A 55,658-nucleotide genomic window follows, 5' to 3' on the forward strand; every position below is an offset into this window, starting at 1 on the left:
GTCCGGCTGGGCGGACTGGACGAGGAGGCGGCGCGGGCCGTGCACCGGATCGCGGGCGCCGTGGAGGAGACGCTGTACGCGCCCCGTCCGGCGGCCCGCCCGGGTCTCGCGGAGGAGGCCGTCCGGGTCAGGGCGGGCTTCCGCGCCTCGGCGGACCGCCGTACGCGGCTCCGCGTGCTGCTCGCGCCCCGTTCGGCGGCCCGGCTGCGCTGGTCGGCGGGGGCCCGGTGGGTGTCCGTGACGGACGCCTGGTCCCTGCGGTGGCACACCGCCGCCGGGCGGGTGACCTCGTCCTTCCGCCGCCCGCCCCGCGAGACGGGCTGATCCGGGCCGTCCCGGAAGGGCCGTGCGAAGTGAGAAGTGGGCGGGGGCGCGGTACGGGCCCCCGCCCACCGGCGTCGGAAGGCCGTCGGCCCGCCCGGGGCTCCCGAGAGAGGGCCGGTGGTGCCCCTTCGGGCCCGGGCCCGAAGGGGCTGGGGGCCTCGGGGCTAGGGCTTTGAGGACCGAGGCTTCGGGGCTCCAGCGCCTCCGGGTCCTAAGCCTCCGCGTCCGGGGTCTCGGGGCTCCGGGGCTTCCTGGTTCCCGGTCTACCGGGAGCGGGGCCGCCGGGGCCTTCAGGTCCGGGGCCTCGGTCCAGGGACTCCAGGTCCCGGCGCTTCCGGTCCCGGGGCCGAGGGCAGCACCCCATTCCCTTTCGGTGGGGCTCGCGGGGCGCGGCTGAGCCCCGTGGGCGCGCGGTCGGCGCGGTGTCCACGGGGCTCAGCCGTAAGAAATCGTTCGGAGGGATGCGGGGCCACCGCTCAGGGGGCCGTCAGTGGCCGCCGCCCTGCTGTTCGTCGCGGCGGCGCTGCCACCGCTCCTCGATGCGGTTCATCATGGAGCGTCGCTGCCGGGTCCGGCGGCCACCGGCCGCCGATCCTCCACCATGGGGCTGCTGCTGCTCACCCGGCTTGGGCGCCTTGCGCCATCCGGTGACCGCCAGGACCGCGCAGCCCAGCATGACGAGGAATCCCACCACGCTGATCCAGATCTGCTGTGCGACCATTCCGGCCATGAGGAGCGCGATACCCACCAGGAAGCCGGCGACTGCCTGGTAGACCCGTCGCCGGGTGTACGTACGCAGTCCGCTTCCCTCGAGCGCTGTCGCGAACTTGGGATCTTCGGCGTACAGCGCTCGCTCCATCTGCTCGAGCATTCGCTGCTCGTGCTCCGAGAGCGGCACGGAGTCCTCCTAGTCGTCGGTCGCGGGGGCGACCGGTTTGCGGCCCTTTCAGGATAGGCAGGGAATCGCCCCCGTGAAACCCGCCCTCAATGCCGAATAGCCAATCCGGGCCGCCATGCGGATCGGTTGCTGAGGCGTTGATTCCCCAGCCCCTTCCCCGTCATGCCGGATGCTGTCCCCCGATCATACGGGGCGGAGCCCCTGACCGGGCGTGCTGTGGCGTACTGCATCGGCGGCGCGGCCCGCACCGCCGAACGGGTGAGGTCCCGCTCAGGCCCGCTTCTCGCCCAGCAGGTGCAGCTGGGTGGCGATGGCGTGGAAGGACGGCAGCTCGGCAGCGGCGGCCTCCAGCTTGAGCAGGGCCTCCGCCGCACCGGACTCGGTGTCGACGAGGGCGCCGGGGACGAGGTCGGCGAAGACCCGGACCCCGTGCACCGCGCCGACCGCGAGTCCGGCCCGGTCGGCCAGCTCGGTGAGCTGCTCGGCGGTGAAGCGGCGGGGCACCGGGTCACCGGGGCCCCAGCGGCCCGCCGGGTCGCCCAGGGCGTGGCGGGCCTCGGTGAAGTGCCCGGCGAGGGCGCGGGCGAGGACCGCGCCGCCGAGTCCGGCCGCGAGCAGGCTGAGGCTGCCGCCGGGGCGGAGCGCGGCGGTCGCGTTGCGCACGCCTTCGGCGGGGTCGTCGACGTACTCCAGGACGCCGTGGCAGAGCACGGTGTCGTAGCCCTCGCGTCCGACCACGTCGAACAGGCCGCTGATGTCCCCCTGGACACCGGTGACGAGGTCGGCGACCCCGGCCTCGGCGGCCCGGCGCTCCAGCGCGAACAGCGCGTTGGGGCTGGGGTCGACGACGGTGACCCGGTGGCCGAGGCGGGCGACCGGCACCGCGAAGTTGCCGGAGCCGCCGCCCGTGTCGAGGACGTCGAGACCGGCTTTCCCGGTGGCCTCGACCCGGCGGTCGAGGGCGTCCTTGAGGACGTCCCAGACGACGGCGGTACGCAGGGAGGCGCGCGTCGGGCGCGAGGCCGCCTCTCGACCGAAGACAGGGGAAGGGTCCGGCACGGCTGTTGACTCCTCGGTGACGGGTACGGACGCTCCCCCACCCTATGGCCTGGGCCCCGCCTTTCGGATCATCCTCCGGCCCGCCCGGTCCCCCGTGGGCCGGGCGGGCCGGGGTGGAGGGCGAGCAGCCGCTCGACGAGACGGAGGAAGAAGGCGGCGTCCCTGAGCAGGTCGTCGGCCTCGCGCCGGGTCGCCGCGCTCGGGATGCCCGCCTCGGCGCGGGCCCTGCGGTCGGCTCCGGAGGCGAAGAGGTCGCCCCACTCGGCCAGCTCGGGCGCCAGCTCGGCGAGGAGCTCCCAGGCGCTCCGTATCCGCTGCCGACGGCGGCCGGTCTCGGGCCTGGCGCGGGCGGCGAGGACGGCGGCGGCGGCCCGGAGGGCGGCGAGGTGCGCGACGGCGTACCTCTCGTGGGGGCGGTCGAGGGCGGCGGCCTCGGCGAGTCCGGCCCTGGCCTTGACGAGGAGGTCGAGGGCGGCGGGCGGGGCGGTGGCGCGGCGCGTGACGGGGTGGATGTCGGACGCGGGTCCTGGCTGTGCGGGGACGGATCGGCGGCGGGGCGCGGCTGCTGCGGAAGGGCTTGCCATGACGAGTCCTCCTGTCGTCGCGTGACGGTCCTGTGGCCGTGTGTGTTCATCGTGCATCGCCCCACTGACAATCCGCGCTGACCTGGGTTTTTGCCTGAACTCCCCGGCCCGGGGTAGCTTTTGAACTGACCAGTCAGTTCAAAAGGGGAAACGGGGGGTGGGATCCGTGGAATCCGTGGAGTCCGTGCGGGCGGAGGCCGGGGAGCGGTCGCACGGCGCCGCCGTCGTCGCGGACGGCTTCGGGCTGAAGGGCCCGCGCGGCTGGGCGTTCCGGAAGGTTTCCTTCCGGGCCGAGCCGGGCGCGCTCGTGGCGATCGAGGGCCCCTCGGGCTCGGGCCGCACCTGTCTGCTGCTCGCGCTCACCGGCCGGATGAAGGCCACGGAGGGCGCCGCCGAGGTCGGCGGTCTGCCGCTGCCCCGGAAGATGGCCGCCGTGCGCCGGATCAGCGCCCTCGGCCAGGTCCCCGGCGTCAGCGAGCTCGACCCGGCCTTCACCGTCGCCGAGCACCTGCGCGAGCGGGCCCTGCTCCAGCGCCGGTTCGACGGCTCCGTCCGGACCCTGCTGCGCCGCCCCGCCGAGCGGGCCGCCGCCTCCCGGGCCCTGATCGACGAGGCCGTGACCGCTGCCGGACTGGACCTGACCGCCCTGCCGAAGGGCGAGCGGACCTCCGTACGGGATCTGGAGCGGCTGGAGGCGCTGCGGCTGTCCCTCGCGCTGGCCCTGATCGGGCGGCCCCGGCTGCTCGCCGTCGACGACACCGACCTGAAGCTCTCGGACGCGGACCGGGTGCGGGTCTGGGAGCTGCTGCGTTCCGTGGCCGCGTCCGGCACCACCGTCCTCGCCGTCTGCAGCGAGTCCCCCGAGGGCGTCCTGCGGATCACGACGCTCGACGGGGAGGCGGAGGAGCCCGGGCCGGAGCCGGAGAAGCCCGCCGGGGCGACGGAGACGGCCGTGAAGGCCCGCGCGGAAGCCGGGGAGGCCCGCCCGGAGACCCGGGAGGCCCGCGCGGAAGCCGGGGAGGCCCACGCGGAGACCGAAGGCCCCCGGAACGACACCGAAGACACGACCGAGGAGGGGGCGGCCGATGCGCTCGCCGAAACTGGCCGCGCTTGAGCTGAAGCGCTTCGGCAGGGGAAAGCTGCCGCGCGCCGCGCTCGTCGCGATCCTGCTGCTGCCGCTGCTGTACGGCGCCCTGTACCTGTACTCGTTCTGGGACCCGTACAGCAGGCTCGACAAGCTCCCCGTCGCCCTCGTCAACGAGGACCGGGGCGCCACCACCGACGGCAAGCGCGTCAACGCCGGTGCCGACATCACCGAGGGGCTCCTGGAGAGCAACACCTTCGAGTGGCACCGGGTGAGCGACGCCGAGGCCCGCGCGGGCGTCGAGAACGGCACGTACTACCTGTCCCTGACCATGCCCGGCGACTTCAGCTCCCGCATCGCCTCCAGCTCCGGCGACGCGCCCGAGACCGGCGCCCTGCGGGTGCGGACCAACGACGCCAACAACTACATCGTCGGCCAGATCTCCCGGACGGTCTTCTCCGAGGTGCGCACCGCCGCCTCGACGAAGTCCTCCCGCACCTTCCTCGACAAGATCTTCATCTCCTTCTCCGACATCCACGACGCCACCGCGAAGGCGGCCAAGGGCGCCGACGACCTCAAGCAGGGCGTGGACAAGGCGAAGAAGGGCTCCAAGGACCTCGCGGACGGCCTCAAGGACGCCAAGACCGGCAGCGGTGACCTGGCCGCGGGCCTGACCAGGCTCGACAAGGGCGCGAAGGACCTCCAGAGCGGCTCCCGCAAGGTCGCGGACGGCACCCAGGCCCTCGCCGACAAGGTGAACGGCACCGCCGACAAGGTCCGCCCCTACCTCGCGGACAACGGCCGGTCGATCCGGGACACCGCCCGGCTCGTCTCCGACTCCGCGACCGCCGTCCGGCACGACCTGGACGACCTGGTGAAGCGCGCCCCCGCGGTCCGCGGCGCCGCCCACAAGGCCGACGACGGTCTGACCGCGCTCCACCGCGAGCTGTGCGTGGACGCCCCCGAGCCCGACGCCAAGGTCTGCGGCCCCCTGAAGGAGGCCACGGTCACCGCGAACGACGTCGCGACCCTCGCCGACGACGTCCACGCGCTGACCAAGGGCGGCGGGGACGACCTGAAGACCCTGGACGCCCGGCTCGTCACGCTCAAGAAGCAGGCCGACGAGCTGGCCGCCCGCGCCCCGCACCTCGACGAGGACGTGGCGGGCGCCATCCGGAAGATCAACGAGCTGAACACGGGCGCGAAGAAGGTCGCGGCGGGCGCGGCGAAGCTGCACACCGGCGTCAGCGACGCCCACACGGGCTCGGTGAACCTCGACAGCGGCGTCGGCAAGCTGAAGAAGGGCGCGGGCGACCTCGACGGCGGTCTGTTCCAGCTCGCCGACGGCTCGGGCGAACTGGCGGGCGGGCTGCGCGACGGCGTCGACCGGATCCCGGACTACGACCAGCAGGACCGCGAGCGGCGCACCGAGGTCATGGCCGACCCGGTGAAGCTGGCCGCCCAGTCGCTGCACAAGGCGCCGAACTACGGCACCGGCTTCGCCCCGTACTTCATCCCGCTCTCCCTCTGGGTCGGCGCGATGGTCGCGTACATGATCATCCAGCCGTTGAACCGGCGCGCGCTCGCCGCGGGCGGCTCCGCCTGGCGGATCGCCCTCGCGGGCTGGCTCCCGGTGGCGGCGATCGGCGTCCTCCAGGTCGCCGCGCTCATGTCGGTGCTGCACTGGGGCCTCGGCCTCCAGATGACGCGGGCCGCCGGGACCGTCGGCTTCCTCGCCCTGGTCACCTGCTGCTTCTCCGCGATCATCCAGTGGCTCAACGCCCGCTTCGGCGCGGCGGGCCGCATCCTGGTCCTCGCCGTCCTGATGCTCCAGCTGACCTCGGCGGGCGGCACCTACCCGGTGCAGACCAGCCCGGCGTTCTTCAACGCCATCCACCCCTTCCTGCCGATGAGCTACGTGGTCGAGGCACTGCGCAGGCTGATCACGGGCGGCGACATCGGGCCCGTCTGGCAGGCCTGCGCGGTCCTGACCGCGTTCACCGTCGGCGCGCTGGCGCTGACCGCCCTCTCGGCCCGCAAGCGGCAGGTGTGGACGCTCGACCGGCTCCACCCGGAGCTGACCCTGTGAGACCCGGCCGGCGCCACCCGCCGCACCTGTGAGAATCGAGCCCATGGACAGCAGCAGCACCCGACGCCAGGCCACGCGCGCCAAACTCTACGAAGCGGCGGTCACCCTCATCGCGGAGCAGGGCTTCTCCGCGACGACCGTCGACGAGATCGCCGAACGGGCGGGCGTGGCCAAGGGCACGGTCTACTACAACTTCAAGAGCAAGACCGAGCTCTTCGAGGAGCTGCTGCGCCACGGGGTGTCGCTGCTCACCGTCTCCTTGCGGACGGCCGCCGAGGAGACGGCCGCGCGCGGCGGCAGCCGGGTGGACGCCCTGGACGCCATGATCCGGGCGGGGCTCGTCTTCATCGACCGCTACCCGGCCTTCACCCAGCTGTACGTGGCCGAGCTGTGGCGCACCAACCGCGCCTGGAACTCCACGCTCCTGGTGGTCCGCCAGGAGGCGGTCGCGGTGGTCGAGGGGGTGCTGCGGGAGGGCGTGGCGGCCGGGGAGCTGAGCGACGGGATCGACGTCCCGCTGACGGCGGCGGCCCTGGTCGGCATGGTGCTGGTGGCGGCCCTGGACTGGCAGGCCTTCCAGAGCGAACGCTCCCTGGACGATGTGCACGCGGCCCTCTCCCGGCTGCTGCACGGCCGGGTGAGCGGCGGCCACTGATCCCCCACGGGCCGGGGTACATCCACGGGCGGGGGACTTCCCACGGGCCGGGTGACCTCCGCGGGTCCCGGGAGTGGCCCTCCACGGGCCGGTGGATCCCGTACCGGCCGGTGCGGCGAGGCCCGACGGCCCCTCCGGCGGCCGGTGCGGCGCGGCTCGATCCCCCCGAGCCCCGCCGCACCTCCCCCGTGACGGCAGACGCACGACCCCGTTCCGCAGCCCCGTGCCGGCGGTGCCGGAGCCGCGCCCCTTCCGTGGGCTCCACTCTCTCCCCCGCACCCGCCCGGCCCCATCCGCGCGCCTACTCATCTCGCCCTCTAGGTACGGATACTCAGGGCTGGTTACGATCGCCCGCATGTCGGTACTCCCCCTGGTCTTCACCAGTGGCTGGGCGAGCGGGATCAACGCGTACGCGGTGGTCCTGCTGTTCGGCGTGTTCGGCGCGACCGGGCTCACCGACGAGGTGCCCGAGGCCCTGCAGCGCACCGATGTCCTCGTCGTCGCCGGGGTGCTGTTCCTGTGCGAGGCGGTGGCGGACAAGATCCCGTACGTCGACTCGGTGTGGGACGCCGTCCACACGGTGGTCCGGCCGGTCTCGGGAGCCGTCGTCGGAGCGCTGCTCGCCGGGCAGAGCGGGTCGCTGCCGGAGCTGGCGGCGGGCGCGGTCGGCGGCTCGACGGCCCTGCTCAGCCATGCCGTCAAGGCGGGGACGCGGATGGCGGTCAACAGCTCGCCCGAGCCGTTCTCCAATGTGGCGCTGAGCCTGGCGGAGGACCTGGGGGTGGCGGGGATCGTCACCTTCGCGCTCTTCCATCCGGTGGCGGCGGCGGTCGTCGCGGGGACGCTGCTCGTCCTGGGCCTGGTGATACTGGTCTTCCTCGCCCGGCGCATCCGGCGTTTCCTGCGCCGCCGGGCGCAGCGGCGGGAGGAGCGCAGGCTCGTCGGCGCGGCGGCCCGTGCCCGGGACCGGCCGCCCTCCGGGGACGGCTCCGAGCACTTCTGACCGGCCCGGGGGTCCGTGGCGCGGGCCGGATAGGCTCGCCGTCATGGCACGGATTGTGGTGATCGGCGCGGGACTCGGCGCCATGGCGACGGCGGCCCGGCTGGCCGTGGCGGGCCACCGGGTGACGGTGTACGAGCGGACCGGGACGTACGGCGGGGCGGTCGGCCGCTACGAGCGGGACGGGTTCGCCTTCGACACGGGGCCGGGGCTGCTGCATCTGCCCGCCGTCTACCGGGACCTGTTCGTGAAGACGGGCAAGGAGTCCCTGGAGGAGTGCGTCACCCTGACGCAGGTCGATCCGGCGAGCCGTCACCTCTTCGCCGACGGCACCCGGGTGGACCTGCCGAACGTCTCCCGCGCCGGTACGGTCGCCGCCCTGGACGCGGCGCTCGGCGCGGGCGCGGGCGAGCGCTGGGGCGATTTCCTGGTGCGGGCCCGGGAGGCCTGGGACGCCACCCGCCGCCCCCTCCTGGAGGAGCCGAGGCCGAAGGACCCGGGGCCGCCGCCGCCCGACCCGTACCCGGCCCTGAAGGCGGGTCTGCTGCGCCGTCCGACGACGACGCTCGCCCGGATCGGGGAGCGGGAGCTGCGCGATCCGCGGCTCGCAGCCCTCCTCGACGGCTACGCGTGGAGCTACGGCTTCGATCCGGCCACCGCCCCGGCGTCCGCCGCCGTCCTGCCGTACCTGGAGCAGACCTTCGGCAGCTGGTACGTGGCCGGGGGGCTGCGGGCCCTCGCGGACGCGGTGTACGAGCGGTGCCGGAAGCGGCGGGTGGAGTTCGTCTTCGACGCGCCCGTGACGGACGTCCTGGCGGAGGACGGCCGGGCGGTCGGCGTCCGGCTGGCCGACGGCACGACGGCGGAGGCCGACCACGTCGTCTCGGGGGCGCCGGTGCCGTCCCTCTACCGCGACCACGTCGTCGGCCGGGGCGACGGCGACGGGATCCCGCACCACCAGGCCAACGGCACGAGCCGGGTGACGGTCTGTCTGGCGCTGCGCGGGCCCCGGGAGGCGGGGGCGGCGCACCGCACGGTCGTGCACGCGGCGGACGGGCGGCCGACGGTGACGGTGCTGCGGCCGGACGACCCGGCGCTGCGCCCGGACGCGGAGCACGAGTCGGTGACGGTCACGGCGACCGTCCGGCCGCTTCCCGGGCGGGACGGGGAGGCGTTCGCCGACGAGCTGACCGGGGCGGCCGGGCGGGCGGTCCCGGGGCTCGCCGAGCGGCTGCTGTGGCGGCACGTGCGCACCCCGGAGGACGTGCGGCGGGACACCGGTGCGGCGGAGGTGCCGGGGCCCGCGCTCGCGGGGGCCCGGGGGCTGCTGATGCCCGCGGACAACCGTTCCCCGCTGCCGGGCCTCTGGTTCGCGGGCGGCTGGTCGCACCCGGGCGGCGGGCTGGCCCACGCGGGCATGTCCGGGGCTCTGGTGGCCGGGCTGATCGTGGAGGGCGCGGACTTCCGCGGCTCGCGGTGAGACGGCCGGGGACCCTCGGGTCCCCGGCCCGCGCTCAGTACCGGTACCGCTGGTCGTCCGGGTGCGGCTCGTGGCCGTACCCCTGCGGGGTCTGCGGCTGGGGCGGCTGGTCGGTGTCGCGCTGCTGCGGGACCCAGACGCCGCCGGGCGGGGTGTCGTAGGTGTACGAGGGGGCGTACGGGTCGCCGTAGTAGCCGCCGTACTGCTGGGTGTCCGCGCCCTGGCCGATGTACGGGTCGGAGTAGGCGGCGTACTGCTGCTGTCCGGTGGTGTCGTAGCCGTAGGCGGGCTGCCGCTGGTCGTGGCCGGGCTGCTGCTCGTAGCCCGGCGGGTAGGGGTCGTGGCCCGGGGTCCCGTACCCGTGTCCGGTGTCCTGGGCGGACGCGTCGGGGGCGGGGGTCCGGTCGTGGCCGTAGACCCCGTACTGGCCGGTCTCGTCGGGCAGCGGCAGGGGCTCGTAGACGGCGGTCGTCTCGGCGGCGGCCGGTTGTTCGGGGGCGCCGTCGGGGCCGTCGTACGGGGTCGCCCCGGTGTCGTAGGCGACCTCGGTGACCTCCAGGGTCGGGCCGCCGCGCGAGGCGCCGCCCGACCTGCGGCGGCGGCTCGCGCCGGGGCTGCCGCCGATGGCCCAGCCGGTGGAGAAGCCCCGGCGGAAGGAGAGCGTCACATACGTCTGGCCGACCGCGAAGGCGACGGCTCCGGCGACGATGACCGGCACCGAGGGCAGCAGCACCCCGAGGACCACGCCGAGGAAGCCGCAGAAGGCGAGCACGCGCCAGCGGAGCCGCGCCTTGTACTGGAGGAGCACCTCCCCCAGCAGCCACAGCGCGACCACTCCGAACGCGATGTAGAGGACCGTCCACCCCATGCCCCGCCGCCCCTCTCCACGGTCACCGCCGCGGTTCGGGGCGGGTACGACCGGTCACGACTGCTGGTGCAGTCCGAGATTCTCGTAGATCTCGAGCGTCGCGGTGGAGCTGTTCAGCGTGATGAAGTGCAGTCCGGGGACGCCCTCGGAGAGCAGCCGCGCGCAGAACTCCGTCGCGAACTCGATACCGATGGAGCGTACAGCGGCGGGATCGTCCTTGACGGCGAGGATGCGCTCTTTCACGTCCGGGGGGAAGAGCGCGTTGCTCAGCTGGGGCAGCCGGTCGAGGGTCCGCACGTTCACCACGGGCATGACCTCGGGGATGACCGGGGTCTCGCAGCCCGCCTTGGCGACGCGGTCGCGCAGCCGCAGGTAGTTCTCCGGGTCGAAGAACATCTGGGTGATCGCGTAGTCCGCGCCCGCGCGGCACTTGGCCACGAAGTGCCGGACGTCGGTGTCCCAGTCGGTGGACCTGGGGTGCATCTCGGGGAAGGCGGCGACGCCGACGCAGAAGTCTCCCGACTCCTTGATCAGCCGTACGAGGTCGGCCGCGTAGCGGACGCCCTCGGGGTGCTCGACCCACTCGCCCAGCGGGTCGCCGGGCGGGTCGCCGCGGACGGCGAGCATGTTCCGGATGCCCGCGTCGGCGTACTGGCCGAGGATGTTGCGCAGTTCGGCGACCGAGTGGTCGACGGCGGTGAGGTGCGCGACCGGGGTCAGCGTGGTGTCGGAGGCGATCTTCTGGGTGGCCTTCACGGTGCCGCCGCGGGTGGAGCCACCGGCGCCGTAGGTCACGGAGACGAAGCTGGGTCCGACCGCCTCGACGCGCCGCATCGCGTTCCAGAGCACCTGCTCGCCCTTCTCGGTCCGGGGGGCGTAGAACTCGAAGGAGTACGACGTGCCGCCGGAGGCGAGGATGTCCCGGACCGTGCGGGCACGGTCCGAGCGGACGGAAGCGGTACCAAGGGCCATAACGGCAGGTTAGACGGGGCACGGCGGGCCGCGTACCGGACGTCCGATGGATGGACATGTTTTCGGACAGACGGACGGATCGGGGCGTGTCCGGACTCGGGCCGGATGTCGCCCGGGGCCGGGGCGGGGAAGGGGTCCGGGGGGGGTGGAGACAGGCCCTAGACCTGCGGGGCGCGCTCCCGGACCCGCTCGGCGAGGGCGGCGGCGGCTGCCCCGGGGTCGTCCGCCTCGGTGATCGCGCGGACGACGACGATCCGGCGGGCGCCCGCGTCCAGGACCTCGTCGAGGTTGGTCGCGTCGATGCCGCCGATGGCGAACCAGGGCCGGTCCTGGGCCAGCTCCGCCGCGTACCGCACGAGGCCGAGGCCCGGCGCGTACCGCCCCGGCTTGGTGGGGGTGGGCCAGCAGGGGCCGGTGCAGAAGTAGTCGACGCCCGGTTCGGCGACGGCGGCGGCGACCTCGTCCTCGGCGTGGCAGGAGCGGCCGATCAGGACCCGGTCGCCGAGGATCGCGCGGGCGGCGGGCACGGGCAGGTCGCCCTGGCCCAGGTGGAGCACGTCGGAGCCGACGGCGTGGGCGACGTCGGCCCGGTCGTTCACCGCGAGGAGCTTGCCGTGGCGGCGGACCGCGTCGGCGAGGACGGCGAGGTGCTCCAGCTCCTCGGCCGCCTCCATGCCCTTGTCGCGGAGCTGGACGATGTCGACGCCGGAGGAGAGCACCGCGTCCAGGAAGGCGGGCAGGTCGCCCTGGCGCTTCCGTGCGTCGGTGCACAGGTAGAGCCGGGCGTCGGCGAGCTGCTCACGAGGCGTGGGCACGGTTGGGTTCCCCCCGTCGGTGGCGCGGGGCGCGGCGGTCGGTCCCGGGCGGGGCCGGACGCCGCGACGCGCGCGGATGGTGTCTTCGGTGCCGGGTCAGAGGGCGAGCGCCTGGGCGCGGCGCTTCACCTCCGTGCCGCGATTCTCGCCGAGCGCCTGGGCGGGCGTGCCCGGCAGGCTCTCGTCCGGGGTGAAGAGCCACTCCAGCATCTCCTCGTCGGTGAAGCCGTCGTCGCGCAGCAGCGTGAGGGTGCCGACGAGGCCCTTGACGATCTGGTCCTCCTGGAGGAAGGCGGCGGGGATCTGCAGGGAGTTGTTCGGTCCCCGGCGGACGGCGATGAGCTGGCCTTCCTTGATCAGCTGTCGCACGCGGGTCACGTCGATGTCGAGCATCTCCGCGATGTCGGGCACATAGAGCCAGGCGGGGACGAGCGCATCGATCTTTACGTCAATCTGGGTCACGGGGACAAGCCTGCCATCCCGGACCGCCGGCCGGTAGCCGGGCCCTACCGGACGGCCGCCTTCAGGGGCACGGAGGGGTCCGCCGCGCGGACGGGGTCGACCGGGGTGCCGGTCTCGATGAGCCTGCGGCCCTGGGCCAGGTCGCGGGGGCGGCCGACGGCCAGCAGGGCGACGGGGACCCCGGCGCGCAGCCAGAGCACGGACCAGGCGTCGTCGGCGGGGTCGCCGCGCCGGACGAGCGCGTCCGCGTGGGCGTGGTGGCCCGCGTACTGGACGAAGCGGCCGAACTGCTCGGACCAGAAGTACGGGACGGGGTCGTACGGCCCCGTGTCCGTCCCGGTGATCGCCGAGGCGACGGTGCGCGGGCCCTGGAGGGCGTTGTCCCAGTGGTGGACGAGGAGCCGTTCGCCGTAGCGGGCGGAGGGGAAGGAGGCGCAGTCGCCGACGGCGTACACATCGGGCAGGGAGGTGCGCAGCCGGTCGTCGGCGGTGACGGCGCCGCTCGGGTCGAGGGCGATGCCGGAGCCGGTGAGCCAGTCGGTGGCGGGGCGTGCCCCGATGCCGACGACGACGGCTTCGGCGGGGAGTTCGCGGCCGTCGGCGAGGACGACCCGGCCGGGTGCGACGGTGGCCACGCGCGCGCGGGTGAGGAGTTCGGCGCCGCTCGCCCCGTACCACTCGGCCATGGGGGCGGCGATCTCGGCGGGCAGGACCCCGGCGAGGGGGAGGTCCGCCGCCTCGACGACGGTGACGGGACATCCGGCCGCGCGGGCGGCGGTGGCGAACTCGGCGCCGATCCAGCCCGCGCCGACGACCACGACGGCGCTGCGGCGGGCCAGGACGGGGCCGAGGCGGACGGCGTCGTCGAGGGTGCGGAGCAGATGGACCCCGGGGACGCCCTCGGTGCCGGGCAGGGTGAGGGGGCGGGCGCCGGTGGCGAGGACGAGGACGTCGTAGCCGAGGGGTCCCTCCCCGGTGTCGATCTCGTGGGCGTCGGCGCGCAGTCCAGTGACGTCCAGGCCGAGGCGGAGGGTGACGTCGAGGTCGTCGAAGGAGATGTCGAAGGCGGAGTCCTCGGCCTCGCCGAGGAGGACCGCCTTGGAGAGCGGGGGCCGGTCGTAGGGCCGGTGGGGTTCGTCGCCGATGAGGGTGACGGGGCCGGTGAAGCCCTGTTCGCGCAGGGCGACGGCGGTCTGGACGCCCGCCATCCCGGCGCCGACGATCACGACGTGCTGCTGGTCCCGCTTCTGCTCGCTCACCCGGCCACCCTACGCACCTGACGAACCGTCAGGAAGTCGGGGTGGGGCGGGGGCCTGTGGCCACCCGGCCGGCGGGCTAGTCTGGCGGTCGTAAAGCACTCGCGGGAGCCCGGACGCACCGGGCTGAGAGGGAGGCTGGGACGGCCTCCGACCGTACGAACCTGATCCGGGTCATGCCGGCGAAGGGAGGGGCTGGACGCCCATGCGTTCTTCCGATGTCCTCGTGGTCGGGGGCGGCATCATCGGCCTGGTCACGGCCTGGCGGGCCGCGCGGCGCGGACTGAGCACCGCCGTCGTCGACCCCGACCCCGGCGGCGGAGCGGCCCGGGTCGCCGCCGGGATGCTCGCCGCCGTCACCGAACTCCACTACGGCGAGGAGACCCTCCTGGGGCTCAACCTCGCCTCCGCCGCGCGCTACCCCGCCTTCGTCGCCGAACTGGAGGAGGCCACCGGCCACGACGTCGGCCACCGCGCCTGCGGCACCCTCGCCGTCGCCCTCGACGCCGACGACCGGGCCCATCTGCGCGAGCTGCACGCCCTCCAGACCCGCTGCGGACTCGCCTCCGAATGGCTCAGCGGACGCGAGTGCCGCCGTCTCGAACCGATGCTCGCGCCCGGGGTGCGCGGCGGACTGCGGGTGGACGGCGACCACCAGGTCGACCCGCGCAGGCTCGCCGCCGCCCTCCTCCTCGCCTGCGAACGCGCCGGAGTGGTCTTCCACCGCACCCTGGCCCACGGCCTGACGGCCACCGCCGACCGGGCGCGCGGCGCCGTGCTCGCCGACGGCGGGCACCTCGCCGCCGACCAGGTGGTGCTCGCGGCGGGCAGTCTGAGCGGACGCCTCGCGGGCGTGCCCGAGGAGGTCCTCCCGCCGGTGCGCCCGGTCAAGGGCCAGGTCCTGCGGCTGCGGATACCGGCCGCGTACGCCCCCTTCCTGTCCCGGACGGTCCGTGCCGTCGTCCGGGGCAGCCACGTCTACCTGGTGCCCCGCGCCAACGGCGAGCTGGTCGTCGGCGCCACCAGCGAGGAACTCGGCTGGGACACCACGGTGACCGCGGGCGGGGTGTACGAGCTGCTGCGCGACGCCCACGAACTGGTCCCCGGCATCACCGAGCTGCCGCTCACCGAGACCCTGGCGGGGCTCCGCCCCGGCTCCCCCGACAACGCGCCCCTGCTCGGCCCCACCGCCCTGCCCGGCCTGCACCTGGCCACCGGCCACCACCGCAACGGGGTGCTGCTGACCCCCGTCACCGGCGACGTGATGGCCGAGGTCCTCACCACCGGCGTCCTCCCCGAGGAGGCGCGCCCCTTCTCCCCCCGCCGCTTCTCCCCCGCCCCTCCCGTACGCCAGGAGCAGCCCGCATGATCGTGTCCGTGAACGGGGAGGCGCGCGAGCTGCCCGGCCCGCTCTCCCTCGACGCCCTCGTCGCCACCCTGACCACGGCCCGCACCGGGGTCGCCGCCGCCCTCAACGAGACGGTCGTGCCGCGCGGCCAGTGGGCCACGACCCCGCTCGGCGAGGGCGACCGGGTGGAGGTCCTCACCGCGGTCCAGGGGGGCTGAGCGCGATGTCCGACGACGTGTTCGTCCTCGGCGGCGCGGAGTTCTCCTCTCGGCTGGTCATGGGTACCGGCGGGGCCCCCAGCCTCGACGTCCTGGAGCGCTCGCTGGCCGCCTCGGGCACCGAGCTGACCACCGTCGCCATGCGGCGGCTCGACCCGACCGTGCGGGGCTCGGTCCTCTCCGTCCTGGAGCGGCTCGGCATCCGGGTGCTGCCCAACACGGCGGGCTGTTTCACCGCGGGCGAGGCGGTCCTGACCGCCCGGCTCGCCCGGGAGGCGCTGGGCACCGACTGGGTCAAGCTGGAGGTCGTCGCCGACGAGCGGACCCTGCTGCCGGACGGCGAGGAACTCCTCGACGCGGCCGAGACCCTCGTCGACGACGGGTTCACCGTGCTCCCGTACACCAACGACGACCCGGTCCTCGCCCGGAAGCTGGAGGACGTGGGCTGCGCGGCGATCATGCCGCTGGGCTCCCCCATCGGCTCCGGGCTCGGCATCCGCAACCCGCACAACTTCGAGCTGATCGTGGAACGGGCCGGGGTGCCGGTGATCCTCGACGCGGGCGCGGGCACCGCGTCGGACGCGACGCTCGCGATGGAGCTGGGGTGCGCGGCGGTGATGCTGGCCTCGGCGGTGACCCGGGCGCAGGAGCCGGTCCTGATGGCGTCGGCGATGCGGCACGCGGTCGAGGCGGGACGGCTGGCCCGCCGGGCGGGCCGCATCCCGCGCCGCCACTTCGCGGAGGCGTCCTCCCCGGTGACGGGCCGGGCCGACCTGGACCCGGAGCGCCCGGCCTTCTGAGCGCCCCGGCGGGACGCTCGTCACAGCTGTGCCCCGGTACCCGGCGGCAGGGCGGGTGCCGGGCCCGCGGCTCGTAGACTCGACGCCGTGGACACGACCCTTCAGGACCCCCTCGTCGGGCGGCTGCTCGACGGCCGCTACCGCGTCGACGCGCGCATCGCCGTCGGCGGGATGGCCACGGTCTACCGGGCCGTCGACACCCGTCTCGACCGCGTCCTCGCGCTCAAGGTGATGCACCCGGCCCTCGCGGTCGACGCCGAGTTCGTCGGGCGGTTCATCCGGGAGGCGAAGTCCGTCGCCCGGCTCTCCCACCCGAACGTGGTCGGCGTCTTCGACCAGGGCGCCGAGGGCGCGTACGTCTATCTGGCGATGGAGTACGTCGAGGGCTGCACCCTGCGGGACGTGCTGCGCGAGCGCGGGGCCCTGGCGCCCCGGGCCGCCCTGGACATCCTGGAGCCGGTCCTCGCCGCGCTCGGCGCCGCCCACCGGGCCGGGTTCGTGCACCGGGACATGAAGCCGGAGAACGTCCTGATAGGGGACGACGGCCGGGTCAAGGTCGCCGACTTCGGCCTGGTCAGGGCGGTGGGCTCGGCGACCGCCACCACCGGCTCGGTCCTCGGCACGGTCTCCTACCTGGCGCCGGAGCAGATCGAGCACGGCACCGCCGACACCCGCGCCGACGTGTACGCCTGCGGTGTCGTCCTGTACGAGATGCTGACCGGCGGCAAACCGCACGCGGGCGACACCCCCGCCCAGGTGCTCTACCAGCACCTGCACACCGACGTGCCCGCGCCCTCCCGGACCGTCCCCGGGCTGGCCCCCGCACTGGACGGGCTGACCGCCGCCGCGACCGCCCGTGACCCCGGGGCCCGCCCGTACGACGCCGTCGCCCTGCTCGCCCTGGCGCGGGAGGCCCGCGCCCGGCTGACCGACGAGGAGCTGGACGCGGAGCCGCCGCGCTCCCGGTCCGGGGAACGCGGCGGCTCCGAGGACCGGACCAGTGTGATCGCGCGCGCCGTGGAGGACCCGGCCGACGAGCGGCCGGTGGCGCGCACCGGCCGGATGCCGGTCCCGGAGCCGCCGCCCGCGACCGCCCGCCGCCGTCCCCCGAACGGCCCCCTGCTGCTGGTCGTCGGCGTGCTGCTCGCCCTCGGTCTGGGCGTGGGCGTCTGGTACATCAACTCCGGCCAGTTCACCCGCGTCCCCGCCGTCCTCGGCCAGACCGAGACGGCCGCGACCGCGCGGATCACGGAGGCGGGCCTGGAGGTCGGCTCGACCGGGCGCGCCTTCAGCGACGTGTACGAGCGCGGCACCGTCATGGCCGTCGACCCCGCCCCCGGCGAACGCCTGCGGAACAACGGCCGGGTCACCCTCACCCTGTCCAGGGGCCCGCAGGTCGTGAAGGTGCCCCGCCTGAAGGACCAGCCGCTCGCCGAGGCCAGGCGCGCCCTGGAGCGGGAGGGCCTGGCGGTCGGGGTGGTCACCCGGTCCTTCAGCGAGACCGTCGCCCAGGGCGCCGTGATCGGCTCCGACCCCGAGCCCGGCACCGAGCGGGCGCCCGACTCGGCCGTCGCCCTGGTGGTCAGCAAGGGCGCGCCGATCGACGTGCCCGACGTCACGGGCGAGACCGCCGACGACGCCACGGCCGGACTCCGGGAGGCCGGGCTCACCGTCCGGGTCGCCCCGGAGCGGATCCACTCCCCCGAGGACCCGGGCACGGTCGCCGCCCAGTCCCTCGCCGAGGGCAGCAGGGCCGCCGGGGGCGACACGATCGTCCTGACCCTCTCCAAGGGCCCCCGGTCCGTGGAGGTCCCGGACGTGACCGGCGAGACCGCCGACGACGCGCGGACCGCCCTGGAGGACGCGGGCTTCGAGGTCGAGGTGAAGAAGACCTTCCCCTATCTCGGCGACACCGTCTCGGGACAGTCCGTCGAGGGCGGCTCGACCGCGCCCGAGGGCTCCACCGTCATCCTCACGATCAAGGGACTGTAGAAGTGCTGCGCAACCCCGTCGGCGGTCATGTCCCGGTGGCCGGTGGTCTCGCCACCGTCGGTCTCGGCTACGCCCGTGAGCTGGGCGCCGAGGCCGTGCAGGTCTTCGTCGCCAATCCGCGCGGCTGGGCCACCCCGCCCGGCAACCCGGCGCAGGACGAACGGTTCAGGGCCGGGTGCGAGGAGGAGTCGCTCTCGGCCTGGGTGCACGCCCCCTATCTGATCAACTTCGGCTCCCACACCGAGGCGACCGCCGAGAAGTCGGTGGAGTCGATGCGGCACTCGCTGCGCCGCGGCCGGGAGATCGGCGCGCGGGGCGTGGTGGTGCACACCGGTTCGGCGACCGGGGGCCGCCCGCGCGCGGTGGCGCTCGCGCAGGTGCGGGAGCTGCTGCTGCCGCTGCTCGACGAGCTGACGCACGAGGACGACCCGTATCTGCTGCTGGAGTCGACGGCGGGCCAGGGCTCCTCGCTCTGCTCGCGCGCGGAGGACTTCGGGCCGTACTTCGACGCGCTCGACCACCATCCGAAGCTCGGGATCTGTCTGGACACCTGCCACGTCTTCGCCGCCGGACACGACCTGACCGGCCCGCACGGGGCCGCGCGGACGCTGGACCAGCTGGTGGCGACCGTGGGCGAGGGGCGGCTGCGGCTGATCCACGCCAACGACTCGCAGGACGTGGTGGGCGCCCGGAAGGACCGGCACGCCAACATCGGCGCGGGTCACATCGGGCAGGACGGCTTCCACAACCTCCTGCGGCACCCGGCGACCGACGGTGTGCCGCTGATCATCGAGACGCCCGGCGGGAAGGCGGGGCACCTGGCGGACGTGGAGCTCCTCAAGAAGCTCAGGGACTGACGCCCCGCCCCGTCGAGGGGCACCCCGGGGGGCATACGGTTCCGGCCCCGTCGCGCGGCGGCCGGGAGCGCTACAGCTCCGGGCCGTCGCCCGCTTCCTCCTGGTACGAGTAGCGCTGCTCGGTCCACGGGTCGCCGAGGTTGTGGTAGCCGCGCTCCTCCCAGAAGCCCCGGCGGTCGGCGGCCATGTACTCCACGCCCCGGACCCATTTCGGGCCCTTCCAGGCGTACAGGTGCGGCACTATCAGGCGCAGCGGGAAGCCGTGCTCGGCGGTGAGCAGCTCGCCGTCCTTGTGGGTGGCGAAGATCGTGCGGTCGGAGGCGAAGTCGGAGAGCCGCATGTTGGCGCTGTAGCCGTACTCGGCCCAGACCATCACATGGGTGACCTGCGGCGCGGGCGGGGCGAGCGCCAGCAGCGTACGGGCCGGGACTCCGCCCCATTCGGCGCCGATCATGCTGAACTTCGTGACGCAGTGGAGGTCGGCCACGACCGAGGAGAACGGCAGCGCCGAGAACTCCTCGTGGTTCCAGCAGTGCTTGTCGCCGTCGGCGGTCGCGCCGAAGACGCGGAACTCCCAGCGGTCCGGCTTGAACTTCGGCACGGGCCCGTAGTGGGTGACCGGCCAGCCGCGCTGGATGCGCTGGCCGGGCGGAAGGTCCGGTGAACGATCCGGCTGCCCCGCTTCCCGGTGTACTCCGCTCTCCGGCTGACCCATGTCTTCCATGGTGACAGACGGCGAGGGGTGGTCATGACCAGGCTAAGGCCCGACGGGCAGGATTCGGGGCAAGCCCCACTAAGCGTGCACTTACTGGACGCCCCCCATCCGGGGTGCGAGGATGCGGCCGTTCCGAACGGTGACGACACAGCCACACAGCGTGGAAGGAGCCTCTGCGATGCAGGGCGACCCCGAGGTCCTCGAATTCCTCAACGAGCAGCTGACCGGCGAGCTCACGGCCATCAACCAGTACTGGCTGCACTACCGCATCCAGGACAACAAGGGGTGGACGAAGCTCGCCAAGTACACCCGTGAAGAGTCCATCGACGAGATGAAGCACGCGGACAAGCTGACCGAGCGCATCCTGATGCTCGACGGTCTGCCCAACTACCAGCGGCTCTTCCACGTACGGGTCGGCCAGACGATCACCGAGATGTTCCAGGCGGACCGCCAGGTCGAGGTGGAGGCGATCGACCGGCTGCGGCGCGGGATCGAGGTCATGCGGGCCAAGGGGGACGTGACGTCGGCCAACCTCTTCGAGGAGATCCTGGCCGACGAGGAGCACCACATCGACTACCTGGACACCCAGCTGGAGCTGATCGAGTCCCTGGGCGAGGCGCTCTACCTCTCGACGCTCATCGAGCAGCCGAGCTAGACGACCGCCTCAGGCGGCCCGTCCCAGATCGACGACGGGCTCCGCCGCGAGGGCGGGCGCACCCTGGTCCACCAGCTCGCGCCGGGGGCAGGCACCGCGCCCGAGGATGGCCTGAATGCGACGGACGCAGGATCCGCAGTCCGTGCCCGCCTTGCAGGCGGAGGCGATCTGCCGGGGGGTGCAGGCGCCCGCGTCGGCGTGCTCCTTGACCTGCTTCTCCGTGACACCGAAGCAAGAGCAGACGTACAACGCGGTTCACCTCCCGCCGTGATCGATAAGGCTAACCTAACCTTACCCGGCTCCGAGGGACCCCAAAAGCCCCGGATACGACGATGGGGCGCGGATCACATGGATCCGCGCCCCGTCGTCGTACGCGCTCGCCTACTGGTCCCGGTACATCTCCGCGACCAGGAAGGCCAGGTCGAGGGACTGGCTGCGGTTGAGGCGCGGGTCGCAGGCCGTCTCGTAGCGCTGGTGCAGGTCGTCGACGAAGATCTCGTCGCCGCCGCCCACGCACTCGGTGACGTCGTCACCGGTGAGCTCGACGTGGATGCCGCCCGGGTGGGTGCCCAGCGCCTTGTGGACCTCGAAGAAGCCCTTGACCTCGTCGAGGACGTCGTCGAAGCGGCGCGTCTTGTGGCCGGAGGCCGCCTCGAAGGTGTTGCCGTGCATCGGGTCGGTGACCCAGGCGACGACCGCGCCGGAGGCGGTGACCTTCTCGACCAGCTCGGGCAGCTTGTCGCGGACCTTGTCGGCGCCCATGCGGACGATGAAGGTCAGTCGGCCCGGCTCGCGGTCGGGGTCGAGCCGGTCGATGTACGTCAGCGCGTCGTCCACCGAGGTCGTCGGGCCCAGCTTGATGCCGATCGGGTTCGAGATGCGCGCGGCGAACTCGATGTGGGCGTGGTCGAGCTGCCGGGTGCGCTCACCGATCCAGACCATGTGGCCGGAGGTGTCGTACAGCTTGCCGGTGCGCGAGTCCGTACGGGTCAGGGCACCCTCGTAGTCGAGCAGCAGCGCCTCGTGGGAGGCGTAGAACTCGACGGCCTTGAACTCGGCCGGGTCGGTGCCGCAGGCCTTCATGAAGTTCAGCGCGTTGTCGATCTCGCGGGCGAGCGCCTCGTAGCGCTGGCCGGAGGGCGACGAGCGCACGAAGTCCTGGTTCCAGGCGTGCACCTGGCGCAGGTCGGCGTAACCACCGGTGGTGAAGGCGCGGACCAGGTTCAGCGTGGAGGCGGAGGCGTGGTACATCCGCTTCAGCCGCTCGGGGTCCGGGATCCGGGACTTCTCGTCGAAGCCGAAGCCGTTCACCGAGTCGCCCCGGTACGTCGGCAGGGTCACGCCGTCGCGGGTCTCGGTGCCCTTGGAGCGGGGCTTCGAGTACTGGCCGGCGATGCGGCCGACCTTCACCACGGGCACGGAGGCCGCGTAGGTGAGGACGGCGCTCATCTGGAGCAGCGTCTTGAGCTTGGCCCTGATGTGGTCGGCGGACACGGCGTCGAAGGCCTCGGCGCAGTCGCCGCCCTGGAGCAGGAACGCCTCGCCACGGGCGACGGCTCCCATCCGGGCGCGCAGCTGGTCGCACTCGCCGGCGAAGACGAGCGGAGGATACGACTCGAGGTCCGCGATCACATCGCGCAGAGCCTCGGCATCGGGGTACTCGGGCTGCTGCGCCGCGGGCAGGTCTCGCCAGGTCGCCTTGGCGACGGCGTGGGAATCAGCGTTCACGGTCACAAGCACAACATTACGGGGTTCTTCGCCCGGTCCCGTCCGCCTGCCCAGTGGCTGAGACGCGCCGTCCGGAATGTCCACCGCTGATCTTCACGCCATCGGGTGGTGTTACCCTCGGGCCCGTTTCACCGGAACCCGTTCCACAAGAACACAGTGGACCCAGTCGAACACAGGGGTGGGCGTGACCCAGAGGCACCGCAGAGACCGCCGGAAAAGACGACTCCTGTACGGAGCGTCGGCCGCCGTCGTCGCCACCGCCACGATCGGCACCCTCGCGGTCGCCTCACCGGGCCTCCTCGGCGCGACCGCGGACCAGGCGTCCGGAGGCGATCTTCCCCTCCGGACCCAGTTCGCGAACGCGGCGCGCGAGTTCGACGTGCCGCAGAGCGTGCTGATGGCGGTGTCGTACCAGCAGACCCGCTGGGAGTCGCACGACGGCGAGCCGAGCACCACCGGCGCGTACAACGTGATGGGTCTGACGAAGGTCGATCCCGGCGACGTGGCGCAGAAGGTCACGGACGAGCAGATCGACCACTTCAACGGCTCCGGCCGCCCGGAGATCGAGAAGAAGTTCGACCGCGAGCTGGTCCGCCGCATCCTGGAGAAGGCCGTCGTCGACACCGACGACCCGCGCCTGCACACCCTGGACAAGGGCGCCGAGCTGATCGGCAGCTCCACGGAGACCGTGCAGAACGACACCGGGGCCTCGATCCGGGCCGGTGCCGCGCTGCTCGCCGACTACCAGAGGCAGGCCGGTGCCGAGCTGTCCGGGGAGCCGGGCGACTGGTACCCGGCCGTGGCCCGCTACAGCCAGTCCCCGGAGCGGAAGGGCGCCGACCTCTTCGCGAAGCGCGTCTTCGCGTCGATCAAGGAGGGGGAGCGGGCGCTCACCCTCGACGGCGAGCAGGTCACCCTGCCCGCCGACCCTTCGGTCGAGCCGGTCAAGCCCTCGAACGTACCGCTCGCGGCCAGCCCCGCGACCACGGCGGCGGCCCCGGTCACCGAGTGCCCGACCAGCCTGAACTGCGACTTCGTCCCGGTCCGCGTCGACCCGGGCGGCGCGCGCAACTACACCCCCGCCAGCCGCCCCGACCAGGGCGTCGGCATCCGGCAGATCGTGATCCACGACACCGAGGGCCCCTACCAGGGCTCCCTGGACACGCTGACGAACCCGAGGGGCGCGGGCAGCGCGCACTATCTGATCCGGGCCCAGGACGGCCAGGTCACCCAGATGCTGGAGAACAAGCAGCTGGCGTGGCACGCGGGCAACTGGACGCTCAACATGCACGCCATCGGCGTGGAGCACGAGGGCTTCGCCATGAAGGAGGGGAGCTGGTTCACCGAGCCGCAGTACCGCTCCTCCGCCGAACTGGTGAAGTTCCTGGCGGACAAGTACGACGTGCCGATCGACCGCGAGCACATCATCGGCCACGACGAGGTGGCGCTCCAGACGGACAACCGCCTGTCCAGCCTCCACTGGGACGCGGGCCCGTACTGGGACTGGAACTACTACATGTCGCTCCTGGGCGCCCCGCAGGGCGACAAGGGCGCGGGCGGCCTCCTCCGGGCCGGCCAGGTGGTCCGCGTGGTGCCCCCGTTCACCACGGCGAACCAGCCGAAGCTGACCACCGGGAGCGTCGCCGCCGCCGCGCGTCCGGCCAACTTCGGCTACCTCTACACCTCGCCGTCGACGACCGCCGCGACGATCAAGGACCCGTACTTCAACTCGCTGTGGACCGAGGGCTCCAACTACGGCAACAAGGTCCGCGCGGGCGGCTCGTACGTGGTCGCCGAGGCCCGGAACGACTGGACCGCGATCTGGTACGCGGGCACCAAGGCCTGGTTCCAGAACCCCGGCGGGCAGTACACCGTGCCGGTGAGCGGCGCCACGACCGTCAAGGTCAGGGCCGGGGCCTCCTCGGCCAAGATCTACGGCCGCGCCTTCCCGGAGACCGCCGCCTACACCGCGGCGGGTCTCGCCGCCCCCGGCGACGAGAACGCCTTCCTGACGAAGTTCACCTTCGACGCCGCGCAGTCCTATGTGAAGGCCGGTCCCGCGGTGCCGGGCGACGACTGGTTCGGCTCCGCGCAGAAGAACGTCGTCGGCCAGACGCTGTACGTCCCGATCCGCTTCCACCACAAGATCACCTGGGTGAAGCAGAGCGACATCGTGGAGGCCCCGGGCGCCGCCCCCGCCGCCACGAACAACCGCTACAACCTCCTCGCCCGTGACACCTCCGGTGTCCTGTGGCAGTACCAGGGCACCGGGGACGCCACCACGCCGTTCCTGACGCCCTACCGGGTCGGCGGCGGCTGGCAGATCTACAACACCGTCACCCCCCTGACGGCCCTCCGTGCCGACGGCACCGGTGACGCCGTGGCCAGGGAGCCCTCCGGCGTGCTCTGGTACTACCAGGGCAGCGGCAACCCCTCGGCGCCCTTCAAGGGACGGCTGCGGGTGGGTCCCGGCTGGCAGATATACGACCAGGTCATCGGCGTCCGCGACCTGACCGGGGACGGCAGGCCGGACCTGATCGCCCGCGAGAAGTCCGGGGTCATCTGGCTCTACCAGGGCACGGGCACCCCCTCCAGGCCGTTCGCCGCCCGGGTGAAGATCGGCACGGGCTGGCAGATCTACAACAACATCATCAGCACCGGCGACCTGACCTCGGACGGCAAGGCCGACCTGATCGGCCGGGACGCCGCGGGCGTGCTCTGGCTGTACAAGGGCACCGGCAGCGCCACCGCCCCGTACGCCGGGCGCGTCAAGGTGGGCACCGGCTGGCAGATCTACAACAGCATCGTCGGCCCGAGCGACCTCACCGGCGACGGCAGGGTCGACTTCGTGGGCCGGGACGCCTCCGGCGTCCTGTGGCTCTACAAGGGCACCGGCAGCGCCACCGCCCCGTACGCGGGTCGCACGCAGATCGGCCCCGGCTGGCAGAAGCACAACCTGATCTTCTGACCGGTTCTCCCGTGGTCCCACGGGGCCCGTTCCCACCGTCCACGGTGCGGAACGGGCCCCGTTCCCGTCTCCGGCTGGGTTACAGTGCTGCCATGTTCGCGCCCCTGATCCAGAACTGGTGGTGGACCGCTCATCCGGCGGCCCACTGATCGCGCGTACACCGACACACGCACAGGCCGCCCGAGGGGCGGCCTTTCTCGTGCCCGGGGCCGTTCCTCTCCGCACTCCCACGGAAGGAACGACGGACCATGGACCTCTCCCGTCTCCTCGACGACTCCTGCCCGCCCTTCGCCCTGCTGCGCCGCCGCACCCCCGGCCGCGACCACGACACCGTCGAGGTCCTCCTCGGCCCGGTCCACGAGGCCGAACGGCTGGCCGACCTGCCGGTGAGCGACCGTCCGACGCTCGCCCTGGTGCCGTTCCGGCAGATCAGGGAGCGCGGCTTCGACGTCCGCGACGACGGCACCCCGCTCTCCGTCCTCGTCGCCGACGAGACCCACGAACTCCCCCTCGCCGACGCCCTGGCCCAGCTCCCGGCGCACGACGTACGCGTCGAGGGCGGCGGCTTCGACGTCTCCGACGAGGAGTACGCCGGGACCGTGCGGCGGGTCGTCGAGGAGGAGATCGGCTCCGGCGAGGGCGCCAACTTCGTCATCCGGCGCACCTACCGGGGCGAGATCCCGGGCTTCGGCCGGGCCGACGCGCTCGCCCTGTTCCGGCGGCTGCTCACCGGCGAGCGGGGCGCGTACTGGACCTTCGTCGTGCACACCGGCGACCGGACGCTCGTCGGGGCCAGCCCCGAGGTCCATGTGCGCATGTCGGGCGGCACGGTCGTGATGAACCCGATCAGCGGCACGTACCGCTACCCGGCGGGGGCCGCCCCCACCGCCGAGGGCCTGCTCGCCTTCCTCGGCGACCGCAAGGAGACCGAGGAGCTGTCGATGGTGGTCGACGAGGAGCTGAAGATGATGTGCACGGTCGGCGACCGGGGCGGGGTAGTGATCGGCCCGCGCCTGAAGGAGATGGCGCACCTCGCGCACACCGAGTACGAGCTGCGGGGCCGTTCCACCCTGGACGTGCGGGAGGTGCTGCGGGAGACGATGTTCGCGGCGACCGTCACCGGCTCGCCCGTGCAGAACGCCTGCCGGGTGATCGAGCGGCACGAGCCGCTCGACGCCGACGGGATCGCCCGCGGCTACTACGCGGGCGCCCTCGCCCTGCTCGGCACCGACGCCCACGGCGCCCAGACCCTGGACTCCCCCATCCTGATCCGTACGGCGGACATCGCGGCCGACGGGCGGCTGCGGGTCCCGGTCGGCGCGACGCTCGTCCGGCACTCCGACCCGGCGGGCGAGGTCGCCGAGACCCACGCCAAGGCCGCCGGGATCCTCACCGCCCTCGGGGTCCGCGAGGGCCGTCCGGCGACCGGTCACGCGGCCCCGGCGGCACTGGCCGACGACCCCAGGGTCCGGGCCGCCCTGGACGCGCGCCGGGCGGACCTCGCGCCGTTCTGGCTGCGGATGCAGGAGCGGTCGGCCGAGCTGTCGGGGCACGCCCTGGTGGTCGACGCCGAGGACACCTTCACGGCGATGCTGGCGCACGTCCTGCGCTCCTCGGGCCTGGAGGTGTCGGTGCTCCGCTACGACGAGCCGGGGCTGCGCGAGCTGGCGCTCGCCCATGAGGGGCCGGTGGTCCTGGGGCCCGGCCCCGGCGACCCCTCGGACGCCGCCGACCCGAAGATGCGGCTGCTGCGCGGGCTGACGGGCGAGCTGGTGCGGGAGCACCGGCACGGTCTCCTCGGGGTGTGCCTCGGGCACGAGCTGATCGCCGCCGAGCTGGGCCTGGAGATCGTCCGCAAGCGGGTCCCGTTCCAGGGGGCGCAGCTGCGGATCGACCTCTTCGGGCAGGAGCGGACGGTCGGCTTCTACAACAGCTTCACGGCCCGCTGCGACGACCGGGCGGCCACGGAGCTGGCGCTGCACCGGATCGAGGTGAGCCGGGACGCGGAGAGCGGTGAGGTGCACGCGCTGCGCGGGCCGGGCTTCGCGGGGGTGCAGTTCCACCCCGAGTCGGTCCTGACGACGGAGGGCGCGGCGCTGACGGCCTCGTTGCTGGCGGGTGTGCTGGTCTGAGGGACGACGGCCACGGGCCCGCCGGTCCCCGGGGGACGGCGGGCCCGTGGACGGCGGGCGGGGTGCCCGGGTCGGGCGGGGTCAGGAGGTGAGCCGGGGGACGAGGACGTTCTCGCCGCGTCGTCCGGCGAGGTGGTCGAGGACGTTGGAGACCGTGGTGTCGATGATCTGGCCGACCGCGTCGGTGGTGTAGTACGCCTGGTGGGAGGTGACCACCACGTTCGGGAAGGTGACGAGCCGGGCGAGGGTGTCGTCCTCGACCGCCTCCAGGGACTTGTCGAGGAAGAAGAGCCCGGCCTCGGCCTCGTACACGTCGAGTCCGATGCCGGTGAAGCGTCCGGCCCGCAGTTCGGCGACCAGGGCCCCGGTGTCGATGAGCCCGCCCCGGCTGGAGTTGACGAGGATGGCGTCGTCCTTCATGGCCTTGAGGGCGGCGGCGTCGATGATGTGCTGGGTCGACGGCAGCAGCGGCACGTGGAGGCTGATGAGGTCGGACTCGGCGAAGAGCCGTTCCTTGTCGACGTACCTCATGCCGAGTTCCACGCAGGCCGGGTTCTCGGCGACGTCCCAGCCGAGGAGGTTCATGCCGAAGCCGTGGGCGATCCGGGTGAACGCCTCGCCGATCTTCCCGGTGCCGAGCACGCCGACGGTACGGCCCCGGAAGTCGCGGCCCATCAGTCCGTCGAGCCGGAAGTCGAAGTCCCGGGTCCGGTTGGAGGCGCGGACGATCCGCCGGTTGACGGCGGTCGCCAGGGTCCAGGCGAACTCGGCGACGGAGTACGGCGAGTAGTACGAGACCCGGGCGACGGTGAGGCCGAGCCGCTCGGCGACCTCCAGATCGATGTTGTTGAAGCCCGTGGAGCGCTGGGCGATCATCTGGGTGCCGCCCGCGGCGAGGGTCTGCAGGACGCGGTGGTCGAGGCTGGCGTTGACGCTGGTGGAGATGACCTCGTAGCCCGCCGCGATGGGGGCGGTGTCCTCGGTGAGGAAGACCCCGAGGCAGCGCACGTCATGCTTCCCCTCGAACGCCTTCTCGATGAGGGGCCTCTCGTCCGCCTGCACGCCGAATGCCAGGATTTCCACGGGATTCCCCTCGTGCCGGTGATGGGTCGGACACTCCCGATCATCGCTCATCGGCGGCGGGTCCGCCCGCCGCGCCCGGCACGCGGGTGCCGGGCGGCCGGGCGGCCGGGCACGGGGGCGCGGGGCAGCCGGGCGCGGGGGTGCCGGGGGCCCCGGCACCCGGCCCGGCTCAGGCGTCGTCGAGACCGCGCTCGATGGCGTACCGGACCAGCTCCACCCGGTTGTGCAGCTGGAGCTTGCCCAGGGTGTTCTGGACATGGTTCTGCACCGTGCGGTGCGAGATCACCAGGCGCTCCGCGATCTGCTTGTAGCTGAGGCCCTTGGCGACCAGCCGCAGGACCTCCGTCTCGCGCTCGGTCAGCCGCGGGGCCTTCGACTCGTCGGCGCCGGACGCCGGGGCGGGCTCGGAGGCGAGACGGCGGTACTCGCCGAGGACGAGACCGGCGAGACCGGGGGTGAAGACGGGGTCGCCCAGCGCCGTCCGGCGCACGGCGTCGGTCAGCTCCTCCGTGCTGGCCGACTTCAGGAGGTAGCCGGTGGCACCCGACTTCACCGCCTCCAGGACATCGGCGTGCTCGCCGCTCGCCGAGAGGACCAGGACCTTCGGTCCCCCGGCCCGCCCGCCGACCAGTTCCTTGCAGACCTGGACGCCCGGCTTCACCGGCAGGTTCAGGTCCAGGACGAGGACGTCGGGTCCGGCGGCGAGGGCGCGGCGCACGGCCTGCTCGCCGTCCCCGGCGGTGGCGACGACGTCGAAGCCCGCCTCCGTCAGATCGCGGGCCACCGCGTCCCGCCACATCGGGTGGTCGTCCACCACCATCACCTTGATCGGCTGCTCGCTCACTGCTTCCCTGCCTTCCCCCGGGGGACCTTCAACTCGACTTCCGTGCCCTGGCCGGGGACCGAGACCAGTTCGGCCGTACCGCCCAGATCCCGCAGTCTCCCCCGGATGGAGAGGGCGACCCCCATCCGGCCCTCCCCCTCGGCCTGCGCGAGACGGCCCTCGGGGATGCCGGGCCCGTCGTCCCGTACGGTCACGACGATCTCGTCCGGCCAGTCCTCGACGAGGATCCAGGCCCGCGCGTCCTCACCGGCGTGCGCCCGTACGTTGTCCAGGGCGGCGCCGACGGCGGCGGCCAGCTCGCGGGCGGCGGGCGGCGGGAGCAGGACGGGTGCGCCCGGCTCGGAGAGGGTGACCCGGGCGCCGGCCCGGGGGGCCAGCAGCAGCCGCAGGTCGAGGGGCGTGTCGTCACCGCCGTGCGGGAGGTCGTCGTCCACCTCGACGACCCGGACGACGGCCCCCTCGGACTCGTCCTCGGAGACCAGGCTGGGCCGGATGAGGCCGCCCGCGACGAGGGTGCGCAGGGCCACCTCCTGATCGCCCGCCATCCGGCCGAGCTCGGCGGCCTCGCCGCCGAGGGCGGTGCCGCGCCGCTGCACCATGGCGAGGACCTGGAGGACGCTGTCGTGGATGTCCCGGGCGAGGCGCTCCCGCTCGCGGGTGGCGGCCTCGATCTCCAGGGCGCGGGCGAGGGTGCGCTCCGAGGCGCGGGCGACCTCGACGACGTATCCGATGGCGATGGAGGCCACCCAGACGAGCAGCACGTTGTGGAGGGTGTCCCGGCTGGGCTGGCCGCGCTGGACGATGTTGGCGACGGCGACGAGGGAGGAGGCGACCCCGGCCCAACGCCAGCCGCCCTTGATGGCGTACGCGAGGACGGCGCCCGCCGTCCATATCGACGGCAGGGTGGTGCCGTCGACGGTCCGTGCCTGGACGTCGGCGAGCGGGGTGAGGAGGATGCCGACGAGGGCGACGGTGAGGTCGGCGACGAGGAAGCGCTTGGTGCAGCTGACCGCGTTGGCGACCCTGGGGAGGGTGGCCAGGGTCCAGACGCACAGCACCGCCAGATAGACGACGCCGATCCAGGGCCGCTCGTAGCGCTCCTGGCCGAAGGCGAACAGCAGGACCGCGTAGACCATGGTGAGGAGGCGGTAGCCGGTCAGCGCCCGCCACAGCGGCTGCTCGACCGACATCCGCACGACACGCTCGCGCCTGGCCATCTCCCCCACCCCCCGGACGTCCCCCGTCGGGACCGTCCTACGCGCCGGACTCTTCCCGGGCCGCGATCTCTGCCTTCACGGCCTCCTTGGCCGCCTTCTCGGCGTCCGCGAGCTGCCGCTTGGCGGCGGTCGCGTAGATGTCGACGTACTCCTGGCCGGACAGCTTCATGATCTCGTACATGACCTCGTCGGTCACCGAGCGGAGGATGAAGCGGTCCCCCTCCATGCCCTGGTAGCGGGTGAAGTCCAGCGGCTCGCCGATCCGGATGCCCGGTCGCATCAGCTTGGGGACGACCTTGCCGGGCGGCTGGATCTTCTCCGTGTCGATCATGGCGACCGGGATCACGGGGGCGCCGGTGGCCAGCGCCACCCGGGCCAGACCGCCGGGCTTGCCCCGGTAGAGGCGTCCGTCGGGCGAGCGGGTGCCCTCGGGGTAGATCCCGAAGAGGCCGCCCTTCTCGATGACCTCGATGCCCGCCCTGATGGCCGCCTCGCCCGCGCCCCGGGCCCCCGAACGGTCCACCGGGAGCTGCCCCACGCCCTTGAAGAAGGCGGCGGTGAGCTTCCCCTTCACGCCCGGCGAGGTGAAGTACTCGGCCTTGGCGATGAAGGTGACCTTGCGGTCGAGGACCGCGGGCAGGAAGAAGGAGTCGGAGAACGACAGGTGGTTGCTCGCCAGGATCGCCGGGCCCTCGGCGGGGATGTTCTCCAGACCCTCCACCCAGGGCCTGAAGGCGAGCTTCAGGGACCCTCCGAGGGAGAACTTCATCGCGCCGTAGATCAACTCGTCATGCCTTCCGTGTGCCGTCCCGACGACTTTATCCCGTACCGGCGCACGCCCCCCGCTACGGCCCTGGTCGGTGTCGGTCCGGTCGCGTACGGTGAAGGTCCTTCCCCATTTCCGTCGCTTCGGCGCATCCGAAGTCGAACGAACAGGAGACCCCGGTGCCGGTCCTTCCCGGAGCCGAGCCGTACCGCCACGAAGGCGGAGAGGTCGGCGTCCTTCTCTGTCACGGATTCACCGGTTCCCCGCAGTCGATGCGCCCGTGGGCCGAGTACCTGGCCGCGCGCGGGCTGACCGTGTCGTTGCCGCTGCTGCCGGGCCACGGCACCCGCTGGCAGGACATGCAGCTCACCACCTGGCAGGACTGGTACGCGGAGGTCGACCGGGCGCTGCGCGAGCTCCTGGAGCGGTGCTCGGCCGTCTTCGTGTTCGGTCTCTCCATGGGCGGGGCGCTGACCCTGCGGCTCGCCGCCAGGCACGGGGACTCCGTGCGGGGCGTCGTGGTGGTCAACCCGGGCAACAAGGTGCACGGGCTGAGCGCGTACGCGCTGCCGGTCGTCCGGCATCTGGTGCCCTCGACGAAGGGCATCGCGAGCGACATCGCCAAGGAGGGCGTGGCCGAGGTCGGGTACGACCGGGTGCCGCTGCACGCGGCGCACTCGCTGCGGCAGTTCTTCCGGACGGTCGACGCGGAGCTCCCCCAGGTCACCCAGCCGGTGCTGCTGCTGCACAGCCCCGAGGACCATGTCGTACCGCCGGTCGACTCGGCCCGCGTCCTGTCCCGGATCTCCTCGACGGACGTCCGGGAGGTCCTGCTGGAACAGAGCTACCACGTCGCGACGTTGGACCATGACGCGGAGCGGATCTTCGACGAGAGCCTGGCCTTCGTCGAGCGTCTCGCCCCCGGACTGGTCGACGAGAAGGAGAGCAGGAGCGGTGGCTGAGCAGCAGGACGGCGGCGAGCGGGAACCGCAGCCCATCGACGAGGAGGCGGCGTGGGCCGCGATCGTCGCCGGGTACGGCGAGGAGCCCGCGGATCCTCCGGAGACGAAGCCGTTCCGGCCGGTCGAGGACCTGAGCCTGCCGGAGCCCGAGCCGGAGGACGGGGCGGAGAAGCGGGCCGGGAAGGGCGCCGGGGACGGCTCCGGGGAGGCCGGACCGGCGTCCCCCGGTCCGGTCGCGGGGAAGGGGACGCTGTGGAAGCCGCGTCCCACGCCCGGGGAGGACGGGCCGAAGGGCGCCGAGGGGTCCGGGACGGACGGTGACGGTGATGGGGAGCCGGGGCCCGAGCGGCCCGCGCTCGGCAGCTCCGTGGTGTTCGCGCCCGGGGTGGGGCCGACCGGTCCCCGGGACTACTCGCCCAGGGAGCCGGACGACGGGCCGGGCGGTACGGAGGAGGGGCACTTCGTGCCGCCGGAGCCGCCGCCGCTGCCCGAGACGGACGCGACGACCAGGTTCGCCTGGCTGGCCGTGATCGGCGGCCCGGTCCTGATGCTGCTCGCCGTGCTGCTCCAGTGGGACATGACCTGGTGGCTGACGACGCTCTGCCTCGGCGGCTTCCTGGGCGGCTTCGCGACCCTGGTGGGCCGTATGAAGCACGACGACGAGGACGAGGACGGCTTCGACGACCCGGGACGCGGGGCGGTGGTGTAGACGGGTGCCGGGCCCGGGGCGCGACCCCTGCCCGGCACCGCGCGGGGGCGGGCCTGCGGGGCGTCCGGGCGTGACCAGGGCGTTTCAGGGGGTCGCGGGGACGCGGACCGCCGCCAGGACCGGGAGGTGGTCGGTGGCGGCCCGCAGGTCGGCCGGGTCGAGGCCGGGCGGCACCCCGCAGCCGAGGAACTCCACGCCCGGGGTGGCCAGGACCGCGTCGATCCGCTGGTGCGGGTCGGCCGGGGTCGAGGTGAACTCGCCGCCCCAGGGCCGGGCCGCCCAGCCGTCCGTGAGCCCGGCGGCCAGCCGCCGGAAGGCGGGCCCGTCCGGCCGTTCGTTGAGGTCCCCGCCGACCAGGGCGTACGGGGTGCCCAGCGCGGCGACCCGGTCGAGGACCATGCCCGCCTGCGCGTACCGCTCGTCCTTCCGCAGGCTCAGATGGCAGCTGACGACCCCGACCCGGGCGCCCGCGAAGCGGACGACGGCGGTCGCCAGGCCCCGCCGGTGCAGTCCCGGGGTCAGCGGCAGCAGGACGTCCTCGGTGCGCTCCACGGTGGCCCGCAGCGAGCAGAGCAGCAGCGGTCCGGCGGCGGTGGCGCCGCCGCTCAGGACGACCAGTTCGCTCTTCGCGGCGAGCCGGGCCGCGTGCTTGCGCCACCGGAAGAACCGCGGGGCCTCCTGCACCAGGACCAGGTCCGGCGCACAGGCCCGGATGACGCGGGCGAGGGCGTCCTCGTCGTCGCGCATCGAGCGGATGTTGTAGGAGAGGACCCGGAGGACGGCCGAACCGTCCTCCTCGGTGCGGGAGTTGGGCAGCTCGCTGTTCGCCATGGCACGTAAGGTACGACAACCGCCCGCCGCGTCCGGCGGGGACGCGACGGGCGGTGGCCCTCAGTCTTCGTACGGGTGCCCGGCCCTGGCTCGTACGGTGCTCACGGTCTCGGCTCGTACGGTGCTCGGCCCTGGCTCCGTACGGGGGCTCAGCCCTGGCGGGCCAGGTCCGCCGCGCCGACCAGACCGGCCTTGTTGCCGAGCTGGGCCGCGAGGACCTGGGCGTGCGGGCGCCACTGGCCGCCGATCAGCCAGCGCCGGAAGGACTTGCGGATCGGGTCGAGGACCAGTTCGCCCTCGTCCGAGACGCCGCCGCCGACGATGAACGCCGACGGGTCGAAGAGCGAGGCCAGGTCGGCGAGACCGGCGCCCGCCCAGCGGGCCAGCTCGCGGAAGGAGTCGACGGCGACCGGGTCACCGGCGCGGGCCGCCTGGCTGACGTGCTTGCCCTCGACGCCCTCGGGGGTGCCGTCGCCGAGGGAGAGGAGGACCTCGGCGTTCTCGGGGGTGGCGGCGGCGCGCTGCCGGGCGTACCGGACGAGGGCGCGCCCGGAGGCGTACTGCTCCCAGCAGCCCTGGCTGCCGCAGCCGCAGAGCAGACCGTCCGGGACGACCCGGATGTGGCCGAACTCCGCCGCCACGCCGAAGCGTCCTCGGCGCAGCTTGTTGCCGATGATGATGCCGCCGCCGAGACCGGTGCCGAGGGTGATGCAGATGACGTCCTCGTGGCCCTGGCCCGCGCCGAAGCGGTACTCGCCCCAGGCGGCGGCGTTGGCGTCGTTCTCGACGACGACGGGGAGGCCGATCCGCTGCTCGACCTTGTCCTTCAGCGGCTCGTGCCGCCAGTCGATGTTCGGGGCGAAGAGGACGGTGGCGCGCTTGTCGTCGACGTAGCCCGCGGCTCCGATGCCGACGGCCTCGACCGCGTGGCCCCGGCCCGCCTCGGACACGGCGGTGCTGATCGCGTCGACGATGCCCTCGGGGGTCGGAGGGGTCGGCACCTTGTGCGTGTCGAGGATGTTGCCCTCCTCGTCGACCACGCCGGCCGCGATCTTCGTGCCGCCGATGTCGACGCCGATGGTGAGTCCCATGTGTCCCTCAGTTTTCGGTCGAGCCCCGCTGGGGCCCACCGTACCCGAGGGGGACGGGCCCGCCGGTCAGTCGAGGTCGATGTGCTGGCCGGTTCCCGGCCCCTCGTCGTCCCCCCGGTCGGGCCGCTCGTCGGCGGGGCGTCCCGGGGCCGCGTCGCCGCGGGGGTCCGAGGGGTCGTCGGCGGGGGTGGCACCGCCCCGGGTCCAGCGGCTCTCGTGTCCCTCGACGGCGGAGCGGTAGGCGGCGAGCAGTTCGCCGCCCGCCGCCGCGAGGTGGTCGAAGACCTGCGGATTGCGTTCGATGACGGGCTCGACGACGGACTTCGCCTGGTTGACGAGCTGCTGCACGGTCTGCGCGGCCTGTCCGGCGAGCAGCGGGTTGCCGAGTCCGCCGGAGACCTTCTCGGCGACGGCTTCGAAGAGCTTGCGCAGCTCCTCGGCGGGGGAGCCGGGCTCCGCGCCGTGCCGTGCCCTGCGGCGGGCCTTCTCCGCCTCCAGGTCCTCGGCACACGCCTCGGCCCAAGGGTCCGGATCGCTCATGGCGTACTCCTCCGTGGTGGTACTTCGACGGTACACGCCCGCTCAGGGGGTACGGGGCCAGAGCCCGGGGTCGGGGGTGAAGCGGACCCGGAGGTCGCCGTCGACGAGTCCGGCGCCGGTGACGGTGCAGCGGCGCAGGGCGGCGGGCAGGGCGACGGCCCGGCGGAAGGCGCCGACGGTCAGGAGGAGTTCGTCACCGCGCCGGACGAGGGCCAGCTCGTCCTTGACGGCCCCGGGGAGGCGGATGTGCCAGACGAGGACGCCGTCCGCCTCGCGCCGGTCCTCGACGGCCCAGGCGGGGGCGGGTACGGGCGCGGTCGGCGCCCCGGCGGGGGCGAGCGGGGCGAGGTCCCCGGGTCCGCGCGGGTCACGGCCGAGGTGCGGCAGCTCGTACACGGGGGTGCCGGGGTCCCCGGCGGCGCGCAGCTCCGCGAGGTGCCGGTGCTGCGCGGTGGCGAGGGCGGCCAGCCAGGGGTCGCCGGAGCCGGCGGGCAGCAGCCGGTTGGCGGCGACGGCGTCGAGGGAGAGGCCCTGGAGGGCGAGGCCGAGGCGGGCCTCGCGCAGGGCGCGGAGGGCGGCGGGGCCGGGTTCGACGACGAGCCGGACGCTGGTGCCGGGGGCTTCGACGACGGCCTGGACGGCGGCCAGCTCGGTCTCCCAGCGGGCGGTGGCCTCGTACAGCCGCTGCGCGGGCATGGGCACTCCGGCGAGCTGGGCGAGCATCGGGCGCAGCGCGCGGGCGGCCTGCCGTTCCGGGGGCAGCAGGCGGCGCAGATAGCGGCGGAGCTGCTCGGGCAGGGCGAGCAGGGCGAGGGCCTCGGTGAGCGGCGGCAGGTCGACGACGGCGAGGTCGTGGCCGCCGGAGGCGGCGTCGCGGAGGGCGCGCAGCAGGGCGAAGGACCGGCTGCCGGGGAGTTCGGTGAGCTCGGCGTCCTCGAAGGGCGTCGCGCCGAGCAGGTCGAGGACGGTGCCGGACCGGTCCTGGAGGGCGAGGAACTCGCGCCGGAAGCCGTCGGCGGGCCGGGGGCGCACGAGCCGGAGCCGCCCGGTGTCACGGCCGCCGGGCCGGGGGGCGGTTCCGTCCGTACGGAGGGGAGCGGTTCCGTCCGTACGGAGGGGGTCGGCGTCCGCGGGGAGCGGACCGGGGTCCGCGTGGAGCGGGTCCGCGTTCCCGTGGAGCGGGTCCGGGTCCCCGTCCGTACCGAGCGGGTCCCCGTCCATGCGGAGCGGACCGGTACGGAGTGCGCCGGGGTCCTCGGAGACGAGAACGACGCGGTGTCCGGACCGCGCCCCGGCGAGGGCGGTCGCGGCGGCGACGGTGCTGCGCCCGGCGCCGCCGAGGCCGGTGACAAGGATGATCCGCATGTGGGGGACGTTACCCGTGGCCTCCGGCGGCCCGGCCGGGAGGACCGGTCCGGGGGCTCACGCCCCGGATTCGACGCGCTTCTTCAGACCGTCGAGGGCGCGGTCGATGATGACCTTCTCCGCCTTGCGCTTGATCATGCCGAGCATGGGGATCTTGACGTCCACGGTCAGCTGGTAGGTGACCTCGGTGCGGGTGCCGCCGCCGAGCGCGGCCAGCCGGTAGGAGCCGTCGAGGGAGCGGAGCATCTGGGACTTGACCAGGGTCCAGCTGACCTCGTCGGCGCCGGTCCAGGTGTAGGCGAGGGTGTGGTCGTCGCGGATCGCGCCCGCGTCGAGGACGAGCCGGACCTTCTCCGCGCGCCCGGCGTCGTCGGCGGCCAGGACCTCGGCCTCCTTCACCTCGCCGGTCCACTCGGGGTAGCGGGCGAAGTCGGCGATCACGCGCATGACGTCGGCCGGTGCCGCCTCGATGGTGATGCTCGAGCTGGTGTGTTCGGCCATCGGGGTGGCTCCTCCACGGTGCGGTCCGGCGGAAGTCAAGGGGCACAGGTGTGCCGACGAAAGGCTATCGCGCCCTGACGCGCCGTCCGTCACCCCGGGCCTCCCGCCGGGGGCTCACCACTCCAGCGCCCAGGGCGTGCCCGTGGAGGCGAAGTGGCCGACGTTGACGCACTCGGTGGCGCCGATCCGCATCCGGCGGACCAGCGGCTGGTGGACGTGGCCGAAGAGGTGGTAGCGGGGCCGGGTGCGCCGCAGGGCGTCGAGCAGGGCGCGGCTGCCGCGTTCGAAGCGGCGGGCGACCGTGTCGTAGGTCAGCTCGGGGACGTCCGGGGGGATGTGCGAGCAGAGGACGTCGACCTCGCCGAGGGCCTCGACCTTGGCCGCGTACTCCTCGTCGGAGATCTCGTACGGGGTGCGCATCGGGGTGCCCAGTCCGCCGCCGACGAAGCCGAAGACCAGTCCGCCGATCTCGGCCCGCCCGCCGTCGAGGACGGTCGTGCCGGGCCGGACGAAGTCGGGCCAGAGCCGGGGGATGTCGACGTTGCCGTAGGTGGCGTACGTAGGGGTGGGGAAGGCGGCGAAGAGTTCGGCGTACTGGCGGCGGACGGCGGTCTCGATCGCGGTGTCGCGGTCCACGTCGAGCCCGGCCCACAGGCTGCGGCCCAGCTCACGGGCCTCGTCGAAGCGGCGGGCGGTGCGCAGCTCGACGATCCGGTCGGCGTTCTCGACTCCGAAGAGGTCGGGGAAGATGCCCCGGCCGTGGTCGGCGTAGTCGAGGAAGAGGACCAGGTCCCCGAGGCATATGAGGGCGTCGGCGCCCTCTCCGGCCCGCGCGAGGGCCTCGGCGTTGCCGTGCACGTCACTGACCACATGGACTCGCATGGCCCTCACCTTAGGGGGTGTCACCTGCGGTTACTTCCGAGTCGGGAAACCGGTGGATTACTGTGCGGAGAGCACCTTCACACGTGTGTGACGCACGGAACATCTCACCGGGACCCCCTATCGGGAATCGCGTACCGGTGGGTAACGTCCGGGCCGTCCAGTCGTGCTCACCCCCAGTGAGCAGCAGCCAGATCTTGGACTTCACCGGTGCATCCCACAGAGCCGTGGCGCCGGCGCCCGATGAGGAGCAGCAGTCTTGCGCGAGTTCAGCCTTCCGGCCCTGTACGAGGTCCCCGCGGACGGCAATCTGACGGATCTCATCCGCCGCAACGCCTCCCAGCACCCAGACGTGGCCGTGATGGGCCGCAAGGTCGACGGAGGGGACGGCGGGTGGGCCGATGTGACCGCCGCCGAGTTCCTCGCCGAGGTCCGGGGCGCCGCCAAGGGCCTGATCGCCGCGGGTGTCGAGCCGGGCGACCGGGTCGCGCTGCTCTCCCGGACGCGCTACGAGTGGGTACTCCTCGACTTCGCGATCTGGAGCGCGGGCGGGGTGACCGTACCGGTGTACGAGACCAGCTCGGCGGAGCAGATCCAGTGGATCCTCGGCGACTCGGGGGTGACGCTGGCGCTGGTGGAGAACGCGGCGCACGAGGCGTCGGTGGAGTCCGTACGGGCGAACCTGCCCGAGCTGCGGAGCGTGTGGCGGATCGAGGACGACGTGGTGGCCCGGCTGGCCGCCTCCGGCGCGGAGGTCTCCGACGAGCTGCTCGACGCGCGCATGTCGGCGGCGAACGCGGACGACCCGGCGACCATCGTCTACACCTCGGGCACCACGGGCCGCCCCAAGGGCTGCGTCCTGACCCACCGGGCGTTCTTCGCCGAGTGCGGCAACGTGGTGGAGCGCCTGAAGCCGCTCTTCCGGACGGGTGAGTCCTCCGTCCTGCTGTTCCTGCCCGCCGCGCACGTCTTCGGGCGGCTGATCGAGGTGGCCTCGGTGATGGCCCCGATCCGTCTCGGCTGCCTCCCCGACATCAAGACCCTCACCGACGAGCTGGCCTCGTTCCGGCCGACCCTGATCCTGGGGGTCCCCCGGGTCTTCGAGAAGGTCTACAACTCGGCGCGGGCCAAGGCGCAGGCCGACGGCAAGGGCAAGATCTTCGACAAGGCCGCGCACACGGCGATCGCGTACAGCCGGGCGCTGAGCACCCCGCAGGGCCCGTCCCTCGGTCTGCGGGTGAAGCACAAGATCTTCGACAAGCTGGTCTACGTCAAGCTGCGCACGGTGCTCGGCGGGCGCGGCGAGTACGCGATCTCGGGCGGCGCGCCGCTGGGCGAGCGGCTCGGGCACTTCTTCCGGGGCATCGGCTTCACCGTCCTGGAGGGGTACGGCCTGACGGAGTCGTGCGCGGCGACGGCGTTCAACCCCTGGGACCGGCAGAAGATCGGCACGGTCGGGCAGCCGCTGCCGGGGTCGGTGGTGCGGATCGCCGACGACGGCGAGGTGCTGCTGCACGGCGAGCACATCTTCTCGGGGTACTGGAACAACGAGGCGGCGACGGCCGAGGCGCTGGCGGACGGCTGGTTCCACACGGGTGACATCGGCACCCTGGACGAGGACGGCTATCTGGCGATCACCGGCCGGAAGAAGGAGATCCTGGTGACGGCCGGGGGCAAGAACGTCGCTCCGGCGGTCATCGAGGACCGCATCCGGGCGCACGCGCTGGTCGCGGAGTGCATGGTGGTCGGCGACGGGCGGCCGTTCGTGGGCGCGCTCGTCACGATCGACGAGGAGTTCCTGGGCCGCTGGGCCGCCGAGCACGGCAAGCCGGCGGGCTCGACGGCCGCCTCGCTGCGAGAGGACGCGGAGCTGCTCGCGGAGGTCCAGCGGGCGGTCGACGACGGCAACGCGGCGGTCTCGAAGGCGGAGTCGGTCCGCAGGTTCCGCATCCTGCCCGCGCAGTTCACCGAGGAGGCGGGGCACATCACGCCGTCCCTGAAGCTGAAGCGGAACGTGGTGGCGAAGGACTTCGCCGACGAGATCGAGGCGATCTACCGGGCCTGAGGCCCGGGGCGGGAGGCACGGAACGGCCGGGGGCTCCGGGACGCACACCGTCCCGGAGCCCCCGGCCGTTCTCCGTACGGCTCAGCGGGGCGAGGCCGTGCGGGAACGGCTCCGCGCGGTCGGCGCCGGAGCCGTTCTCCGTACGGCAGGGTGCCGAACCGTTCTCCGTACGGCAGGGTGCCCGGCCGTTCACGTACGGCCCGGCGACCGGCCTTTCACCCCACGGCCCGGCGCCCCGGGCGTTCGCCGCGCCGGGGCGTTCCGCGTCCGGGCTACAGCAGTTCCCTGAGTCGTTCCGCCAGCAGGTCCCAGCGCCACTTCTCCTCGACCCAGGCGCGGCCCCGCTCCCCCATGCGGGCCCGTAGCTCCGGGTCCAGGAGGAGGGTGGTGATCCGGTCGGCGGAGTCCTCGGGGGAGCCGCCCCGGACGACCCAGCCGGTCTCGCCGTCGAGGACGGCGTCGGGCGCGCCGCCGGAGTCGCCCGCGACGACCGGGAGACCGGTCGCGGAGGCCTCCAGGTAGACGATGCCGAGGCCCTCCACGTCCAGGCCCCCGCGCCGGGTGCGGCACGGCATGGCGAAGACGTCACCGGCCCCGTAGTGGGCGGGCAGCTCCGACCAGGGGACGGCGCCGGTGAAGCGTACGGATCCGGCCACCCCGGTCTCGGCGGCGAGCCGGTGCAGGTCCTTCTCGTAGGGGCCGCCGCCGACGATCAGGAGGACCGCGTCGGGGACCTCGCGCAGGATCAGCGGCATCGCCCGGATCAGGGTGTCCTGGCCCTTGCGCGGGACGAGCCGGGAGACGCAGACGACGACCGGGCGGTCGGTGAGTCCGAGCGCGGCGCGGACCCCGGCGCCCCCGGAGCCGGGGTGGAAGGTCTTCTCGTCGACGCCGGGCGGCAGCTGGGTCATGCGGGCGGCGGCGGCGGGCGTGAGGGCCCCGGCGATCCGGGAGCGGGTGTACTCGCCGAGGTAGGTCAGGGTGTCCGTGCCCTCGCCGATCCGCCGCAGCAGCCGCCGGGAGCCGGGCAGTTGCGCCCAGCCCGCCTCGTGGCCGTGGGTGGTGGCGACCAGACGGCGGGCGCCCGCCTTCCGCAGCGCGGGGCCCATCAGTCCGAGCGGCGCGGCGGCGCCGAACCAGACCGACCCGCAGTCGTGCTCGCGGAGCAGTGCGGTGGCGCGGGCGGTGACCCGGGGAGTGGGCAACAACATGGTGGTGCGATCCCGGACCACCGTGAAAGGCTGTTCGGCGTCGAACGCGGCCGTCGCCTCGGTCCCTTCCCTGCCGTGCTTCCACGTGGACGCGTAGACGACGATCCGTTCGGGGTCCAGACGGAGCGCCATGTTGTGCAGGAAGGCCTGGATTCCGCCGGGACGGGGCGGGAAGTCGTTCGTTACGATCAGGGTCTTGTGCATCGTGGCCGACAGTACCGCGCGCGCACCCACCGCCCAGCACCACCACTCCCCCGCGCGAGCGGGCCGACAGGACAGGCACCAGGACGGGCATGACGGGCGCAACCGGGAACAGCTCTCGCACGACCTTCGCACTCCCGCTCGGGCTCTGGGGCCTGACCCGGATCGTCCTCCTGCTCTGCGTGTTCAAGGTGGTCGTCGTCCCCGGCCCGGACACCACCGCCGAGGTGACCGACATCTACCGGGGCTGGTACGAGGTCCTGGAGACGGGGGTGTACCCCCGGTCCGACGCGACCTGGCAGTACCCGCCGGCCGCCGCCTTCGCGATCCTCTCGCCCGCGCTGCTGCCGTTCCTCGACTACACGGCCGCGTTCTTCGTCCTGGCCCTCGTGTGCGACGCCTTCGTCTTCGGTCTGCTGGCGCACACCGGCCGTCGGCCGGGCCGGTCGATGCGGGGTGCCTGGCTCTGGCTGGCGGCGGTGCCGCTGCTGGGCCCGACCGCGTACGCGCGCTACGACATCATGGTGGCCGCGGTCGCGGTGGCGGCGCTGCTCGCGGCGATCCGCAGCCCGCTGGTGCTGGGAGCGCTGACCGGGTTCGGCGCGGTCCTGAAGGTGTGGCCCGCCCTGCTGCTCGCGGGGACGCCCAAGGGGCGGGCGACCTGGCGTTCCTGGCCCGTCGCGGCGGGGGCGGCGGTGGGGGTGCTGGCGCTGTGCGCGGTGTGGATGCCCGGTTCGCTGGCCTTCCTCTCGTACCAGAGCGAGCGGGGGACGGAGGTCGAGTCGCTGGGCGCGATGGTGTTCCACGTGGCCCGGCACTTCGGCTGGGAGGGCGAGGCGCGGATGAACTACGGCTCGATGGAGTTCCTCGGCCCGTACGTCTCGTGGGTGTCGGCCCTCTCGATGGGGCTGACGGTGGCGGCCTTCTGCTGGCTGGCCTGGTGGCGCTTCAGGGCCCGGCGGTTCGTGACCTCGACGACGGCGGACGCGGCTTTCGTGGCGGTGCTGCTCTTCACCCTGACGAGCCGGGTGATCTCGCCGCAGTACATGGTCTGGCTGTTCGCCCTCGCCGCGGTCTGCCTCGCCTACCGGTCGAGCAGGATGCGGTTCCCGGCCCATCTGGTGCTGTGGGCGACGGCGGTCACGCAGTTCGAGTACCCGGTCTGGTTCTCGCACGTGACGGGGAGCGGTCCGCTGGGCATCGCCGTGCTGTTCCTGCGCAACGGGCTGCTCGTGGCCGCCGCCTTCTCCGCCTGCCGCGTCCTGTGGCGGCACACGGTGATGGAGACCGATCCGACGCGCCTCTCCGTCCCGGCGGACCGGCCGGACCGGGAGAAGGTACTGGCGGGGTCGGTCTGAGTGGTACGGATCGGTCTGGCCCCACGACCTTCGCACACCGCTGCTAATCTAGGACACCTTTACCCCCCTGTTAGGTTCTTCTGCCGACATGAACACCTCGAATCTCGCGGTCGACACACCTCAGCGGATCACCGGGGCAGGGGGTGGTGAGGGAGCCGCGCGGAAAGCGCCCGAGGCCGGGCGGAGGAGGCTCTCGGCCGCCGTCCCGCTGGTCTCGGTCTCCGGCGGTTTCTTCCTGGTGTATCTGCTCCTGTCGGCACGGCGCCACGCGACGAATCTGTCCACCGGGTACGACCTGGGGATCTTCACCCAGATCGTGCGGTCCTACTCCGAACTCTCCGCGCCCTACTCGGCGCTGAAGGGTCCGGAGTACAACACGCTCGGGGACCACTTCCATCCGGTCCTCGCGCTGCTGGGGCCGGTCTACCGGGTGTTCCCGTCCAGTTACACCCTGCTGGTGTGCCAGGCGGCACTCGTCGCCTTCTCCATAGTCCCGCTGATGAAGTGGGCGCACGAGGTGCGGGGGCGGAGGTTCGGCTACTGGGTCGGCGTCTCCTACGGGGCTTCCTGGGGTCTCGCCAAGCTGATCGGCTTCGACTTCCACGAGGTCGCCTTCGCCGTTCCGCTGCTGTCCCTCTCGCTGTGCGCCGCGGGCCGGGGGAAGTGGCGTTCGGCCGCCCTGTGGGCGCTCCCGCTGGTGCTCGTGAAGGAGGACCTGGGCCTCACCGTGGCCGCGATCGGCCTCTATGTGGCCTGGAAGGGACCACGGGCCACGGGGATCGCGGTGGCCGTCTTCGGAGTGGCCGCGACGGCCGTGGAGATGCTGGTGGTCCTCCCGTACTTCAACCCCCTCGGGCAGTTCGCCTACTGGCCTCCGGAGGCGGCCGAGGAGGCGGGGCTGCTGATGCAGGCCGCCGGAGCGCTGTGGCCTCCGGTCAAGTGGCTGACCCTGCTCATGATCGTCGCGCCCACCGGTTTCCTCGCCCTCAGGTCCCCGCTGCTGCTGGTCGCGCTGCCGACCCTCGCCTGGCGCTTCACCTCGTCGAACCCGTACTACTGGGGGACGGACTTCCACTACAGCGCGGTCCTCATGCCCATCGCGTTCGCCGCCGCCGTGCACGCGGTCGGCACCGGCCTCAAGGGGCGGCGGATCGTGCCCGCCTGTGTCGTCGGAGCGGTGGTCACGGGCGTCACCCTGTTCACCCATCCCCTGCACGAGCTGGCGCTGCCACGGACGTGGAACGAGTCCGCCCGGGTGCGGACGGCGGACGCGCTGCTCGACAGGATCCCCGACGGCGCCACGGTGGCCGCGTCGAACCGGCTGGTGGCCCAGCTCGCGGACCGGACCGTGGTCAGCGAGGTCTGTCTGTTCCCCCGCTCCTTCCCCCCGGCGGAACCACCGGAGTGGATGATCTACGACGCCACCGACAACACCGATCCGGACTGCGCCACCGGAAACCTCCTGGAATCGGACACCCCCGAAGTCCCCGGCTACCGGACCGTCGAGACCCGGGACGGGATATCCCTGCTGAGGAGAACCGGGGAACGGACCGCCCCGTAAGGACGCCGGTCGGGCCAGACCGACAGACCGACAGGTCAGCGGGCCAGCAAGTCTGCGGGCCAGCAGGTCTGCGGGCCAGCGGGCCAGCGGGTCAGGTCAGCCGTTCCGTCAGATAGGTCCGCCAGTCGGTGGTGAACCGTTCCGGAGTGGTGTCCAGGACCGTCCGCAGGGCCCGTTCCACCGCGCCGTCCCGGGACGGGTGCGCGCCCACCGCGCGGTAGAAGGCGTTCAGCCTCTCCTCGCCCCAGCGGTCCGCGATCAGTTCGCAGGCCAGCCAGCCTCCCTCGTAGGCTCGCGCCAGGGCCTCCGGGTCGCCGCCGAAGGCGAAGTCCTCGTCCTGCGGGAGCCGGGCGGGCAGCTCGCCCGCGAGGACCGCGCGGCGCAGTTCGGGGGCCGCCTGGGCGGGGGCGCGTCCGGTGCCCCGGTAGGCGATCCGGTCGGCGAAGCCCTCGGAGAGCCAGACCGGGGTCGAAGGGGTGGTGGCGGCGCGGGTGGCGACATGGACGGTCTCGTGGGTGAGGACGAGCTGTCTGCCGAAGTCGCCGAGCACCCCGTACGCCTCCGGGTTGACGATCACCCGGTCCGCCGGGGCGTCCGTGCCGCCCCGGGTCTCCCCGGTGGTGACGGCGGCGATGCCCTGGTAGCCGGAGCCGGGCGCGCCCAGGAGTTCCCCCATGCCGTCGAGGGAGCCGGGGACGAGGACGACGACCTGCCGGGCCCAGGGGTAGGGCCAGGCGGCGGTGACGGCGGGTACCGCGCGGTCGGCCTCGTCGGCGATCTCCCGGAGCCGCCCGGCGCTCTGGCCGGTGCCGAGGACGAGCGACCGGGCGCCCCGGACGACCGTGACGTCGCCCTGTTCCCAGAGCTGCCGGGGCGCTCCCCGGTCGGGGCGGTCGCCGGTGAGGTACCAGCGGCCGTCCCGTTCGACGAGGTCGAGGAGGCGGGCGCCGGTGACGGGCCGCCGGTCGTGGCCGCGGAGCCGGTAACCCAGCTCGGCGCGGACGGCGAGCCGGTCGGGCGCGGTGCGTTCGGTCCCGGTGACCTGGTAGGTCCAGCCGTCGAGCGGCACCTCGGCGAGCCGCCGGTAGAGGGTGAGCGCGGCGGGGGCGTACGCGGGGTCGAGGGCGGCGCGGTAGCCGGGTTCGTCGCGGGTGAGGAGCGCGCGGGCGTGGCGGTCGAGGAGGGCCCGCACCTCCCGCACGGCCGGTTCGGTCGCGGGCGGGGCGGAGCAGCCGACGAGTCCGGTGAGGGCGAGCAGCAGGGCGAGCAGACAGGCCGTCGCCGACCGTCGCGCTCCACACCCCTGACCTGCCACGCCTCCGATCGTACGGTCGGAGGGCGGGGGTCCGCTCCCGGGGCGGGCGGCCCGGTGCGGGCGCCCGGCGGACGCGGCCGGGTCAGACCCGGGTGACGGTCGCGTGCGACATCATGCCGACCGGGTCGTAGCGGACCCGGGCGCCCGGGTAGGGGGCGTGGATGACCTGTCCGCCGCCCGCGTAGATGGCGACGTGGCTGGCGTCGCCCCGGTAGGTGACGAGGTCGCCGGGCTGCGCCTGGGAGAGCGGCACCCGGCGGCCCGCGTACCGCTGGGCCGAGGAGGTGCGCGGCAGGCTGATCCCGGCCTGCCGGTACGACCAGACCATCAGGCCCGAGCAGTCGAAGCCGGACGGTCCTGTGGCCCCCCACACGTACGGCTTGCCGATCGCGCTGCGGGCGGCGAGCACCGCGGCGGCGGCACGCGAGGAGGCGGGGCCGAGGTCGGCCGGCGGCGGTTCCTCGGCGCGTCCGCCGGAGCGGGAGGCCCGGTCGAAGTCGGCGCGCTCCTGGAAGGTGAGGCCGGCGAGGACCCGGCGGGCTTCGGCGAGTTTGCGTTCGACGGTGCGTTTGTGGCGGGCGACCTCGGTGCGGCTGCGTTCCAGTTCGGTCAGGGCGGTCCGGCCCTCGGTGCGCCGCTGGTCGAGGCGGCGCTGTTCCCGCTGGAGTTCGCCGAGGGCGGCGCCCTGCCGGGCGGTGATCCGGTCCAGGGCGGTGGCCCGGTCCAGGTAGCTGTCCGGTTCGGAGGAGAGCAGCAGGGCGAGGGCGGGGTCGATGCCGCCGGAGCGGTACTGGGCTCCGGCGACCGCGCCGAGCGCGCCCCTCATGCGGTTGATGCGCTCCTGGCCCCGGGCGAGGGCGTCCTGTGCCCGGGAGACCGTGCGCCGCAGCTCGTCCGCCTTCTCGTCGGCCTTGTTGTAGCCCTCGGTGGCCTGCTCGGCCTCTTCGAAGAGGCGGTCCACGGTGGCGCGGGTGGCGGCGGGTCCGGTCCCGGGGTCGGCGCTCGCGGGTACGGCTCCGAGGGACGCCGCGGCGGTGGCCGCGGCGGCGGTGAGGACGGTGACCCGGGCGGGTCGGCGGTGGGACGCCACGGATCGCGCTCCGTTCGGCTCGACGCTGACTGGCGCGGCAGACAGTAGCCGGTGATCACTCCGCGTCCAACGAAGCCGGTGGGCACGCACAGTGACGCCCCGCCGGAGAACACAGGTCACCGGCGGGGCGTCGGGTCAGCACGGGTCGCGGCGAACCACCCGTTCGGGCGGTGTCGCGGCGCGGGTCGCGCGGCGGGGGGTCAGCCCGCGATGCGCACGCCGAACTGGAAGGTGCCCATGTAGTTCATGGACTCGTAGCGGACGTTGGCGCCCGGCTTGGGGGCGTGCAGGATGGTGTTGTTGCCCGCGTACAGGCCGACGTGCGTGAGGTTGTTGAAGAAGACCAGGTCGCCGGGCTTGAGCTGGCTGCGGCCGATCTTCACGCCGTCGTTCTGCTGGGTGTACGTGACGCGGGAGAGGTTCACGCCCGCCTTGCCGTAGGCCCACTGGGTCAGACCGGAGCAGTCGAACGAGCCGGGGCCCTCGTGGCCGGACTGGTACGGCATCCCGACCCGGGTGTCGGCCTGGGCCAGCGCGGCGGCGCCGAAGCCGTTCGCGGGGGCTTCGTTGCCGAGGTCGACGCGCTCGGTGGCGGCGCGGCTGGCGCGCTGCTCCTCCTGCTGCTTGATCTTGGCGCGCTCGGCGGCCGTCAGGGTGTTGAGGAGGGTGCGGGCCTCGGCCAGCTTGCCCTGGAACTTCTTCTTCTTGGCGCCGAGGGTCTTGCGGACGTCCTCGAGGTCGGCCAGCTTCGTGGTGGCCTCGGCCCGCTGCTGCGCGAGGGCGCGCTGCTTGGCCTGGATCGAGGTGAGGACGTCGGCCTGCTGGGCGCTCAGCTGGTCGATCGCGGACGCCTTGTCGAGGTAGGTGTCCGGGTCGGCGGAGAGGAAGAGCTGCATCGCCGGGTCGATGCCGCCGGAGCGGTACTGGGCGCTGGCGACCGAACCGATCTGGTCGCGCAGGGTGTTGAGCTCCTGCTGGCCGCGGGCCACCTTGTCCTGGAGGGCGCTGATCTCCTTCTGGAGGGTTCCGCGGCGCTCCTCGGCGGCGTTGTACTGCTCGGTGGCCTCTTCGGCCTCGTGATGCAGGTCGTCGACCTTCGACTTGACCTCGTCGATCTTGGGCTTGGGGGCCGCCTGGGCCGACTGGGCGGAGAGTGCGACGGCGGCTGCCGCGGTCGCGGTGAGCACGGTCACACGGGTGCGGCTCGGCTGCTTGGGTCGACGGTGGGACGCCACGAAGGCGATCTCCTTCTTCCTCAGAGCCGCCCAACCGGTCAGGGGCAGGCGGTTCCTCCGCCCGCCACCCCGGATGGGTGATCAACCGCGCGAAGGTTCGAAGGCCGACCCTAGTGACCAAGTTGTGATCAGTTCAAATCCCGCCGGAAAAAATATCGCCCGCGCATCACATTATTCACAAGCATCGCACGGGCAGTGAGGGGAACTTGACCGAGCGCTGTCCAGAATTCGGTCATAACGCCCAGGAGTTGCGATGCCTCACGAGAGCCGCGAAAGCCGCTTCAGCAACAAGGCGGACGTCACCGGGCGGGCGCCCGCCTTCGCCACCCCGTCGGCCACCTCGCGGTCGGTGGAGACCACCACCACCGGCCGCCCCGGCGGCTCCGCCCGTACCAGCTGACGGATCAACTCGTCGGCCGTCACCCCGGGCTTGGAGAACAGCACCCGGACCCCGCGCGGCGGCGCCAGCAGCACCGGGGCGGCCAGCTCCGCCCCGTCGAAGACACAGGTGACCTCGGCCCCCGAACGGGCCGCCAGCGCCGACAGACTGCCCAGCAGCCGCAGCCGCTGCTTCTCCAGCGGCATCGTCGGATAGCCGGTCTTGGTGACGTTGTAGCCGTCCACGACCAGATGGGCCTGCGGCAGCGCGAGCAACTGGTCGAGCAGCGCCGGATCGGTCTCCGAGAGCGCCCGCGCCGCGATGTCCTTCGGGGACATCCGCCCCGGCTCCACCGCGTCCACCATGTCGGCCGGATGGATGGAGACCGGCGGCAGCGCCAGTTCCCGCCGCAGGCCCTGCGCCGCGTCCAGGACCGTGTCGAGCAGCAGCCGCAGCCGCATGTCCTCCACCGAGCGGCCCTCGCGCGCCGAGCGGCGGCTCGCCTCCAGGGCCGCCTCCGCCTCGCCGAGCCGGGCCCTGAGCCGCCGCCCCTCGCTCTCGGCGGCCGACACCTGGGCCGCCGACTCCGCCCGGACGGCCTCGATCTCGCCCTGGACCTTGCGCAGCGCCGCCTCGCCGCGCTTCACGTCGTTCTGGGCGCTGCGCAGCTTGCGGTGCAGCGCCTCGGCCTCCCTGCGGGCCGCTTCGAGGTCGTGCCGCAGCTGCTCGCTCTCGTCCCGGGTGCGCTCGCGCGCGGCGGCCAGTTCCTCGCGCAGCCGGTCCAGCTCGCGCCGTCCGGCCTCGTCGGCCCGCTCGGCGTCGGCGCGCTGCGCCTCCTCGCCCGCGGCGGCCACCAGCTTGACCCAGCCCGGCGGGCGCAGCACATAGGCCGCCGCGGCCACGTCCACGGGGTCGGCGGCGGCGGGCGGGGTGCCGGTCTCCACGGCGGCGGCCAGTTCGGGCTCGCCCTGCCGGAACCGCTCGCCGATCCGCTGCCGGAACAGCGGGTCGCCCTCCAGCGCCGCCGCCATCGCGTTGCCCGCGAACTTGGCGCGGCGGCTCGCGGTGAAGCGCGCGTACTGCCTCAGGGGCGCGGGCAGTTCCGCGACGGTCAGCCCGCCGAAGGCGTCGGCGACCAGCGCGACGACCCGCCGCCGTACGCCTTCCGGCAGTGGGTGGTCGAGCGTCTCGGCAGCGTCACCTGCCGCGCCGGCCGGCTCTCCACCGTGCGCGGGCTGCTCCACGATCCGTCACCCCTACTGTCGTCCGCGCCGTCCCTCAGGAGGCGGCGCCCGGCCTGTCCACCAGTTCGATCTGGTCCACCGCGTTGCACCAGCGGCAGCGGACCGACTCGATGGTCTCACTGACCACCTGCCGTTCCTCGACCGTGGGATCGCCCGCGAGGTCCAGATGGACGTACTCGACGACCTTGGAGGAGCGCGTCACGTCGAAGCGGGTCAGATTGCCGCAGAGCGTGCAGCGCCAGCGGGTCTCGTCGGTCGGCAGGGGAACCGTCGTCATCGTGCCGTCCTTCTTCCTGTTGCCTGTGCCAGGTGCGGGAGCCGCGGTGCGCCGTCGAACTGCGGTGGTACTGCCCGCAACCCTACGGCCTCACCGCTCCCCGGAGGCACGGCGAGGCACTCTGTCCAGTTCGACCCCGGTACGCCATGATCTGTCCATGATCGAGTGGCGAGGCGCGGTCCTCGGTGCCTGGCGCGGCACCCGCAGCGGGCCCACCATGACGTACGCGCTGATCGCCGCCTGCTGCCTGCTGTTCGCCGCCAGCCCGGCGTCCGGGCTGAACCCGGGACACGGCACCGGGGAGCAGCTCCTCGCGGCGCAGGGCGCGTACTTCCGCCGCTGGGGCGTCGTCCCCGCCGAACTCATGGGCGGCGACCACCGGGCGCTGCTCACCCCGCTCACCGGGCTCTTCGTGCACGGCAGCTGGCTGCACCTGCTGGGGAACATGCTCTTCCTGTACGTCTTCGGGGCGATGACCGAGGAGCGCGTGGGCGCGATCGGCTTCGCCCTCCTCTATCTGTTCACCGGCTACCTCGCCCTGCTCGGCTACGCGGTGGCGCACGCCGACAGCGAGCAGACCCTGGTGGGGGCGTCGGGGGCGATCTCCGGGGTGCTCGGGGCCTTCCTCTTCCTCTTCCCCCGCTCACGGGTCACCAGCCTCTTCCCCTTCCTCTTCTTCCTGCCGCTGCGCTTCCCCGCCTGGATCGTGCTGATCTTCTGGTTCACGCTCCAGTGGCTGGCCGCGCGGCAGGCGGATTCCGGTCCCGGCATCGCCTATCTGGCCCATGTGGTGGGCTTCTCCGCGGGCTTCCTCTACGCCTGGGGGCGCTATCGGGGTGGGGATAGAGTGAAAGCTCCCACCACGGCGACCGAGGGAGAAAGCCAGCCGTGATCACCGCGATCGTGCTCATCAAGACCAGCGTGGACCGGATTCCCGAGATCGCCGAGTCCATCGCCGCGCTCGACAGCGTCAGCGAGGTCTTCTCGGTCACCGGCACCTACGACCTCATCGCCATGGTCCGGGTGTCCCGCCACGACGACCTGGCGGACGTGATCCCCGGCAGCATCAGCAAGATCCCGGGCGTCGAGGCCACGGACACCCACGTCGCCTTCCGCACGTACTCCCAGCACGATCTGGAAGCCGCCTTCGCCATCGGTCTGGAGTCCTGAGACGGGGACTCCCTCCCCGGGGCCGCGGTGACGGCTCCGCGGAGCCGGTGGGCACGTCCCGGGGGCCGCTCCCCGGGGGGGCGGCCGGACCGTCGCGACGCCCAGATGAAGAAATCCTCATCCCGGCTTCATGCCTGGGCTCCCCCGCACCCCTCAGCCTGACCCCATGCCCTTCACCCAGCGCATGGCCGGTCTCGCCGCCGTCGTCGCCGTCCCCCTCGGGATAGCGGCCACCAGTTACGCCCTCACGGACGCGCCGGAGGCCCCCCGGGTCCCGCCCGCCGTCCATCTCTCCACCACACCGACACCGCCAGGACCGCCCCCCTCGTCGGGGCCCGCCACCAAGTCCGCGACCCCGTCCACGTCCCCGTCCGGTACGCCCTCCGGCACCGGCACCGCCTCGACCCCGCCGCCCTCCGACTCCGTCGTGCCCGGCCCCTCGGCCACCGGTGACGACGACGATGACGATCACGAGTGAAGCGCACCGAACACCGTCTCTCCGCCCGGGTCCGCATCCTGCTGTGGCTGCTCCTGGTGATGGCGGTCGCACTGGCCTCGGTCTCCCTGGTCACCCGCACCCAACTGCTGCGCGACGCCGACCACCGGATCAACCAGCTGCTCACCCAGGAGACCGGCGAGTTCGCCAACTTCGTCGCCCAGGGCGTCGACCCGCAGACCGGCCGCGCCTTCACCGACCCGGAGGCGCTGCTCCGGGTCTTCCTCCAGCGCCAGTACTCCGACCCCGACGAGGAACTCCTCGGCCTGGTCGGCACCACCGGCCCCGACCTCCGGGTCGTCCGGCAGTCCCGGGAGATACCGAGCCCCCTCCCGCTGCACCGGGACCGGGCCACCCTCGACGCCATCGCCGCCTCCCCCGAACCCTCGGGGCGCGTCGACCGGAAGCGCGGCGAGATCCGCTGGGCCAAGGTGCCCATCGACACCGGCGGCGCCGGATCCGCCTTCGTCGTCGCCTTCCACGCCGACGGGCAGCAGACCCTCGCCGACGAGGCGTTCCGCATCCTGCTCGCCATCTCCGGGGTGGCGCTGCTGCTCACCACCGGCATCGGCTGGGTGGTCGCGGGCCGCATCCTCGCCCCCGTCCGGGTGGTGCGGACCACCGCCGCCGAACTCACCGAACGGGACCTCACCCAGCGCATCCCGGTCCAGGGCAAGGACGACATCGCCGCCCTCGCCGAGACCTTCAACGCGATGCTGGACCGGCTGGAGCGCGCCTTCGCGGGACAGCGCCAGTTCGTCGACGACGCCGGACACGAACTGCGCACCCCCATCACCATCGTCCGCGGCCATCTCGAACTGATGGGCGACGACCCGGCCGAACGCGCCGAGACCGTCCGGCTCGTCACCGACGAACTCGACCGGATGAGCCGGATCGTGGAGGACCTGCTGCTGCTCGCCAAGGCCGAGCGGCCCGACTTCGTCCGCACCGAACCGGTGCAGCTCGGCGAACTCACCGCCGACGTCTTCGTGAAGGCACGCGCGCTGGGCGAGCGCGACTGGGTCCTCGACGGGGTCGCCGACCGCGAGGCGTCGCTCGACGCCCAGCGGATCACCCAGGCGATGGTGCAGCTCGCGCAGAACGCGGTCCAGCACACCGTGCCGGGAGCCCGGATCTCGATCGGCTCGCGCACCACCGCCGGACGGATCGAGCTGTACGTCGCCGACCGGGGTCCCGGCGTCCAGGAGGCCGACGCCGAGGTGATCTTCGAGCGCTTCCGCCGGGGCACCGCCCGGCGCGGCGCCCGGACCAGCGGCGCCGGGCTCGGCCTCGCCATCGTGCGGGCCATCGCGGAGGGACACCGCGGCGGCCGGGTCGAACTGCGGCCGACCGAGGGCGGCGGCGCCACTTTCGTCCTCGTGTTCGAAGAATGAATCCTCTGTCAGCGAAGGAACACCCCATGAACCGTGTCCTGATCGCCGAGGACGAGGAGCGCATCGCCTCCTTCGTCGAGAAGGGCCTGCGCGCCAACGGCTTCACCACCTCCGTGGCCGCCGACGGCGACACCGCCCTCGCCCTCGCCCTCACCGGCGGCTTCGACCTGCTCGTCCTGGACATCGGACTGCCTGGCCGGGACGGCTTCACCGTCCTGCGGGAACTGCGCGAGGCCCGCGCGACCCTGCCCGTCCTCGTCCTGACGGCCCGCGACTCGGTCCGGGACACCGTGGCGGGCCTGGAGGGCGGCGCCGACGACTGGATGACGAAACCGTTCCGCTTCGAGGAACTGCTCGCCCGCATCCGGCTGCGGCTGCGCACCGCCGCCCGCGCCCCCGAGGTCACCGTGCTGCGCAGCGGCGACCTCAGCCTCGACCTGCGCACCCGGCGGGCCCGCTCCGGAGACCGGACGGTGGATCTGACCGCCCGTGAGTTCGTCCTCCTGGAACTGTTCCTGCGCCACCCCGGCCAGGTCCTCTCCCGCGAGCAGATCCTCTCCCACGTATGGGGGTACGACTTCGACCCCGGCTCCAACATCGTGGACGTGTACGTCCGCGCCCTGCGCAAGAAACTGGGCGCGGAACGCCTGGAGACGGTCCGGGGCATGGGCTACCGGATGCCCTGAGGCGGGGCCGCCGCCAGGTGAAGGCGCCCGGCCCCGGGGACTGTTGCCACGCGCACGCGCCCGGAGTCGGGAGCCGCCACCAGCACACCGGCCCGGAGCCGGGGGCCGTCACCGCACCCGCCCGGAGCCAGGGGCCGTCACCGCACGCACCCGCCCGAGCCGGGAGCCGACACCGCGTCAAGGCGCCCTGCGCCGGGCGTAGTCACCACCCACAGACGCCCCGGGCCGGGAGCCACCACCATGTGAACACCCCTCAGCCGGGAGCCGACACCACGTCAAAGCGCCCTGCGCCGGGCGCGGTCACCACCCGCGGACGCCCCGGGCCGGGAGCCGCCACCATGTGAACACCCCTCAGCCGGGAAGGCATCACCACGTCCTGACGCCCCCGGGCCGGGAGCCGTCACCGCGCGAACACCCCGGTCCCGGAGCCGTCACCACGTGAAGCTTCCTTCATGACGGGCTCATCGACGGCTCACGGGCCGCCGGAAGGGTGGTTCCCGTGAACCTCTCCCCACGGCAGATGGTCTGGGCCTGTATCGCCCTCGGCGCGTGCGCGGTCCTCGCCGTCCCCGGCACCGCCCCCGGACTGAGCGGCGATGCCCGGCTGACCCTGGCCGTCTTCGCCCTCGCCACCTGCGCCTGGATCGCCGCGCCGGTCGACGACACCCATGTCGCCCTCGTCGCGGGGCTCGCCCTCACCACCACCGGGGTGATCAGCTCCGACACCCTCTTCGCCACCCTCGGCGATCCCACCATCTGGCTGCTGATCTGCGCCTTCGTCCTCGCCGCCGCGGTGACCCGGACCGGACTCGCGGGCCGCGCCGCCGCCTTCCTGGTCTCCGGCGCCCGGACCGTACGCCAACTGGTCCACCTCACCACCGCCGCCCTGGTCGTCACCGCCTTCGCGGTGCCCGCCACCTCCGGACGCGCCGCGCTCGCCCTGCCCGTCTTCCTCGCCCTCGCCCACGCCCTCGCCGGACGGCGCCGCCTCGTCGTGATGCTGGCGCTGCTCTTCCCCACCGTCGTCCTGCTCTCGGCGGTCGCCACCCTGATCGGCGCGGGCGCCCACCTCATCACGGTCGGCGTCCTCCTGGAACAGACCGGCGAGGGCATCGGCTTCACCCGCTGGCTGATCCTCGGACTGCCCCTCGCGGTGGTCTCCTCCCATCTGGCGGCGGAGGCGGTCCTCCTCACCACCACCCGCAAGAAGGACCGCGGGGGCCCGGTGGAGATCACCGTCGCCGAGATCCAGGAACACTCCGGGACGCCGGTCTCCGGCCCGCTCTCCCCGCCCGAACTGCGCTGTCTGCTCCTCCTCGGCACGGTCGTGGCGCTGTGGTGCTCCGAACCGCTGCACGGGGTCCCGCCCGCCGTGGTCGCCCTGATCGGCGCCCTGGTCGCCTCCTCCCCCGCCCTCGGCACCGTACGGATGAAGGAGGGACTGCGGTCGGTGCCCTGGCCGATGCTGCTCTTCATGGCGGCGACCACCGCGATGGGAGTGGCCCTGGTCGAGTCCGGCGCGGCCGGCTGGCTGGTCGGCGGACTGCCCGACGGCGTACCGCCGTGGCTGTTCCTCACCCTCGTCGTCGTGGTGAGCACCGCCGCCCACCTGGTGCTCCAGTCCCGCTCGGCCCGCTCCTCGGTCCTGGTGCCGCTGGTGGTGGCCGCCTCCGTCGGCGCCGGGGTCAACCCGGTGGCGGCGGCGCTCGCCTCCACCGCCGCGGCCGGTTTCTGCCAGACCCTGCCCGCCTCCGCGAAACCGGTCGCCCTCTTCGCCGACCTCCCGGACGGCGTCCCCACCTTCACCCCGCGCGACCTGCTGCGGCTCTCCGCCGTGCTCGCCCCGCTCAGCGCCGCCCTGGTGCTGTTCTTCGCCCTTGCCGTCTGGCCGCTGCTCGGCGTGCCCGTCCTCCTGGAGTCCCAGCCGTGAGTCTGCACATCGCCGTCGCCCCCAGCGGTTTCAAGGAGTCCCTCTCCGCTCCGGAAGCCGCGCGAGCCATCGCCGAGGGACTGCGCCGGGTCCGGCCGGACGCCGTCATCGACCGGATACCCCTGGTCGACGGCGGGGAGGGAACCGCCAGGGCCCTGGCCGCCGCGACCGGCGGCAGCCTGCTGTCCCGGATCGCCACCGGCCCCCTCGGCCGCCCCGTCCCGACCCACTTCGCCCTGCTCGACCGCTCCTCGGCGGTCGTCGAGATGGCCGCCGTCGCGGGGCTGTCCCTGGTCCCC

The 55,658-nt window shown here is 73.4% G+C and carries 54 protein-coding genes and 1 riboswitch (2 of these 55 cut by a window edge); of the genes, 27 read left to right on the forward strand and 27 right to left on the reverse strand.

The window, feature by feature from the left end; genetic code table 11:
• Positions 1 to 324, forward strand: partial view of a DUF3488 and DUF4129 domain-containing transglutaminase family protein gene (locus ACFXGN_RS08580; RefSeq protein WP_384855240.1) — the 3' portion only. Its footprint begins 2,103 nt before the window's first position; only the last 324 of its 2,427 coding nucleotides appear in the window; its start codon lies beyond the left edge, outside the window; it ends in the stop codon at positions 322 to 324.
• A gap of 487 nt (positions 325 to 811) precedes the next feature.
• Here ACFXGN_RS08580 and ACFXGN_RS08585 read toward each other — a convergent pair whose 3' ends face one another.
• From ACFXGN_RS08585 to ACFXGN_RS08595, 3 genes are all read right to left on the reverse strand, one after another.
• Positions 812 to 1,222, reverse strand: coding sequence for a DUF3040 domain-containing protein (locus tag ACFXGN_RS08585; protein ID WP_384855243.1), 411 nt, complete (start codon positions 1,220 to 1,222; stop codon positions 812 to 814).
• Between the two features lie 270 nt (positions 1,223 to 1,492).
• Positions 1,493 to 2,281 carry a class I SAM-dependent methyltransferase gene (locus ACFXGN_RS08590; protein WP_384855245.1) on the reverse strand — a complete coding sequence of 263 codons (789 nt, stop codon included), beginning with the start codon at positions 2,279 to 2,281 and terminating at the stop codon, positions 1,493 to 1,495.
• 68 nt (positions 2,282 to 2,349) lie between these two features.
• Positions 2,350 to 2,865 carry an SAV_6107 family HEPN domain-containing protein gene (locus tag ACFXGN_RS08595; RefSeq protein ID WP_384855248.1) on the reverse strand — a complete coding sequence of 172 codons (516 nt, stop codon included), beginning with the start codon at positions 2,863 to 2,865 and terminating at the stop codon, positions 2,350 to 2,352.
• A 184-nt stretch (positions 2,866 to 3,049) separates the two neighbouring features.
• Here ACFXGN_RS08595 and ACFXGN_RS08600 point away from each other — a divergent pair, with 184 nt between their 5' ends.
• The 5 genes from ACFXGN_RS08600 to ACFXGN_RS08620 all read left to right on the forward strand — a co-directional run bounded on the left by ACFXGN_RS08600 (position 3,050) and on the right by ACFXGN_RS08620 (position 9,173).
• Positions 3,050 to 3,979, forward strand: a complete 930-nt coding sequence (locus tag ACFXGN_RS08600) for an ATP-binding cassette domain-containing protein (protein ID WP_384855895.1) — start codon at positions 3,050 to 3,052, stop codon at positions 3,977 to 3,979.
• Complete coding sequence (locus ACFXGN_RS08605) at positions 3,951 to 6,038, forward strand: YhgE/Pip family protein (protein ID WP_384855251.1); 2,088 nt, start codon at positions 3,951 to 3,953, stop codon at positions 6,036 to 6,038. The genes ACFXGN_RS08600 and ACFXGN_RS08605 overlap by 29 nt, the downstream gene beginning before the upstream one ends.
• 43 nt (positions 6,039 to 6,081) lie before the next feature.
• Entirely contained in the window at positions 6,082 to 6,693 is a 612-nt protein-coding gene (locus ACFXGN_RS08610; RefSeq protein ID WP_384855254.1) for a TetR/AcrR family transcriptional regulator, read from the forward strand.
• A 355-nt stretch (positions 6,694 to 7,048) separates the two neighbouring features.
• Positions 7,049 to 7,696 carry a DUF4126 domain-containing protein gene (locus tag ACFXGN_RS08615; protein ID WP_384855257.1) on the forward strand — a complete coding sequence of 216 codons (648 nt, stop codon included), beginning with the start codon at positions 7,049 to 7,051 and terminating at the stop codon, positions 7,694 to 7,696.
• A 43-nt stretch (positions 7,697 to 7,739) separates the two neighbouring features.
• On the forward strand, positions 7,740 to 9,173 hold the full coding sequence (locus ACFXGN_RS08620; protein ID WP_384855260.1) for a phytoene desaturase family protein: 1,434 nt from the start codon (positions 7,740 to 7,742) through the stop codon (positions 9,171 to 9,173).
• Between the two features lie 34 nt (positions 9,174 to 9,207).
• Here the strand turns inward: ACFXGN_RS08620 and ACFXGN_RS08625 are convergent, their stop codons facing one another.
• The 5 genes from ACFXGN_RS08625 to ACFXGN_RS08645 all read right to left on the reverse strand — a co-directional run bounded on the left by ACFXGN_RS08625 (position 9,208) and on the right by ACFXGN_RS08645 (position 13,549).
• The gene (locus tag ACFXGN_RS08625; protein ID WP_384855262.1) at positions 9,208 to 10,041 is read right to left on the reverse strand and encodes a hypothetical protein; all 834 of its coding nucleotides are present in this window, start codon (positions 10,039 to 10,041) and stop codon (positions 9,208 to 9,210) included.
• A 54-nt stretch (positions 10,042 to 10,095) separates the two neighbouring features.
• A complete protein-coding gene (metF, locus tag ACFXGN_RS08630) occupies positions 10,096 to 11,013 on the reverse strand; it encodes a methylenetetrahydrofolate reductase [NAD(P)H] (RefSeq protein ID WP_384855265.1) in 918 nt (305 codons plus the stop codon).
• A 158-nt stretch (positions 11,014 to 11,171) separates the two neighbouring features.
• The gene (thiE, locus tag ACFXGN_RS08635) at positions 11,172 to 11,828 is read right to left on the reverse strand and encodes a thiamine phosphate synthase (protein WP_384855268.1); all 657 of its coding nucleotides are present in this window, start codon (positions 11,826 to 11,828) and stop codon (positions 11,172 to 11,174) included.
• Between the two features lie 96 nt (positions 11,829 to 11,924).
• Entirely contained in the window at positions 11,925 to 12,290 is a 366-nt protein-coding gene (locus ACFXGN_RS08640; RefSeq protein ID WP_384855270.1) for an Rv2175c family DNA-binding protein, read from the reverse strand.
• 44 nt (positions 12,291 to 12,334) lie between these two features.
• Complete coding sequence (locus ACFXGN_RS08645; protein ID WP_384855273.1) at positions 12,335 to 13,549, reverse strand: NAD(P)/FAD-dependent oxidoreductase; 1,215 nt, start codon at positions 13,547 to 13,549, stop codon at positions 12,335 to 12,337.
• Positions 13,550 to 13,640: 91 nt separating this feature from the next.
• Positions 13,641 to 13,754, forward strand: a riboswitch (TPP riboswitch).
• Here ACFXGN_RS08645 and thiO point away from each other — a divergent pair.
• From thiO to ACFXGN_RS08670, 5 genes are all read left to right on the forward strand, one after another.
• A complete protein-coding gene (gene thiO, locus ACFXGN_RS08650) occupies positions 13,752 to 14,915 on the forward strand; it encodes a glycine oxidase ThiO (RefSeq protein WP_384855275.1) in 1,164 nt (387 codons plus the stop codon). It overlaps the preceding riboswitch by 3 nt.
• Positions 14,912 to 15,112, forward strand: coding sequence for a sulfur carrier protein ThiS (gene thiS / locus ACFXGN_RS08655; protein ID WP_384855278.1), 201 nt, complete (start codon positions 14,912 to 14,914; stop codon positions 15,110 to 15,112). Before thiO ends, thiS begins: the two co-directional genes overlap by 4 nt.
• A gap of 5 nt (positions 15,113 to 15,117) precedes the next feature.
• Positions 15,118 to 15,912, forward strand: coding sequence for a thiazole synthase (locus tag ACFXGN_RS08660; protein ID WP_384855280.1), 795 nt, complete (start codon positions 15,118 to 15,120; stop codon positions 15,910 to 15,912).
• A gap of 87 nt (positions 15,913 to 15,999) precedes the next feature.
• Positions 16,000 to 17,904 carry a Stk1 family PASTA domain-containing Ser/Thr kinase gene (gene pknB / locus ACFXGN_RS08665; protein ID WP_384855283.1) on the forward strand — a complete coding sequence of 635 codons (1,905 nt, stop codon included), beginning with the start codon at positions 16,000 to 16,002 and terminating at the stop codon, positions 17,902 to 17,904.
• Positions 17,905 to 17,909: 5 nt separating this feature from the next.
• Complete coding sequence (locus ACFXGN_RS08670) at positions 17,910 to 18,761, forward strand: deoxyribonuclease IV (RefSeq protein ID WP_384855897.1); 852 nt, start codon at positions 17,910 to 17,912, stop codon at positions 18,759 to 18,761.
• Positions 18,762 to 18,831: 70 nt separating this feature from the next.
• Here ACFXGN_RS08670 and ACFXGN_RS08675 read toward each other — a convergent pair whose 3' ends face one another.
• On the reverse strand, positions 18,832 to 19,476 hold the full coding sequence (locus tag ACFXGN_RS08675) for a sulfite oxidase-like oxidoreductase (protein WP_384855286.1): 645 nt from the start codon (positions 19,474 to 19,476) through the stop codon (positions 18,832 to 18,834).
• Positions 19,477 to 19,654: 178 nt separating this feature from the next.
• On the opposite strand from ACFXGN_RS08675, the gene bfr reads away from it, so the two are divergent.
• Positions 19,655 to 20,131, forward strand: a complete 477-nt coding sequence (gene bfr / locus ACFXGN_RS08680; protein ID WP_041128810.1) for a bacterioferritin — start codon at positions 19,655 to 19,657, stop codon at positions 20,129 to 20,131.
• Between the two features lie 9 nt (positions 20,132 to 20,140).
• Here the strand turns inward: bfr and ACFXGN_RS08685 are convergent, their stop codons facing one another.
• Positions 20,141 to 20,380, reverse strand: coding sequence for a bacterioferritin-associated ferredoxin (locus ACFXGN_RS08685; RefSeq protein WP_384855289.1), 240 nt, complete (start codon positions 20,378 to 20,380; stop codon positions 20,141 to 20,143).
• A 132-nt stretch (positions 20,381 to 20,512) separates the two neighbouring features.
• Positions 20,513 to 21,865 carry a class II 3-deoxy-7-phosphoheptulonate synthase gene (locus tag ACFXGN_RS08690; RefSeq protein ID WP_384855291.1) on the reverse strand — a complete coding sequence of 451 codons (1,353 nt, stop codon included), beginning with the start codon at positions 21,863 to 21,865 and terminating at the stop codon, positions 20,513 to 20,515.
• A 178-nt stretch (positions 21,866 to 22,043) separates the two neighbouring features.
• Here ACFXGN_RS08690 and ACFXGN_RS08695 point away from each other — a divergent pair, with 178 nt between their 5' ends.
• From ACFXGN_RS08695 to ACFXGN_RS08705, 3 genes are all read left to right on the forward strand, one after another.
• Positions 22,044 to 24,827 (forward strand): N-acetylmuramoyl-L-alanine amidase, encoded by a 2,784-nt coding sequence (locus ACFXGN_RS08695; protein WP_384855293.1) that lies wholly within the window; start codon positions 22,044 to 22,046, stop codon positions 24,825 to 24,827.
• Between the two features lie 92 nt (positions 24,828 to 24,919).
• The gene (locus tag ACFXGN_RS08700; RefSeq protein WP_351779871.1) at positions 24,920 to 24,976 is read left to right on the forward strand and encodes a trp operon leader peptide; all 57 of its coding nucleotides are present in this window, start codon (positions 24,920 to 24,922) and stop codon (positions 24,974 to 24,976) included.
• A gap of 99 nt (positions 24,977 to 25,075) precedes the next feature.
• Positions 25,076 to 26,959: an anthranilate synthase family protein gene (locus ACFXGN_RS08705; RefSeq protein ID WP_384855296.1), complete on the forward strand. Its 1,884-nt coding sequence runs from the start codon at positions 25,076 to 25,078 to the stop codon at positions 26,957 to 26,959.
• A gap of 81 nt (positions 26,960 to 27,040) precedes the next feature.
• Here the strand turns inward: ACFXGN_RS08705 and ACFXGN_RS08710 are convergent, their stop codons facing one another.
• The 4 genes from ACFXGN_RS08710 to ACFXGN_RS08725 form a co-directional block, all read right to left on the reverse strand.
• Entirely contained in the window at positions 27,041 to 28,042 is a 1,002-nt protein-coding gene (locus ACFXGN_RS08710) for a 2-hydroxyacid dehydrogenase (protein WP_384855298.1), read from the reverse strand.
• Positions 28,043 to 28,211: 169 nt separating this feature from the next.
• Positions 28,212 to 28,862: a response regulator gene (locus ACFXGN_RS08715; protein WP_384855900.1), complete on the reverse strand. Its 651-nt coding sequence runs from the start codon at positions 28,860 to 28,862 to the stop codon at positions 28,212 to 28,214.
• 20 nt (positions 28,863 to 28,882) lie between these two features.
• Entirely contained in the window at positions 28,883 to 30,103 is a 1,221-nt protein-coding gene (gene macS, locus ACFXGN_RS08720) for a MacS family sensor histidine kinase (RefSeq protein ID WP_384855300.1), read from the reverse strand.
• A 37-nt stretch (positions 30,104 to 30,140) separates the two neighbouring features.
• The gene (locus tag ACFXGN_RS08725; RefSeq protein WP_384855902.1) at positions 30,141 to 30,872 is read right to left on the reverse strand and encodes a lysophospholipid acyltransferase family protein; all 732 of its coding nucleotides are present in this window, start codon (positions 30,870 to 30,872) and stop codon (positions 30,141 to 30,143) included.
• Positions 30,873 to 31,048: 176 nt separating this feature from the next.
• On the opposite strand from ACFXGN_RS08725, the gene ACFXGN_RS08730 reads away from it, so the two are divergent.
• The gene (locus ACFXGN_RS08730) at positions 31,049 to 31,831 is read left to right on the forward strand and encodes an alpha/beta hydrolase (RefSeq protein WP_384855302.1); all 783 of its coding nucleotides are present in this window, start codon (positions 31,049 to 31,051) and stop codon (positions 31,829 to 31,831) included.
• Positions 31,824 to 32,540, forward strand: a complete 717-nt coding sequence (locus ACFXGN_RS08735; protein ID WP_384855304.1) for a hypothetical protein — start codon at positions 31,824 to 31,826, stop codon at positions 32,538 to 32,540. The genes ACFXGN_RS08730 and ACFXGN_RS08735 overlap by 8 nt, the downstream gene beginning before the upstream one ends.
• A gap of 84 nt (positions 32,541 to 32,624) precedes the next feature.
• On the opposite strand, the gene ACFXGN_RS08740 is transcribed toward ACFXGN_RS08735, so the two are convergent.
• From ACFXGN_RS08740 to ACFXGN_RS08765, 6 genes are all read right to left on the reverse strand, one after another.
• Positions 32,625 to 33,371 carry an endonuclease/exonuclease/phosphatase family protein gene (locus ACFXGN_RS08740; protein WP_384855306.1) on the reverse strand — a complete coding sequence of 249 codons (747 nt, stop codon included), beginning with the start codon at positions 33,369 to 33,371 and terminating at the stop codon, positions 32,625 to 32,627.
• Positions 33,372 to 33,520: 149 nt separating this feature from the next.
• Positions 33,521 to 34,462 carry an ROK family glucokinase gene (locus ACFXGN_RS08745; RefSeq protein WP_384855308.1) on the reverse strand — a complete coding sequence of 314 codons (942 nt, stop codon included), beginning with the start codon at positions 34,460 to 34,462 and terminating at the stop codon, positions 33,521 to 33,523.
• A gap of 66 nt (positions 34,463 to 34,528) precedes the next feature.
• Entirely contained in the window at positions 34,529 to 35,002 is a 474-nt protein-coding gene (locus tag ACFXGN_RS08750) for a DUF5304 domain-containing protein (RefSeq protein WP_384855311.1), read from the reverse strand.
• Positions 35,003 to 35,044: 42 nt separating this feature from the next.
• A complete protein-coding gene (locus ACFXGN_RS08755; protein WP_384855312.1) occupies positions 35,045 to 36,367 on the reverse strand; it encodes an ArsA family ATPase in 1,323 nt (440 codons plus the stop codon).
• A 57-nt stretch (positions 36,368 to 36,424) separates the two neighbouring features.
• Positions 36,425 to 36,868, reverse strand: coding sequence for an SRPBCC family protein (locus ACFXGN_RS08760; RefSeq protein WP_384855315.1), 444 nt, complete (start codon positions 36,866 to 36,868; stop codon positions 36,425 to 36,427).
• A gap of 114 nt (positions 36,869 to 36,982) precedes the next feature.
• Positions 36,983 to 37,750 (reverse strand): metallophosphoesterase, encoded by a 768-nt coding sequence (locus tag ACFXGN_RS08765; protein WP_384855317.1) that lies wholly within the window; start codon positions 37,748 to 37,750, stop codon positions 36,983 to 36,985.
• Positions 37,751 to 38,006: 256 nt separating this feature from the next.
• On the opposite strand from ACFXGN_RS08765, the gene ACFXGN_RS08770 reads away from it, so the two are divergent.
• Complete coding sequence (locus ACFXGN_RS08770; protein WP_384855320.1) at positions 38,007 to 39,812, forward strand: AMP-dependent synthetase/ligase; 1,806 nt, start codon at positions 38,007 to 38,009, stop codon at positions 39,810 to 39,812.
• A 272-nt stretch (positions 39,813 to 40,084) separates the two neighbouring features.
• Here ACFXGN_RS08770 and ACFXGN_RS08775 read toward each other — a convergent pair whose 3' ends face one another.
• Positions 40,085 to 41,227 (reverse strand): glycosyltransferase family 4 protein, encoded by a 1,143-nt coding sequence (locus ACFXGN_RS08775; RefSeq protein WP_384855322.1) that lies wholly within the window; start codon positions 41,225 to 41,227, stop codon positions 40,085 to 40,087.
• A gap of 89 nt (positions 41,228 to 41,316) precedes the next feature.
• Here ACFXGN_RS08775 and ACFXGN_RS08780 point away from each other — a divergent pair, with 89 nt between their 5' ends.
• Entirely contained in the window at positions 41,317 to 42,582 is a 1,266-nt protein-coding gene (locus ACFXGN_RS08780) for a glycosyltransferase 87 family protein (RefSeq protein ID WP_384855325.1), read from the forward strand.
• 88 nt (positions 42,583 to 42,670) lie between these two features.
• Positions 42,671 to 44,143 carry a DUF2079 domain-containing protein gene (locus ACFXGN_RS08785; RefSeq protein WP_384855327.1) on the forward strand — a complete coding sequence of 491 codons (1,473 nt, stop codon included), beginning with the start codon at positions 42,671 to 42,673 and terminating at the stop codon, positions 44,141 to 44,143.
• A 91-nt stretch (positions 44,144 to 44,234) separates the two neighbouring features.
• On the opposite strand, the gene ACFXGN_RS08790 is transcribed toward ACFXGN_RS08785, so the two are convergent.
• The 5 genes from ACFXGN_RS08790 to ACFXGN_RS08810 form a co-directional block, all read right to left on the reverse strand.
• Positions 44,235 to 45,458: a hypothetical protein gene (locus tag ACFXGN_RS08790; RefSeq protein ID WP_384855330.1), complete on the reverse strand. Its 1,224-nt coding sequence runs from the start codon at positions 45,456 to 45,458 to the stop codon at positions 44,235 to 44,237.
• Positions 45,459 to 45,540: 82 nt separating this feature from the next.
• The gene (locus tag ACFXGN_RS08795) at positions 45,541 to 46,548 is read right to left on the reverse strand and encodes an NlpC/P60 family protein (protein WP_384855332.1); all 1,008 of its coding nucleotides are present in this window, start codon (positions 46,546 to 46,548) and stop codon (positions 45,541 to 45,543) included.
• 200 nt (positions 46,549 to 46,748) lie between these two features.
• On the reverse strand, positions 46,749 to 47,783 hold the full coding sequence (locus ACFXGN_RS08800) for an NlpC/P60 family protein (RefSeq protein ID WP_384855335.1): 1,035 nt from the start codon (positions 47,781 to 47,783) through the stop codon (positions 46,749 to 46,751).
• A gap of 258 nt (positions 47,784 to 48,041) precedes the next feature.
• Complete coding sequence (locus ACFXGN_RS08805) at positions 48,042 to 49,406, reverse strand: NYN domain-containing protein (RefSeq protein WP_384855337.1); 1,365 nt, start codon at positions 49,404 to 49,406, stop codon at positions 48,042 to 48,044.
• Positions 49,407 to 49,440: 34 nt separating this feature from the next.
• Positions 49,441 to 49,683 (reverse strand): hypothetical protein, encoded by a 243-nt coding sequence (locus tag ACFXGN_RS08810; RefSeq protein ID WP_055644001.1) that lies wholly within the window; start codon positions 49,681 to 49,683, stop codon positions 49,441 to 49,443.
• Positions 49,684 to 49,840: 157 nt separating this feature from the next.
• Here ACFXGN_RS08810 and ACFXGN_RS08815 point away from each other — a divergent pair, with 157 nt between their 5' ends.
• From ACFXGN_RS08815 to ACFXGN_RS08845, 7 genes are all read left to right on the forward strand, one after another.
• Positions 49,841 to 50,575, forward strand: coding sequence for a rhomboid family intramembrane serine protease (locus tag ACFXGN_RS08815; protein WP_384855340.1), 735 nt, complete (start codon positions 49,841 to 49,843; stop codon positions 50,573 to 50,575).
• Positions 50,572 to 50,853: an Lrp/AsnC family transcriptional regulator gene (locus tag ACFXGN_RS08820; protein WP_024755605.1), complete on the forward strand. Its 282-nt coding sequence runs from the start codon at positions 50,572 to 50,574 to the stop codon at positions 50,851 to 50,853. Before ACFXGN_RS08815 ends, ACFXGN_RS08820 begins: the two co-directional genes overlap by 4 nt.
• Before the next feature lie 166 nt (positions 50,854 to 51,019).
• A complete protein-coding gene (locus tag ACFXGN_RS08825; RefSeq protein WP_384855343.1) occupies positions 51,020 to 51,331 on the forward strand; it encodes a small hydrophilic protein in 312 nt (103 codons plus the stop codon).
• A gap of 59 nt (positions 51,332 to 51,390) precedes the next feature.
• Complete coding sequence (locus tag ACFXGN_RS08830) at positions 51,391 to 52,743, forward strand: ATP-binding protein (protein WP_384855905.1); 1,353 nt, start codon at positions 51,391 to 51,393, stop codon at positions 52,741 to 52,743.
• Between the two features lie 26 nt (positions 52,744 to 52,769).
• Positions 52,770 to 53,429, forward strand: a complete 660-nt coding sequence (locus tag ACFXGN_RS08835) for a response regulator transcription factor (protein WP_366441563.1) — start codon at positions 52,770 to 52,772, stop codon at positions 53,427 to 53,429.
• Between the two features lie 520 nt (positions 53,430 to 53,949).
• Positions 53,950 to 55,359, forward strand: a complete 1,410-nt coding sequence (locus ACFXGN_RS08840; RefSeq protein WP_384855907.1) for an SLC13 family permease — start codon at positions 53,950 to 53,952, stop codon at positions 55,357 to 55,359.
• Positions 55,356 to 55,658: the start of a glycerate kinase gene (locus tag ACFXGN_RS08845; RefSeq protein ID WP_384855346.1), read on the forward strand. It continues 849 nt past the right edge of the window; 303 of the gene's 1,152 nt are visible here — the first part of the coding sequence; the start codon lies at positions 55,356 to 55,358; the stop codon falls past the right edge of the window. Before ACFXGN_RS08840 ends, ACFXGN_RS08845 begins: the two co-directional genes overlap by 4 nt.

Source organism: Streptomyces sp. NPDC059247 (assembly GCF_042754005.1).
Taxonomy (GTDB): domain Bacteria; phylum Actinomycetota; class Actinomycetes; order Streptomycetales; family Streptomycetaceae; genus Streptomyces.

What these genes read in the sequence shown, in the direction of transcription:
- ACFXGN_RS08595 (WP_384855248.1), bottom strand. Translation starts at nt 2,865, where the DNA reads ATGGCAAGCCCTTCCGCAGCAGCCGCGCCCCGCCGCCGATCCGTCCCC.
- ACFXGN_RS08605 (WP_384855251.1), top strand. Translation starts at nt 3,951, where the DNA reads ATGCGCTCGCCGAAACTGGCCGCGCTTGAGCTGAAGCGCTTCGGCAGG.
- ACFXGN_RS08610 (WP_384855254.1), top strand. Translation starts at nt 6,082, where the DNA reads ATGGACAGCAGCAGCACCCGACGCCAGGCCACGCGCGCCAAACTCTAC.
- ACFXGN_RS08615 (WP_384855257.1), top strand. Translation starts at nt 7,049, where the DNA reads ATGTCGGTACTCCCCCTGGTCTTCACCAGTGGCTGGGCGAGCGGGATC.
- ACFXGN_RS08620 (WP_384855260.1), top strand. Translation starts at nt 7,740, where the DNA reads ATGGCACGGATTGTGGTGATCGGCGCGGGACTCGGCGCCATGGCGACG.
- ACFXGN_RS08625 (WP_384855262.1), bottom strand. Translation starts at nt 10,041, where the DNA reads ATGGGGTGGACGGTCCTCTACATCGCGTTCGGAGTGGTCGCGCTGTGG.
- metF (WP_384855265.1), bottom strand. Translation starts at nt 11,013, where the DNA reads ATGGCCCTTGGTACCGCTTCCGTCCGCTCGGACCGTGCCCGCACGGTC.
- thiO (WP_384855275.1), top strand. Translation starts at nt 13,752, where the DNA reads ATGCGTTCTTCCGATGTCCTCGTGGTCGGGGGCGGCATCATCGGCCTG.
- thiS (WP_384855278.1), top strand. Translation starts at nt 14,912, where the DNA reads ATGATCGTGTCCGTGAACGGGGAGGCGCGCGAGCTGCCCGGCCCGCTC.
- ACFXGN_RS08660 (WP_384855280.1), top strand. Translation starts at nt 15,118, where the DNA reads ATGTCCGACGACGTGTTCGTCCTCGGCGGCGCGGAGTTCTCCTCTCGG.
- ACFXGN_RS08675 (WP_384855286.1), bottom strand. Translation starts at nt 19,476, where the DNA reads ATGGGTCAGCCGGAGAGCGGAGTACACCGGGAAGCGGGGCAGCCGGAT.
- bfr (WP_041128810.1), top strand. Translation starts at nt 19,655, where the DNA reads ATGCAGGGCGACCCCGAGGTCCTCGAATTCCTCAACGAGCAGCTGACC.
- ACFXGN_RS08705 (WP_384855296.1), top strand. Translation starts at nt 25,076, where the DNA reads ATGGACCTCTCCCGTCTCCTCGACGACTCCTGCCCGCCCTTCGCCCTG.
- ACFXGN_RS08715 (WP_384855900.1), bottom strand. Translation starts at nt 28,862, where the DNA reads ATGGTGGTGGACGACCACCCGATGTGGCGGGACGCGGTGGCCCGCGAT.
- macS (WP_384855300.1), bottom strand. Translation starts at nt 30,103, where the DNA reads ATGGCCAGGCGCGAGCGTGTCGTGCGGATGTCGGTCGAGCAGCCGCTG.
- ACFXGN_RS08725 (WP_384855902.1), bottom strand. Translation starts at nt 30,872, where the DNA reads ATGAAGTTCTCCCTCGGAGGGTCCCTGAAGCTCGCCTTCAGGCCCTGG.
- ACFXGN_RS08740 (WP_384855306.1), bottom strand. Translation starts at nt 33,371, where the DNA reads ATGGCGAACAGCGAGCTGCCCAACTCCCGCACCGAGGAGGACGGTTCG.
- ACFXGN_RS08745 (WP_384855308.1), bottom strand. Translation starts at nt 34,462, where the DNA reads ATGGGACTCACCATCGGCGTCGACATCGGCGGCACGAAGATCGCGGCC.
- ACFXGN_RS08750 (WP_384855311.1), bottom strand. Translation starts at nt 35,002, where the DNA reads ATGAGCGATCCGGACCCTTGGGCCGAGGCGTGTGCCGAGGACCTGGAG.
- ACFXGN_RS08755 (WP_384855312.1), bottom strand. Translation starts at nt 36,367, where the DNA reads ATGCGGATCATCCTTGTCACCGGCCTCGGCGGCGCCGGGCGCAGCACC.
- ACFXGN_RS08760 (WP_384855315.1), bottom strand. Translation starts at nt 36,868, where the DNA reads ATGGCCGAACACACCAGCTCGAGCATCACCATCGAGGCGGCACCGGCC.
- ACFXGN_RS08765 (WP_384855317.1), bottom strand. Translation starts at nt 37,750, where the DNA reads ATGCGAGTCCATGTGGTCAGTGACGTGCACGGCAACGCCGAGGCCCTC.
- ACFXGN_RS08775 (WP_384855322.1), bottom strand. Translation starts at nt 41,227, where the DNA reads ATGCACAAGACCCTGATCGTAACGAACGACTTCCCGCCCCGTCCCGGC.
- ACFXGN_RS08780 (WP_384855325.1), top strand. Translation starts at nt 41,317, where the DNA reads ATGACGGGCGCAACCGGGAACAGCTCTCGCACGACCTTCGCACTCCCG.
- ACFXGN_RS08785 (WP_384855327.1), top strand. Translation starts at nt 42,671, where the DNA reads ATGAACACCTCGAATCTCGCGGTCGACACACCTCAGCGGATCACCGGG.
- ACFXGN_RS08810 (WP_055644001.1), bottom strand. Translation starts at nt 49,683, where the DNA reads ATGACGACGGTTCCCCTGCCGACCGACGAGACCCGCTGGCGCTGCACG.
- ACFXGN_RS08815 (WP_384855340.1), top strand. Translation starts at nt 49,841, where the DNA reads ATGATCGAGTGGCGAGGCGCGGTCCTCGGTGCCTGGCGCGGCACCCGC.
- ACFXGN_RS08825 (WP_384855343.1), top strand. Translation starts at nt 51,020, where the DNA reads ATGCCCTTCACCCAGCGCATGGCCGGTCTCGCCGCCGTCGTCGCCGTC.
- ACFXGN_RS08830 (WP_384855905.1), top strand. Translation starts at nt 51,391, where the DNA reads ATGGCGGTCGCACTGGCCTCGGTCTCCCTGGTCACCCGCACCCAACTG.
- ACFXGN_RS08835 (WP_366441563.1), top strand. Translation starts at nt 52,770, where the DNA reads ATGAACCGTGTCCTGATCGCCGAGGACGAGGAGCGCATCGCCTCCTTC.
- ACFXGN_RS08840 (WP_384855907.1), top strand. Translation starts at nt 53,950, where the DNA reads ATGGTCTGGGCCTGTATCGCCCTCGGCGCGTGCGCGGTCCTCGCCGTC.